General features: G+C 65.5%; 57 protein-coding genes, 3 pseudogenes and 1 riboswitch. Of the genes and pseudogenes, 29 read left to right on the top strand and 31 right to left on the bottom strand.

The annotated features are described in order from the left end of the window. Nucleotides 1–46 precede the first annotated feature (46 nt). On the bottom strand, nucleotides 47–139 hold the full coding sequence (locus ABIB27_RS08675; RefSeq protein WP_354215658.1) for a BBE domain-containing protein: 93 nt from the start codon (nucleotides 137–139) through the stop codon (nucleotides 47–49). 85 nt (nucleotides 140–224) lie between these two features. Between ABIB27_RS08675 and ABIB27_RS08670 the strand changes: the two genes are divergently transcribed. The 4 genes from ABIB27_RS08670 to ABIB27_RS08655 are packed head-to-tail and all read left to right on the top strand — an operon-like array spanning nucleotide 225 to nucleotide 3,354. Then, entirely contained in the window at nucleotides 225–635 is a 411-nt protein-coding gene (locus tag ABIB27_RS08670; RefSeq protein WP_354215657.1) for a TOBE domain-containing protein, read from the top strand. Continuing rightward, entirely contained in the window at nucleotides 632–1,432 is an 801-nt protein-coding gene (modA, locus tag ABIB27_RS08665) for a molybdate ABC transporter substrate-binding protein (RefSeq protein ID WP_354215656.1), read from the top strand. Before ABIB27_RS08670 ends, modA begins: the two co-directional genes overlap by 4 nt. 6 nt (nucleotides 1,433–1,438) lie before the next feature. Continuing rightward, nucleotides 1,439–2,293, top strand: coding sequence for an ABC transporter permease (locus tag ABIB27_RS08660; protein WP_354215655.1), 855 nt, complete (start codon nucleotides 1,439–1,441; stop codon nucleotides 2,291–2,293). Continuing rightward, a complete protein-coding gene (locus tag ABIB27_RS08655; RefSeq protein ID WP_354215654.1) occupies nucleotides 2,290–3,354 on the top strand; it encodes a sulfate/molybdate ABC transporter ATP-binding protein in 1,065 nt (354 codons plus the stop codon). Before ABIB27_RS08660 ends, ABIB27_RS08655 begins: the two co-directional genes overlap by 4 nt. A gap of 94 nt (nucleotides 3,355–3,448) precedes the next feature. Here ABIB27_RS08655 and ABIB27_RS08650 read toward each other — a convergent pair whose 3' ends face one another. Beyond that, nucleotides 3,449–4,696, bottom strand: a complete 1,248-nt coding sequence (locus ABIB27_RS08650) for an Nramp family divalent metal transporter (protein ID WP_354215653.1) — start codon at nucleotides 4,694–4,696, stop codon at nucleotides 3,449–3,451. A 308-nt stretch (nucleotides 4,697–5,004) separates the two neighbouring features. Between ABIB27_RS08650 and clpB the strand changes: the two genes are divergently transcribed. Continuing rightward, complete coding sequence (clpB, locus tag ABIB27_RS08645) at nucleotides 5,005–7,662, top strand: ATP-dependent chaperone ClpB (protein ID WP_354215652.1); 2,658 nt, start codon at nucleotides 5,005–5,007, stop codon at nucleotides 7,660–7,662. Nucleotides 7,663–7,762: 100 nt separating this feature from the next. Here clpB and ABIB27_RS08640 read toward each other — a convergent pair whose 3' ends face one another. Continuing rightward, a complete protein-coding gene (locus ABIB27_RS08640) occupies nucleotides 7,763–9,010 on the bottom strand; it encodes an acyl-CoA dehydrogenase family protein (RefSeq protein WP_354253800.1) in 1,248 nt (415 codons plus the stop codon). Between the two features lie 149 nt (nucleotides 9,011–9,159). Beyond that, a complete protein-coding gene (locus ABIB27_RS08635) occupies nucleotides 9,160–9,327 on the bottom strand; it encodes a hypothetical protein (RefSeq protein ID WP_354253799.1) in 168 nt (55 codons plus the stop codon). A gap of 38 nt (nucleotides 9,328–9,365) precedes the next feature. Next, a riboswitch (SAM riboswitch) is annotated at nucleotides 9,366–9,479 on the bottom strand. 483 nt (nucleotides 9,480–9,962) lie between these two features. Here ABIB27_RS08635 and ABIB27_RS08630 point away from each other — a divergent pair. Next, nucleotides 9,963–10,064 (top strand): annotated as a pseudogene (locus tag ABIB27_RS08630) (hypothetical protein); the annotation flags it as partial. Between the two features lie 65 nt (nucleotides 10,065–10,129). Beyond that, entirely contained in the window at nucleotides 10,130–10,219 is a 90-nt protein-coding gene (locus ABIB27_RS08625; protein ID WP_502909156.1) for a muconolactone Delta-isomerase family protein, read from the top strand. 40 nt (nucleotides 10,220–10,259) lie between these two features. Here the strand turns inward: ABIB27_RS08625 and ABIB27_RS08620 are convergent, their stop codons facing one another. Beyond that, complete coding sequence (locus tag ABIB27_RS08620) at nucleotides 10,260–10,922, bottom strand: septum formation family protein (protein ID WP_354215649.1); 663 nt, start codon at nucleotides 10,920–10,922, stop codon at nucleotides 10,260–10,262. A 268-nt stretch (nucleotides 10,923–11,190) separates the two neighbouring features. Between ABIB27_RS08620 and ABIB27_RS08615 the strand changes: the two genes are divergently transcribed. Further along, entirely contained in the window at nucleotides 11,191–11,424 is a 234-nt protein-coding gene (locus tag ABIB27_RS08615; protein WP_354253822.1) for a DUF3073 domain-containing protein, read from the top strand. 237 nt (nucleotides 11,425–11,661) lie between these two features. Then, on the top strand, nucleotides 11,662–12,441 hold the full coding sequence (locus ABIB27_RS08610) for a VOC family protein (protein ID WP_354253798.1): 780 nt from the start codon (nucleotides 11,662–11,664) through the stop codon (nucleotides 12,439–12,441). A gap of 74 nt (nucleotides 12,442–12,515) precedes the next feature. On the opposite strand, the gene purM is transcribed toward ABIB27_RS08610, so the two are convergent. The 3 genes from purM to ABIB27_RS08595 all read right to left on the bottom strand — a co-directional run bounded on the left by purM (nucleotide 12,516) and on the right by ABIB27_RS08595 (nucleotide 15,750). Next, a complete protein-coding gene (purM, locus tag ABIB27_RS08605) occupies nucleotides 12,516–13,685 on the bottom strand; it encodes a phosphoribosylformylglycinamidine cyclo-ligase (protein ID WP_354253797.1) in 1,170 nt (389 codons plus the stop codon). Next, entirely contained in the window at nucleotides 13,682–15,367 is a 1,686-nt protein-coding gene (gene purF, locus ABIB27_RS08600) for an amidophosphoribosyltransferase (protein WP_354253796.1), read from the bottom strand. Before purF ends, purM begins: the two co-directional genes overlap by 4 nt. 68 nt (nucleotides 15,368–15,435) lie before the next feature. Then, nucleotides 15,436–15,750 (bottom strand): hypothetical protein, encoded by a 315-nt coding sequence (locus ABIB27_RS08595; protein WP_354253795.1) that lies wholly within the window; start codon nucleotides 15,748–15,750, stop codon nucleotides 15,436–15,438. Nucleotides 15,751–15,902: 152 nt separating this feature from the next. Between ABIB27_RS08595 and ABIB27_RS08590 the strand changes: the two genes are divergently transcribed. Then, nucleotides 15,903–17,162: a GAF domain-containing sensor histidine kinase gene (locus tag ABIB27_RS08590; protein WP_354253794.1), complete on the top strand. Its 1,260-nt coding sequence runs from the start codon at nucleotides 15,903–15,905 to the stop codon at nucleotides 17,160–17,162. On the opposite strand, the gene ABIB27_RS08585 is transcribed toward ABIB27_RS08590, so the two are convergent. From ABIB27_RS08585 to ABIB27_RS08570, 4 genes are read right to left on the bottom strand one after another with little or no spacing between them, the layout of a single operon-like run. Next, complete coding sequence (locus ABIB27_RS08585; protein WP_354215643.1) at nucleotides 17,159–17,584, bottom strand: ATP-binding protein; 426 nt, start codon at nucleotides 17,582–17,584, stop codon at nucleotides 17,159–17,161. The genes ABIB27_RS08590 and ABIB27_RS08585 overlap by 4 nt on opposite strands. Beyond that, entirely contained in the window at nucleotides 17,577–17,909 is a 333-nt protein-coding gene (locus tag ABIB27_RS08580) for an STAS domain-containing protein (protein WP_354253793.1), read from the bottom strand. Before ABIB27_RS08580 ends, ABIB27_RS08585 begins: the two co-directional genes overlap by 8 nt. Further along, the gene (locus ABIB27_RS08575; protein WP_354253792.1) at nucleotides 17,899–19,869 is read right to left on the bottom strand and encodes a glycosyltransferase family 2 protein; all 1,971 of its coding nucleotides are present in this window, start codon (nucleotides 19,867–19,869) and stop codon (nucleotides 17,899–17,901) included. Before ABIB27_RS08575 ends, ABIB27_RS08580 begins: the two co-directional genes overlap by 11 nt. Then, a complete protein-coding gene (locus ABIB27_RS08570; protein WP_354215640.1) occupies nucleotides 19,866–20,981 on the bottom strand; it encodes a PP2C family protein-serine/threonine phosphatase in 1,116 nt (371 codons plus the stop codon). Before ABIB27_RS08570 ends, ABIB27_RS08575 begins: the two co-directional genes overlap by 4 nt. Before the next feature lie 239 nt (nucleotides 20,982–21,220). Here ABIB27_RS08570 and ABIB27_RS08565 point away from each other — a divergent pair, with 239 nt between their 5' ends. Continuing rightward, complete coding sequence (locus ABIB27_RS08565; RefSeq protein WP_354215639.1) at nucleotides 21,221–21,514, top strand: hypothetical protein; 294 nt, start codon at nucleotides 21,221–21,223, stop codon at nucleotides 21,512–21,514. Between the two features lie 221 nt (nucleotides 21,515–21,735). Here the strand turns inward: ABIB27_RS08565 and ABIB27_RS08560 are convergent, their stop codons facing one another. Together ABIB27_RS08560 and bcp are read right to left on the bottom strand one after the other, a co-directional pair. Beyond that, nucleotides 21,736–21,975 carry a hypothetical protein gene (locus tag ABIB27_RS08560; RefSeq protein ID WP_354215638.1) on the bottom strand — a complete coding sequence of 80 codons (240 nt, stop codon included), beginning with the start codon at nucleotides 21,973–21,975 and terminating at the stop codon, nucleotides 21,736–21,738. A 37-nt stretch (nucleotides 21,976–22,012) separates the two neighbouring features. Then, nucleotides 22,013–22,492: a thioredoxin-dependent thiol peroxidase gene (bcp, locus tag ABIB27_RS08555; protein ID WP_354253790.1), complete on the bottom strand. Its 480-nt coding sequence runs from the start codon at nucleotides 22,490–22,492 to the stop codon at nucleotides 22,013–22,015. A 251-nt stretch (nucleotides 22,493–22,743) separates the two neighbouring features. On the opposite strand from bcp, the gene ABIB27_RS08550 reads away from it, so the two are divergent. Beyond that, complete coding sequence (locus ABIB27_RS08550) at nucleotides 22,744–23,142, top strand: cupin domain-containing protein (RefSeq protein WP_354215636.1); 399 nt, start codon at nucleotides 22,744–22,746, stop codon at nucleotides 23,140–23,142. Between the two features lie 37 nt (nucleotides 23,143–23,179). Here ABIB27_RS08550 and ABIB27_RS08545 read toward each other — a convergent pair whose 3' ends face one another. From ABIB27_RS08545 to ABIB27_RS08530, 4 genes are all read right to left on the bottom strand, one after another. Further along, a complete protein-coding gene (locus ABIB27_RS08545; RefSeq protein WP_354215635.1) occupies nucleotides 23,180–23,554 on the bottom strand; it encodes a nucleoside/nucleotide kinase family protein in 375 nt (124 codons plus the stop codon). A gap of 144 nt (nucleotides 23,555–23,698) precedes the next feature. After that, nucleotides 23,699–23,950, bottom strand: coding sequence for a hypothetical protein (locus ABIB27_RS08540; protein WP_354215634.1), 252 nt, complete (start codon nucleotides 23,948–23,950; stop codon nucleotides 23,699–23,701). A gap of 131 nt (nucleotides 23,951–24,081) precedes the next feature. Continuing rightward, a complete protein-coding gene (locus tag ABIB27_RS08535; protein ID WP_354215633.1) occupies nucleotides 24,082–25,137 on the bottom strand; it encodes a cation diffusion facilitator family transporter in 1,056 nt (351 codons plus the stop codon). Further along, a complete protein-coding gene (locus ABIB27_RS08530; protein WP_354215632.1) occupies nucleotides 25,134–25,499 on the bottom strand; it encodes an ArsR/SmtB family transcription factor in 366 nt (121 codons plus the stop codon). Before ABIB27_RS08530 ends, ABIB27_RS08535 begins: the two co-directional genes overlap by 4 nt. A gap of 914 nt (nucleotides 25,500–26,413) precedes the next feature. On the opposite strand from ABIB27_RS08530, the gene ABIB27_RS08525 reads away from it, so the two are divergent. Both ABIB27_RS08525 and ABIB27_RS08520 read left to right on the top strand, forming a co-directional pair. After that, on the top strand, nucleotides 26,414–26,650 hold the full coding sequence (locus tag ABIB27_RS08525) for a DUF4192 family protein (RefSeq protein WP_354215631.1): 237 nt from the start codon (nucleotides 26,414–26,416) through the stop codon (nucleotides 26,648–26,650). A gap of 103 nt (nucleotides 26,651–26,753) precedes the next feature. Beyond that, entirely contained in the window at nucleotides 26,754–26,984 is a 231-nt protein-coding gene (locus ABIB27_RS08520; protein ID WP_354215630.1) for a hypothetical protein, read from the top strand. A gap of 77 nt (nucleotides 26,985–27,061) precedes the next feature. Here ABIB27_RS08520 and ABIB27_RS08515 read toward each other — a convergent pair whose 3' ends face one another. Beyond that, nucleotides 27,062–27,406, bottom strand: coding sequence for a hypothetical protein (locus tag ABIB27_RS08515; RefSeq protein WP_354215629.1), 345 nt, complete (start codon nucleotides 27,404–27,406; stop codon nucleotides 27,062–27,064). A 209-nt stretch (nucleotides 27,407–27,615) separates the two neighbouring features. Here ABIB27_RS08515 and ABIB27_RS08510 point away from each other — a divergent pair, with 209 nt between their 5' ends. Next, the gene (locus ABIB27_RS08510; RefSeq protein WP_354253789.1) at nucleotides 27,616–28,578 is read left to right on the top strand and encodes an SMP-30/gluconolactonase/LRE family protein; all 963 of its coding nucleotides are present in this window, start codon (nucleotides 27,616–27,618) and stop codon (nucleotides 28,576–28,578) included. Here the strand turns inward: ABIB27_RS08510 and ABIB27_RS08505 are convergent. Next, nucleotides 28,575–29,156, bottom strand: a pseudogene (locus tag ABIB27_RS08505) (SRPBCC family protein); the annotation flags it as partial. The gene ABIB27_RS08510 and the pseudogene ABIB27_RS08505 sit on opposite strands and share 4 nt — an antisense overlap. 106 nt (nucleotides 29,157–29,262) lie before the next feature. Continuing rightward, a complete protein-coding gene (locus ABIB27_RS08500) occupies nucleotides 29,263–29,397 on the bottom strand; it encodes a hypothetical protein (RefSeq protein WP_354215627.1) in 135 nt (44 codons plus the stop codon). Nucleotides 29,398–29,594: 197 nt separating this feature from the next. Between ABIB27_RS08500 and ABIB27_RS08495 the strand changes: the two are divergent. Further along, a pseudogene (locus ABIB27_RS08495) lies at nucleotides 29,595–30,015 on the top strand (NADPH-dependent FMN reductase). Between the two features lie 22 nt (nucleotides 30,016–30,037). Here the strand turns inward: ABIB27_RS08495 and ABIB27_RS08490 are convergent. Together ABIB27_RS08490 and ABIB27_RS08485 are read right to left on the bottom strand one after the other, a co-directional pair. Continuing rightward, nucleotides 30,038–30,511, bottom strand: coding sequence for a sensor histidine kinase (locus tag ABIB27_RS08490; RefSeq protein WP_354215626.1), 474 nt, complete (start codon nucleotides 30,509–30,511; stop codon nucleotides 30,038–30,040). Nucleotides 30,512–31,581: 1,070 nt separating this feature from the next. Beyond that, on the bottom strand, nucleotides 31,582–32,463 hold the full coding sequence (locus ABIB27_RS08485; protein ID WP_354215625.1) for a helix-turn-helix transcriptional regulator: 882 nt from the start codon (nucleotides 32,461–32,463) through the stop codon (nucleotides 31,582–31,584). Between the two features lie 158 nt (nucleotides 32,464–32,621). On the opposite strand from ABIB27_RS08485, the gene ABIB27_RS08480 reads away from it, so the two are divergent. Together ABIB27_RS08480 and ABIB27_RS08475 are read left to right on the top strand one after the other, a co-directional pair. Then, a complete protein-coding gene (locus ABIB27_RS08480; RefSeq protein ID WP_354253788.1) occupies nucleotides 32,622–33,374 on the top strand; it encodes an MFS transporter in 753 nt (250 codons plus the stop codon). A 285-nt stretch (nucleotides 33,375–33,659) separates the two neighbouring features. Further along, complete coding sequence (locus ABIB27_RS08475) at nucleotides 33,660–34,700, top strand: NAD(P)-dependent alcohol dehydrogenase (protein WP_354253787.1); 1,041 nt, start codon at nucleotides 33,660–33,662, stop codon at nucleotides 34,698–34,700. Between the two features lie 82 nt (nucleotides 34,701–34,782). On the opposite strand, the gene ABIB27_RS08470 is transcribed toward ABIB27_RS08475, so the two are convergent. The 7 genes from ABIB27_RS08470 to ABIB27_RS08440 form a co-directional block, all read right to left on the bottom strand. Further along, nucleotides 34,783–35,640 carry a 3-hydroxyacyl-CoA dehydrogenase family protein gene (locus ABIB27_RS08470; protein WP_354215622.1) on the bottom strand — a complete coding sequence of 286 codons (858 nt, stop codon included), beginning with the start codon at nucleotides 35,638–35,640 and terminating at the stop codon, nucleotides 34,783–34,785. After that, a complete protein-coding gene (locus tag ABIB27_RS08465) occupies nucleotides 35,637–36,470 on the bottom strand; it encodes an enoyl-CoA hydratase/isomerase family protein (protein ID WP_354253786.1) in 834 nt (277 codons plus the stop codon). The genes ABIB27_RS08470 and ABIB27_RS08465 overlap by 4 nt, the downstream gene beginning before the upstream one ends. Beyond that, complete coding sequence (locus ABIB27_RS08460) at nucleotides 36,470–37,681, bottom strand: thiolase family protein (protein ID WP_354253785.1); 1,212 nt, start codon at nucleotides 37,679–37,681, stop codon at nucleotides 36,470–36,472. The genes ABIB27_RS08465 and ABIB27_RS08460 overlap by 1 nt, the downstream gene beginning before the upstream one ends. A gap of 100 nt (nucleotides 37,682–37,781) precedes the next feature. Continuing rightward, complete coding sequence (locus ABIB27_RS08455) at nucleotides 37,782–38,402, bottom strand: TetR/AcrR family transcriptional regulator (RefSeq protein WP_354215619.1); 621 nt, start codon at nucleotides 38,400–38,402, stop codon at nucleotides 37,782–37,784. Nucleotides 38,403–38,468: 66 nt separating this feature from the next. Then, nucleotides 38,469–39,833, bottom strand: a complete 1,365-nt coding sequence (gene paaK / locus ABIB27_RS08450) for a phenylacetate--CoA ligase PaaK (protein WP_354253784.1) — start codon at nucleotides 39,831–39,833, stop codon at nucleotides 38,469–38,471. 6 nt (nucleotides 39,834–39,839) lie between these two features. Then, entirely contained in the window at nucleotides 39,840–40,343 is a 504-nt protein-coding gene (locus tag ABIB27_RS08445; RefSeq protein WP_354253783.1) for a hotdog fold thioesterase, read from the bottom strand. Nucleotides 40,344–40,428: 85 nt separating this feature from the next. After that, a complete protein-coding gene (locus ABIB27_RS08440; protein ID WP_354253782.1) occupies nucleotides 40,429–40,875 on the bottom strand; it encodes a PaaI family thioesterase in 447 nt (148 codons plus the stop codon). Between the two features lie 136 nt (nucleotides 40,876–41,011). Here ABIB27_RS08440 and paaZ point away from each other — a divergent pair, with 136 nt between their 5' ends. The 8 genes from paaZ to ABIB27_RS08400 all read left to right on the top strand — a co-directional run bounded on the left by paaZ (nucleotide 41,012) and on the right by ABIB27_RS08400 (nucleotide 49,725). Then, nucleotides 41,012–43,123 (top strand): phenylacetic acid degradation bifunctional protein PaaZ, encoded by a 2,112-nt coding sequence (gene paaZ / locus ABIB27_RS08435; RefSeq protein ID WP_354215615.1) that lies wholly within the window; start codon nucleotides 41,012–41,014, stop codon nucleotides 43,121–43,123. Nucleotides 43,124–43,227: 104 nt separating this feature from the next. Then, nucleotides 43,228–44,241, top strand: a complete 1,014-nt coding sequence (gene paaA / locus ABIB27_RS08430; protein ID WP_354215614.1) for a 1,2-phenylacetyl-CoA epoxidase subunit PaaA — start codon at nucleotides 43,228–43,230, stop codon at nucleotides 44,239–44,241. Next, entirely contained in the window at nucleotides 44,238–44,657 is a 420-nt protein-coding gene (gene paaB / locus ABIB27_RS08425; RefSeq protein ID WP_354215613.1) for a 1,2-phenylacetyl-CoA epoxidase subunit PaaB, read from the top strand. Before paaA ends, paaB begins: the two co-directional genes overlap by 4 nt. Beyond that, on the top strand, nucleotides 44,654–45,565 hold the full coding sequence (gene paaC / locus ABIB27_RS08420) for a 1,2-phenylacetyl-CoA epoxidase subunit PaaC (RefSeq protein WP_354215612.1): 912 nt from the start codon (nucleotides 44,654–44,656) through the stop codon (nucleotides 45,563–45,565). Before paaB ends, paaC begins: the two co-directional genes overlap by 4 nt. Then, nucleotides 45,562–46,182: a 1,2-phenylacetyl-CoA epoxidase subunit PaaD gene (gene paaD, locus ABIB27_RS08415; protein ID WP_354215611.1), complete on the top strand. Its 621-nt coding sequence runs from the start codon at nucleotides 45,562–45,564 to the stop codon at nucleotides 46,180–46,182. The genes paaC and paaD overlap by 4 nt, the downstream gene beginning before the upstream one ends. Nucleotides 46,183–46,194: 12 nt before the next feature. Next, nucleotides 46,195–47,436 (top strand): 1,2-phenylacetyl-CoA epoxidase subunit PaaE, encoded by a 1,242-nt coding sequence (gene paaE, locus ABIB27_RS08410; RefSeq protein ID WP_354253781.1) that lies wholly within the window; start codon nucleotides 46,195–46,197, stop codon nucleotides 47,434–47,436. A gap of 38 nt (nucleotides 47,437–47,474) precedes the next feature. Further along, nucleotides 47,475–48,266, top strand: coding sequence for an enoyl-CoA hydratase/isomerase family protein (locus ABIB27_RS08405; protein WP_354215609.1), 792 nt, complete (start codon nucleotides 47,475–47,477; stop codon nucleotides 48,264–48,266). Nucleotides 48,267–48,393: 127 nt separating this feature from the next. Next, nucleotides 48,394–49,725, top strand: a complete 1,332-nt coding sequence (locus ABIB27_RS08400) for an MFS transporter (protein WP_354215608.1) — start codon at nucleotides 48,394–48,396, stop codon at nucleotides 49,723–49,725. Between the two features lie 180 nt (nucleotides 49,726–49,905). Here the strand turns inward: ABIB27_RS08400 and ABIB27_RS08395 are convergent, their stop codons facing one another. Continuing rightward, on the bottom strand, nucleotides 49,906–50,844 hold the full coding sequence (locus tag ABIB27_RS08395) for an SRPBCC family protein (RefSeq protein ID WP_354215607.1): 939 nt from the start codon (nucleotides 50,842–50,844) through the stop codon (nucleotides 49,906–49,908). A gap of 851 nt (nucleotides 50,845–51,695) precedes the next feature. Here ABIB27_RS08395 and ABIB27_RS08390 point away from each other — a divergent pair. From ABIB27_RS08390 to ABIB27_RS08380, 3 genes are all read left to right on the top strand, one after another. Then, nucleotides 51,696–52,019 (top strand): hypothetical protein, encoded by a 324-nt coding sequence (locus ABIB27_RS08390; RefSeq protein ID WP_354215606.1) that lies wholly within the window; start codon nucleotides 51,696–51,698, stop codon nucleotides 52,017–52,019. A gap of 530 nt (nucleotides 52,020–52,549) precedes the next feature. Next, the gene (locus ABIB27_RS08385; protein WP_354215605.1) at nucleotides 52,550–52,930 is read left to right on the top strand and encodes a cupin domain-containing protein; all 381 of its coding nucleotides are present in this window, start codon (nucleotides 52,550–52,552) and stop codon (nucleotides 52,928–52,930) included. Between the two features lie 506 nt (nucleotides 52,931–53,436). Continuing rightward, nucleotides 53,437–53,654: hypothetical protein (locus ABIB27_RS08380; RefSeq protein ID WP_354253780.1), on the top strand; the 218-nt coding region annotated here is incomplete at its 3' end.

The following is a 53,654-nucleotide window of genomic DNA, read 5'->3' as shown; positions in this document are numbered from 1 at the left end:
GAAGTCTAGTGCGGGCCGTGCACATCAACCCGCCAAGCGGGAGTACTCAGGAGCCGGCCGGCAGGATGTTCTGGTTGCCCTGGAACACGTTCTTCGGGTCGAAGTCACGCTTAACCATGGGCAGCCGCGGACCCGCCACCACAAACCTCCCGCCCGGACCCGAACACCTGCCGGAATGCCATAACTAGCTCTCCAAAACCGCAAATGCGGACTATTATGGGCAAATGCCCACTATTCGCGTCTCCGAAGCAGCCAGGTTCCTGGGCGTCAGCGACGACACCATCAGGCGCTGGACAGACAACGGCACCCTCACCGCCATCAAGGACGACGCCGGCCGGCTGGCAGTGGACGGCCTGGAACTTGCCCGGCACGCCCAGAATCTCGCCCAGCTTCCTGACGATCCGCACCGCAGCGGCAGTTCAGCGCGCAACCGGTTCGTCGGCCTGGTCACCGGCATCACCGCCGACACAGTGATGGCGCAGGTGGAGCTCCAGTGCGGCCCGTTCCGCGTGGTCTCGCTCATGAGCAGCGAAGCCGTCCGCGATCTCGGCCTGGAACTCGGCTCTGTGGCCACCGCGGTGGTCAAGGCCACCACTGTCATCATCGAAACCCTGCACGGAAAGGGCTCCGCATGAGGCGCGGCGCCCTTGCTGCCATGGCGCTGGTGCTCGCCCTGGTGCTCGCCGGCTGCGCCGCGGTTGGTCAGGGAGGCGCCGCAGGGCAGGGCGGAACGGACGACGGCGCCGCGTCAGGCGCCGCGGGCACCGTCACCGTTTTTGCCGCCGCGTCCCTCAAAGCCGCCTTCACGGACCTGGCCGGAAGGTTCGAGGCGGAGAACCCGGGGACGGACGTCGTCCTCAGCTTCGCGGGTTCGGCCGATCTCGCCACCCAAATCACCCAGGGCGCCCCGGCCGATGTCTTTGCCTCCGCGGACACCCGGACCATGGACAAACTCACGGGCGAGGGCCTGGTGGACGGCGAGCCCAGGAACTTCGCCACCAACACCCTGACCATCGTGGTCCCGCCCGGCAACCCCGCAGGCCTCACCGGCTTCAGCGACCTCGCCAGGTCTGGCGTCAAAGTGGTGGCCTGCGCCAGCCAGGTCCCGTGCGGCGCCGCAGCCCGGGCCATCGAGCAGGATACTGGCACCACGCTCAGCCCGGTGAGCGAGGAATCCTCGGTCACCGACGTCCTGGGCAAGATCACGTCGGGGGAGGCCGATGCCGGACTGGTCTACGTCACTGACGCCAAGAGCGCAGGGGCCAAGGTAAATGAGATCCCGTTTCCCGAGGCCGCCAAGGCCGTCAACACGTATCCCATCGGCGCGGTGAACGGCGCCGGGAACAAGCCTGCGGCCCACCGGTTTGTGGAGTTTGTCCTCGGCGCCGAAGGCCAGGCAGCCCTCGCAACGGCCGGCTTCGGCAAGCCGTAGGATCCCATGACCGCCCGTAAAGCCGCAACCTACACCGGCATCCCCGCCTGGATCTACGCCGTCGCGGCCGGCGGGGCGCTGTTGGTGGTGCTCCCGCTGGCGGCGATGGTGGCCAAGGTCAACTGGGCCCAGTTCATCCCGCTGGTCACCTCGGAATCCTCGCTGACGGCCCTCGGCCTAAGCCTGCGTACCTCAGCCGCCAGCACAGTCCTATGCATCGTCCTGGGGGTGCCGCTCGCGCTGGTCCTGGCCCGCGGCAGTTTCCCCGGCCAGCGGGTGCTGCGCTCGCTGGTCCTGCTGCCGCTGGTGCTGCCGCCGGTGGTGGGCGGCATCGCGTTGCTGTACACGTTCGGCCGGCAGGGACTGCTGGGCCGGACACTCGAAGTCGCGGGCCTGCAGATCGCATTCTCCACCACCGCCGTGGTCCTTGCCCAGGCTTTCGTTGCCCTGCCATTCCTGGTGGTCAGCCTCGAGGGGGCACTGCGCATCGCCGGCCCCAAATACGAAGCCGTGGCCGCCACCCTCGGCGCCAGCCCCAGCACCGTATTGCGCCGCGTCACGCTGCCGCTGGTGCTGCCCGGCGTTGCCTCCGGCGCGGTCCTGTCCTTCGCCCGCAGCCTGGGCGAATTCGGCGCCACCCTCACCTTCGCGGGCAGCCTCCAGGGTGTAACCCGGACCCTGCCGCTGGAAATCTACCTGCAGCGCGAAACGGACGCCGACGCCGCCGTCGCACTTTCCCTGGTCCTCGTAGCCGTCGCGGTGGCCGTGGTGGCGCTCGCCTACCGCAGCCCCCGGGCGGCCAGGCAGGCCACCTCCGGGAGTACGACGGCGGCGCCCGCCGCTGGCGGTGCGGTCCCGTGACGTTCCGGGTCCGGGCAGCCGTGGCTGATCGGGGATTCGAGGTGTCCCTGGGCGTCGGACCGGCCGAAACAGTGGCCGTGATGGGGCCCAACGGCGCGGGCAAATCCACCTTGCTCAACGTCGTCGCCGGCCTCCTGCATCCGGACTCGGGCACAGCTGAACTGGACGGCAGAAGCCTTTTCAACCTCGCCGCGGGCCGCGGATCATGGACTGCACCACACCGCCGCGGCACCGCCCTCCTGGCTCAGGAACCGCTGCTTTTTCCACACCTGAGCGTGCTGGACAACGTCGCGTTCGGGCCCCGGAGTGCGGGCGCCTCGAGGGAAGCCGCCAGGAAATCCGCCCTGCTGTGGCTCGCGGAAGTCGAGGCCTCGGAGCTCCAGGCCAGGCGCCCCGCAGAGCTGTCCGGCGGGCAGGCGCAGCGCGTGGCGGTGGCCCGGGCGCTTGCGGCCGACCCCGGACTCCTCCTGCTGGACGAGCCGATGGCTGCACTGGACATCCACGCCGCGCCACTGCTCCGGCGCCTGCTCAAGCGCGTACTGGCCGGCCGGCGCGCCATCATCATCACCCACGACGTCCTCGATGCCCTGATGCTGGCCCACCGCGTGGTGATCCTTGAAAATGGCCGGATCAGCGAGGAAGGCCCCACCCGCGAGGTCCTGCAGCGGCCGCACAGCCGGTTCGCCGCCGGGCTCGCCGGGCTCAACTTTGTGGCGGGGCAGATCACGGACCACGGCCTCCGGGCGGACGGGCTGGAGTTCTACGGCCAGCACCACGACCTGCCCGGCCCGCTGCCCGCCGGACAGGCGGGCGTGGCGGTCTTCCCGCCGTCGGCCGTTTCCATTTTCGTGTCCGAGGCGCACGGCAGCCCGCGCAACTCCTTCCCCGTGACCGTGACCGACCTGGAGCCGCACGGGGACCAGATCCGCGTCCGCGCCGGCGAAAACGGGCAACTGAGCGCCGATATCACCCCGGCAGCCGCGTCGGATCTCGCGCTCTCGCCGGGCGCGCGGGTCTACTTCGTGATCAAGGCCGGCACCGTGGCTATCTACCCCGCCTGAGCGGCGCCATCCCCCGAGTTTTTGTCCAGATAATCTGCTGCGGGGGCGCCATTTGGAAGATTATCTGGACAAAAACTCCGGGTAACAAACACGGTCAGGACGGGCCGAGCACAGTGAGGACGATCAGCACGCAGTTCAGGCCGACGATGAGCGTCGCACTGGTCCAGCCGGCGATCTTCAGCGGACGGGAGTCCGTGTGGATGCCCATCACCTCACGTTTGCCCGTGAGCCGAATCAGCGGAATCAGTGCGAAGGGGATCCCGAAGCTAAGCAGGACCTGGCTAAGAACCAAGGCCAGGGTCGGCTCGATTCCGGCGCCCAGAATCACCAGTGCAGGGATCAGGGTGATCACGCGCCGGATGAGCAGCGGCACGCGGATCTTCAGCAGCCCGCCCATGACAGTGGCCCCGGCGTAACATCCCACGGACGTGGAGGCCAGCCCCGAGGCCAGCAAACCAATCGCGAAGACGACGCCGATCCCGGGCCCCAACGCCGCCGTCACCGCTGCGTGCGCCCCGGCGATCGTATCGGTGCCCTCCACCCCGCGCAGGCTGGACGCCGCCAGCAGCAGCATCGCGATATTCACCACGCCGGCCAGCAGGAGGGCGCCGCCGACGTCGTATCTCGTGGCCCGAATCAGCCGGGTCCGCACCGCCGGGTCCTCGGAAAAGCCGTGCCGGTCCCGGGCGAGGGCCGAATGCAGGTAGATCGCGTGTGGCATCACCGTGGCCCCGAGCATACTTGCCGCGAGCAGGACGGTATCAGTTCCCTCGAACCGCGGCACAAGCCCGGACAGGGCGCTGCCGGCGTCCGGCGGGTTTACGAACAAACCGGAGACGAATCCGACGGCGATCACGCCAAGCAGGGCCAGGATCGCGAGCTCAAAGGACTTTTGGCTCCGGTGGGACTGCAGCGCGAGCAACACCATCGATGCCAGTCCAATGATGACGCCGCCGGTCAGCAGCGGAAGTCCGAACAGCAGATTCAAGGCCACCGCACCGCCGATGACCTCGGCCATGTCCGTGGCACCGGCGACGATCTCCGCCTGCACCCAGTACGCCCGCCGCCGACCGTTCCCAAGACGCTTGCCCAGAATCTCCGGCAGGCTCATCCCCGTGGCCAGCCCCAGCTTCGCAGACTGGTATTGCACCAGAACGGCCATCGCATTAGCCATGACGAGCACCCACACCAGCAGGTACCCGAAGCTCGCCCCGGCTGTGAGGTTGGCGGCCACGTTGCCCGGGTCCACATAAGCTATGGCAGCCACAAACGCGGGACCCAGCAATAGGAGCCTGGACCAGACCCGGGTCACCGGGCGCTCGCGAAGGGTGGTAACTGCCATCGATCATTCCTCGTCATTGGGGCGCGCTGATATTCCGAGGATAGACCAAAGTTAGGCATACCGAAAAGTAGTAATTAGGTACCCTGAAGCGATCGCATCCGGCGCTGGAATGCGCGCGCGGAACAAAGGTCCCCGGTCACACCCGTGTCCTAGGTAGATCATCGGGGCGGCGATACAGTGCAAAGACACTACTCTGCGGGAGCCCCGGTGATGTCACTGAAGGGCAAAAATGCTGATGATGTTGCAAACATCAAAGTTGAGCGTAGTAGACTCAACTTAGTTATTGAACATCCCGGAAGGAGCTCTCTTTGGACATCAAATTCACCACCAAGAGCCAGGAGGCTCTTTCGGCAGCAGCCATGAACGCCTCCACGGCAGGGAACCCGCAGGTCGAGCCGGCCCACCTGCTCAAGGCGCTGATGGACCAGCGGGACGGTGTCTCCGTCGCGCTTCTCCGCGCCACCGGTGCCGACCCGGACGCCGTGAGCGTGCAGGCGAGCGGTGCCATCAAGGCACTCCCGGCAACCTCGGGCAGCTCCACGCAGCAGGCCCAGCTGTCCCGGCCCGCGCTGCAGGCCATGCAGAACGCCAGAACCGAGGCCGACCGCCTCGGTGACACCTTCGTGTCCACCGAAGTGCTGCTGCTGGGGCTCTCCGCCGGAAGTGACGCCGTCGGCCGGTTAATGCGCGACGCCGGTGCCTCCCATGAGGCGCTTCTGGCCGCCCTGCCGGGTGTCCGCGGTGACCGCAAGGTCACCAGCCCCGACCCCGAAAACACGTTCCAGTCGCTGGAAAAGTTTGGCACCGACCTCACCGCGATGGCACGTGCGGGCAAGCTGGACCCGGTCATTGGCCGCGACACCGAGATCCGGCGCATCATCCAGGTGCTGAGCCGCCGCACCAAAAACAACCCGGTGATCATCGGCGAACCTGGCGTGGGCAAAACGGCCGTCGTCGAGGGCCTGGCCCAGCGGATCGTGGCCAACGATGTCCCCGAAAGCCTGCGCGGCAAAACGCTTATCGCCTTGGACCTGGCCTCCATGGTGGCCGGAGCCAAGTACCGCGGCGAGTTCGAGGAGCGGCTGAAAGCGGTCCTGGAGGAGATCAAGCACTCCGAAGGGCAGATCGTCACGTTTATCGACGAGATCCACACCGTGGTGGGCGCCGGTGCCACGGGCGAGTCCTCCATGGATGCCGGAAACATGCTCAAGCCCATGCTGGCCCGGGGGGAGCTGCGGCTGATCGGTGCCACCACGCTCGATGAGTACCGCGAGAACATCGAAAAGGACCCGGCACTGGAGCGCCGGTTCCAGCAGGTCTACGTGGGTGAGCCGAGCGTCGAGGACACCATCGGCATCCTCCGCGGACTCAAGGAACGCTACGAAGCCCACCACAAGGTGACCATCGCCGACTCTGCCGTGGTGGCCGCTGCCACACTGTCCAACCGCTACATCTCGGGCCGCCAACTGCCGGACAAGGCCATCGACCTGGTGGACGAGGCCGCCTCCCGGCTGCGGATGGAGATTGACTCCGCGCCGGAGGAAATCGACCAGTTGCGCCGCGCCGTCGACCGCCTCACCATGGAGGAGCTTGCCCTCGAAAACGAAAAAGACGCCGCCTCGGTGGAGCGCCTGGCTGCCCTCCGCGCCGACAAGGCGGACAAGACAGAAGAGCTGGACGCGCTCAACGCCCGGTGGGAAGCCGAAAAGGCCGGCCTGAACCGGGTGGGCGACCTGAAGGCGAAGCTCGACGAACTCCGGAGTGCGTACGACAAGGCGGCCCGCGAGGGCGACCTGGAGACGGCGTCACGCGTGCTCTACGGCGAAATTCCGGCCGTGGAGCGCGAACTGAACGCCGCCACCGAGGCCGAAGCGGCCGTGACCGACAAGTCCGCCCAGATGGTGGCTGAGCAAGTGACCGCCGACGACATCGCGGAGGTCATTTCCGCCTGGACCGGCATTCCTGCCGGACGCATGCTGCAGGGCGAAAGCCAGAAGCTGCTGCACATGGAGGAGGAACTGGGCCAGCGGCTGATTGGCCAGTCCAAGGCTGTGACGGCAGTATCTGACGCCGTCCGTCGCGCCCGGGCCGGGATCAGCGATCCCAACCGCCCCACGGGTTCGTTCCTGTTCCTCGGACCCACGGGAGTGGGCAAGACTGAGCTCGCGAAGGCGCTGGCGGATTTCCTCTTCGACGACGAACGCGCCATGGTGCGGATCGACATGTCAGAGTACGGCGAGAAGCACTCCGTGGCACGGCTCGTGGGCGCACCTCCGGGCTATGTCGGCTACGAGGAGGGTGGCCAGCTGACTGAGGCCGTCCGCCGTAGGCCGTATTCGGTGATCCTGCTCGACGAGGTGGAGAAGGCCCACCCTGAGGTCTTCGACATCCTGCTGCAGGTGCTCGACGACGGCCGCCTCACCGACGGCCAGGGCCGCACCGTGGACTTCCGCAACGCCATCCTGGTGCTCACCTCCAACCTGGGCAGCCAGTTCCTCGTCGACCAGAGCCTGGACGCCCAGGCCAAGCGGAATGCCGTCATGGCCACCGTCAACGCGTCGTTCAAGCCGGAGTTCCTGAACCGGCTGGATGAGGTGGTGCTGTTCGGCGCGCTGACTGTGGACGAGCTGTCCCACATTGTGGAACTGCAGGTGGCTGAACTCGGAAAGCGGCTGCATGACCGCAGGCTCACCCTGGAGGTGTCCGAGGGCGCCCGTGCCTGGCTGGCCATGTCCGGTTACGATCCGGCGTACGGTGCCCGGCCGCTCCGCCGGCTGGTGCAGCGCGAGATCGGGGACCGCCTGGCCAAAGCCATCCTGTCCGGTGAGATCGCGGACGGCGACACTGTGCAGGTGGACACCGCGGCCGACGTCGAAGAACTCACCATCGAGGGGCAGGAGGCTCTGACGGGGCCCGACGGCGGTGCTCCCGCCGGCACCGGCCTGGTGGTCCGGCGGAAAAAGTAGGTGGGCGGGGCCGGCGGCAGAGCAATACCCGGATCTGGGGCTGGCCGGCGGAAGCACCCTATGGCCGTTCGTATGCCCGCAGACCACCAAGCAGGGCCGGCTAATTCGCGGTGTCGGCCTTGGGGGCGGCGCCGATGGACCAGACGCGCGGGGGAGTGGTGCCGTTGACGGCGTAATCGCCGACGATGCGGGCCTTGAAGACCCACGGGTTGTGGCTCGCGGCCGTGCGGGCGTTGCGCCAGTGCCGGTCCAGGTTCTTCTTGGTGCTGGTGCCGGAGGCGGCGAGGGCGTCGAAGATGTCCGAGGTAGCCCGGGTGGAGAGCTCCGTCAGGATGACCTGCGCCTGGGCGGTTTCGAGTTCGGCGAGGTCGTTGAGGCGCTCTTCCTCTTCGGAGTTGTTCAAGAATGAGCCTTGGTAGGCTCCCTGCAGTGCGCGGGCGGCGCGTTCGAGGGTGGCTTCGGCTGCGTAGGCTCGGGCCGATACCTGGCCAACGACCTGGAGGATCTGCGGGTCGGCTGCGAAGGAGTCGGCGTTGCCGTGGGAAAAGATCCTCGTCCGGTTGCGGACCTCGGTGGCGATCTCCCGCTCCGCGGCCTTGATGCTTCCGGCCAGCACGGCGAGGAGCACGGCCTGGTAGAACGCGGTCTGGTACTTGAAGCGGGTGTCGAAGTCGATGACGTTCCCCGCCTCGACGGCTGCGTCCGTAAACGTGCTGGTGCCGGAGCCGGTGGTGCGCTGCCCAAAGCCGTCCCAGTCATCGGAGTGCGCGACGCCGGGCTGGTGGGCGTTAACCACGGCGATCACCTTGACGTCGTTGTCTGTGCGCTGGGCGAAGGTGTCGATCCAGTCGGCGAAGATGCTGCCGGTGGAGTAGTACTTGGTGCCGTTGATCCTGAAACCACCTGTGGTGCTTTTATGGTCCGGGCTGACCTTGGTGAGGACGTCGCCGATCTTGACGGTGCCGACCTCGGTCCAGGAGTTGCCGGCGATCTCGCCCTTGACGAAGCGCTCCAGCCACAGGGCGCGCTGGGGGCCGGTGGAGACGAGACGGTCCTCGACGAACGCGAAGTGGCCGCGCAGGGCCTGCGGAATGTTCGAGTCGGCGGCGGCAAGCTCGGTGAGCAGGCGGAATAACTGGGGCAGTGTGGCGCCGAACCCGCCGTCCGACACAGGTACACGGAGGGCGCCGAAGCCTGAGGCGGTGAGTTCCTTGATTTCGGCGAAGGGCAGTTGGTGGTCCTGCTCGCGGGCGCTGGCGCCCTCGGCAATGCGGGCGAAGATGGGACGGAACCGGTTGGCGAGGGTGTCGTAGTCGGCCTCAGGGGTGGTGGCGGTTAGTGATGTCATGGGATTGCCTTTCGTTCATGTTCTGCGGGAAGTGGATTTTGTTTTGCTGAGAAGTTGTTCGTGGAGTCTTTATGCGGAGACCGGTTCGGCCGCCCCGCTGGTACGGAGCGCGGCTTGTCAGGGAGCCTGCGAACGGCTGGTTTTGCTGATCACCAGGGCCGCGGCGTAGAAGACGGCGAGCAGGGCAACCAGCGCGCAGAACCAACCGAGCCCGGCGGACCCAAGCTGAGCAGGGCGTTGAGCCCGACGTAAAGGGCGGTGATGCCGAAAGGGACAATGCCGGAAGCCCCGGAGAGGATCAGGCAGAGATAAGACATGGAATATTTCCGTCCACGAGGACGCCACGCCGAAGCGGGCTCGATGCTTGCCGCAGCGCTTTTGCGAGGCGGCCGGATCTTCACCTGGGGCACCCCACCACGAAGAGGGTTGCCGCCCAACAAGCCAGGGCTCAATGTTGGAACTCTTGATCTGTGAGTAGGACTCTATGGGCCGCGGGCCGGCAGTACAACAAAGTTGACGCCGAATGAAGGGACGGCTCGAACGCGCGGAGCGTCTGCGGCCTGGATTACAAAAGAAGTCGACCTGGCGCCCGGTAAGCGCGGCGACGGGGGACCCCCAGCCTCCCGTGCCTTCCACCGCAGCGAACTCCGTGGACGGCGCGCTACTCCGCATTGAAACCCTAAGTTCCACGGATGGTGCGCCCCCTTTACAAGAAGATGACATCAGTGACACTGGGCTGCGACATCGGAGGAGCATCCTGGTCTAAAGGGTTAACCTGCACAAAGAAGGAGCTGGCCGAGGCTACAGCCGGTGTCTAGATTGGCGGGGCGTTTCCGAACTGGATATTGTTCAAAACGTACCTTGGGGCAACTCCTCACCCTGAGGTCAGACCGGCAAATGGTGAGTCACCCGAGATGATCTCCGTCCGAAGCCCCGCCAGCGGGTCACCGAGATCGACCGGGCCCTGCACTTCTCCGGACCCACCAAGCCCCTTGCGGTTGACGTCGACGCCGGCACCATCGCGTCCAAGCTCAACAACAGCCGGATCCTTGCCTTGGCCATCGGCGCACTGGGCATAGCCTACGTGGTGGTCCACTTCATCCGCGGCGGCGTGACGAACTGCACAACATGCTTTCGGGCCTGCCGCTGTTCCCGTACATGGACATCTCGGTCACACCCCTGGCGAAGCACCCCTCAGACATCCACTGACGCTGGAACTGATGCAACGACGTCGTGCTCCCTTGAACAGTCAGGGGAGCACGCTGGCGTTGATCGCATTTCCGCCGTCGGCCATGACGTAGCAGTCCACCCGGCGGTCGCCCGATTCCCAGCTCGTGCTGCTGGGGTACGCGCGCTGGAAGTTCAGCGGGTAGTCATTGGCGGCAGGTGCCAGCCTGGCCGCCTGACAGGCTTCCAGGGCCTTGGCGGCGAGGGCTTCCCGGCCCGGGTAAGAATCATTGCCCGGGTAGCGGAAAACGGCCACCAGCTGGGCGGAGTGGCCCGTATCGCAGGCCACCACCGTTGACCGCAGCGCCGCAGCATCAAAGTCCTTGAAGCAGTCCCCCAGCCGGTAGTCCGGCGGAGTTACACCGTCGCGGGGAAGTGCGGGCGGGGTGGGCAGGCGAGTGGGCAAAATCTCCACGACGCCGGAGCCCGGGTCTGCGGGCGGGCCGGTTGTCTCTGCTCCGAGCCAGCTCGCGAGCCACACCAGCCCGGCCACCACCCCCAGCAGAACCACCGCAAAGACTGCTTTGAGGGAAGTGGATGCTACCCGCCGGGGTTTTCGCGGCGGGTGGCCCGTCGCTGCGTCCGTCTCTGCCGCTGTTTCCGCCGGGGCTGCCACCTGTGGCACACCCGCTGTGGGCGGGGCGGCAGGTCTGGGCGGGATGGGATGCTGTTCCCTGTTGTCCATCCGGATACCTCCCGTTTCGCCTTGTCAGAGCGCCGTTCCGTGCACCCGCACCGGCAGCTGTTGAAGAGACTCTATCCAACAAAAAAGCCCGCAACCCGCGGTTCGGCGCGGTAAGGGTACCCGACATGGCCGTCGAACGCACAGGCTGGCAAGCACCTGCCGCCGAAAGCATGTAATCTAGGTGTACGACAAATTGACCAAACATTCCGGGGCCTCACCGATAGCCAAGGTGACCACCTCCGGTCCGAGTACAAAAGGGGGTCACGCCATGGGGCGCGGCCGTCAAAAGGCAAAAGCTACCAAGCAGGCTCGGGATATTAAGTACTATTCCCCGAACACTGACTATTCAGCCCTCCAGCGCGAGCTCAAGGGCCCTGAAGGTCGAGCCACAAGCCATTTCGCGAATGAGCCCGTTGAACCGGACTATTCGGCTTATGTGGATAAGTACGCGGACGATGTGGAAGAAGACGACGACGAGGTACATACCCGTCGCATCGGCTAGTTGTCGCAAACCGGATTCGCCGTAGGGCAGCCGGTCCCGTGACGCCGCAGTACACTCGGACGCCACATCTGTTCGCTGGTACAGCGCTTCTTTTTTCAGCACCCCGGATCCGGGCGGACCTGCGGTGCTGGCCTCAGTTATCAGGCCCGTTGCCTGTGCCGGAATCCGGTGCAGGCGGCGGGCCTTTTGGTGTTGACTGGAGTCTGATGCGATGTGCCGCCCGCGAAAGGACCTCCCATGACAGAGAACTCCCCCACTCCCCGCTACCGGCACGGCGAACCGTGCTGGGCCGACGTCCAGACCCGGGACGTCGACGCCGCCAAGGCCTTCTATGCAGCGGTATTCGGTTGGACGTTCAAGGACCTGCCCACCCCTGATGGCCGCAGCTACGCCAAGGCGTTCGTGGGGGAGGACCTGGTGGCCACAGTCGCGCCGCAGAACCCGCACCAGGAGGCGCAGGGGACCCACGCCCAGTGGAACATCTACTTCGCGGCGGAGGACGCCGCAGGGCTGGCCGAGGACGTCCCGCACGCCGGCGGCTCGGCGCAGTTCGGCCCCGAGGAAGTGGGGGACACCGGCGTGATGGTGTTTGTGGATCCTCCCGGCGGCGGGACCACCGGGGTCTGGCAGTCCGGAACGCACACCGGGACAGGCCGGTACAACCAACCGGGTGCGCTCTCCTGGACGGAACTGCTGACGCCCGAGCCGCAGGCCGCCGTCGGGTTCTTCCAGCAGCTGTTCGGCCACGAGGTGACCGAGTATCCCCAGGACGACGGCGGGACCTACTCAACGCTGATGGTTAACGGTGCCGAAGTGGCAGGGATCGTCGCGGCTGAGGCTCCGGCGAGGTGGCAGATCTACTTTGGCGTCTCCGACGTGGCCGACGCCGTGCGCAAGGCTGCGGCGGCCGGGGCGGATGTACTAATCGCGCCGGAGTCTGACGAGGACGATGCTCCCGGTGCCACCGCAACCCTCAAGGATCCGCAGGGTGGCGTGTTCAGCCTGCTGGAGGTCTGAGGCGGAATATTAAGCAGGAACGCCCCGCAGCCGCTGACGAGCGGATGCGGGGCGTTCCCGTTCGTTTAAGCGCCCTAGGCGTAGGCGTTGACCAGGCGGACAGCGCCGCCGTCCACGCCCTTGGCGCCCTGGATGTAGTCCGGACCGGACTTGAGGATGGAATCCGAGTCCGCTGTGACGGTGCCCATGATCCAGGACGGCAGGCCACGGTCGTTGAGACGGCCCACGGCGGCGTCGGCAGCTTCGGCGGACACGATGGCCACCATGCCCACGCCGAGGTTCAGGGTGCGCTCCAGGTCGGCGAGCGGGACGTTGCCCAGCTCGGAGACCAGCTTGAAGATGGCCGGCAGTTCCCAGGTGGCGCGGTCCACCGTGGCCACGAGGCCCTGCGGCAGGACGCGGGCCAGGTTGGCGGCCAGGCCGCCGCCGGTGACGTGGCTGAAGCCGTGCACAGCTGCACCGCCGGCGGAGCCGCTGACCGGGAAGGTGCGGGCCAGGTCCAGGCAATCGGCGGCGTAGACGCGGGTGGGTTCCAGCAGCTCTTCGCCGAGGGTGCGGCCGAGTTCGGAGACCTGGCGGTCCAGGGCCCAGCCGGCGTGGTTGATGACGCGGCGGACCAGGGAGTAGCCGTTGGAGTGCAGGCCGGAGGAGGCCATGCCAATGACAACGTCGCCGGCGCGGACGCGGTCCGGGCCGAGGAGGTCGGAGGCTTCGACAACACCGGTGGCAGCACCGGCGACGTCGTACTCGTGCTCGCCCAGCAGGCCGGGGTGCTCGGCGGTTTCGCCGCCCACCAGGGCGGTGCCGGCAACTGAGCAGGCCGCGGCGATGCCACGGACAATGTCTGCGATGCGCTCAGGGACAACCTTGCCGCAGGCGATGTAGTCGGTCATGTAGAGCGGCTCGGCGCCAACCACCACGATGTCGTCCACCACCATGCCCACCAGGTCAAAGCCGATGGTGTCGTGGATATCCATGGCCTGGGCGATGGCAACCTTGGTGCCCACGCCGTCGGTGGACGTAGCCAGCAGCGGGCGCTTGTAGGTCAGCAGCTTCGAGACATCGTACAGGCCTGCGAAGCCGCCCACGCCACCGATGACGGAGGAGTTGTGGGTGGCCTTCACGGCACCCTTCATCAGCTCAACGGCGCGGTCGCCGGCTTCAACGTCAACACCGGCAGAGGCGTACGTGATGCCTGCGGTGTTCCCGGAAGTGTTGCCGGCGGCGGGGGTTGCGGAAGTCATACGGACTCTTTCTTGTCGGCGCCGGTGGTGGCTTCGTGGAGGATCGCGGGAACGTGGTCTTCTTCGGTGAGCAGGTTCTCGAACTCGGCGTCCGGCCCCGGATCGCAGCCGGTGGCTCCGGCCTTCTCCGCCGGGTCCTCGCCGTCGTCGACTACGGGTGCAGCCAGGGCGGCCGTGGCGCCGGGGAGAGCAGCGGCCGACGGCGTCAGGCCGCCGAGGTCGGTGCGCTCCAGCAGGTTCTTGCCCAGTTTGTCCGAGCCGGGGAGCTCGATGGGGTATTTGCCGGTGAAGCAGGCGGTGCAGAGGCGTTCGCGGGGCTGCCGGGTGGCGTCGATCATGCCGTCTTCGGAGATGTAGGCCAGCGAGTCGGCGCCGATGGCCTGGGAGATTTCGTCGATGGTGGCGCCGTTGGCGATCAGTTCCGCGCGGGAGGCGAAGTCGATGCCGTAGAAGCAGGGCCACTGCACCGGCGGGGAGGAGATCTTCACGTGAACGGACGCGGCGCCGGCTTCCCGGAGCATCCGGACGATGGCGCGCTGGGTGTTGCCGCGGACGATCGAATCGTCCACCACCACAACACGCTTGCCGCGGATCACGGACTCAAGGGCGTTCAGCTTGAGCCGGATGCCCAGCTGGCGGAGGGTCTGGGAGGGCTGGATGAACGTGCGTCCCACGTAGGAGTTCTTGACGAAGCCGTGCGCGAACGGGATGCCGGATTCCTCGGCGTAGCCCACAGCGGCAGGGGTGCCGGATTCCGGAACCGGGATGACGATGTCAGCTTCCTGGGTGTTTTCGCGGGCCAGCTGGCGACCCATCTCCACGCGGGACTCGTACACCGAACGGCCGGCGATCGCCGCGTCCGGACGCGCGAGGTAAACGTATTCGAACACGCAACCGGCCGGCGTCGCTTCCGCGAAGCGCTCGGAACGTACGCCGGCCTCGTCGATGGCGATAAATTCGCCCGGTTCGATTTCACGAATGAAGCTGGCGCCGACGGTGGCCAGGGCGGACTGCTCGGAGGCAACTACCCAGCCGCGTTCCAGCCGGCCGAGGACCAGCGGGCGGATGCCGTAGGTGTCGCGTGCTGCGTAGAGGGTGCCTTCATCCATGAAGACGAAGCAGAAGCCGCCCTTGATCTTCGGCAGCAGCTCCATGGCGGTCTGTTCGAGGGACTTGCCCTCTTCGCCTTCCAGGAGTGCGGTGACCAGGGCGGTGTCCGAGGTGTTGCCCTGCTTCATTTCGCCGCTGAGCTGGCCGCCGTTGCGTTCCATGATCATGGCGTTGAGCTCGGCAGTATTGGTCAGGTTGCCGTTGTGCGCAAGTGCCACGGTCCCGGTGCTGGTGGCACCGAGGGTGGGCTGGGCGTTGGCCCAGTGGCTGGCTCCGGTGGTGGAGTAGCGGCAGTGTCCCACCGCCAGGTGCCCGGTCAGGGTGTTCAGCGTGGTCTCGTCGAAAACCTGGGAAACGAGGCCCATGTCCTTGTAGACGTTGATCCGCTTGCCGTCACTGGTAGCTATACCAGCCGACTCCTGACCGCGGTGCTGCAATGCATACAGCCCGTAATAGGTTAATTTTGCTACTTCTTCACCTGGTGCCCAGACCCCGAACACGCCACAAGCGTCCTGAGGGCCTTTTTCGCCAGGGAGAAGATCATGAGAAAGTTTTCCATCGCCGCGTGCCACCGGTCGATTATCTCACGAGATGGGGTAAGACTTTTCCGCGGCCACGTTTGTGACTGCCGGCAGGCAGCCTACTGGCCGGTACCGTCGTCGGGCTCGGAATCAGGGACGGCTTCCACCACGGCGCGTTCCTGGTGCCTGACGCTCCAGCGGTCTAGGAGCAGGGCCGTCACGGCGCCCAGGATGGCCCCGCCCGCACCGAAGGTGACCAGGAAGAAGCCGAACACCGATCCGCGCTCAAAGCTTTCATCACCGGGGAGCGCGTACGCCACCACGGCTGCGACGGCGACGCCCACCAGCGCGCCGAGGATGAGGAACGGCACATATTTGGGTGCCCGGCGGACGGTGACCTGGCGCCGCTCGGCGGGTGTTTCTTCAGGAGGCATGCCATCCAGCCTACTCATTCCTGCGGTTGCCCCATCAATTACAACTGGCAAAACCGCGCTGGATGGGAGCTCAGAGTGATAGGGCAACCGGGAAGGCCGATATCATCGGCGGAGGACTGGGGCGTGGGACATACCAAGGGGGACAGCACTGCATGGAGACCGTCACATACGGGTGGACAGCGGCGGAATCGGACCGCACAGCGGCGATACAGGACTATGGGTTGGCCCCGGCGTCCGCCGGCGGACCGCCGGCGCTCCCCGATGCCGAAGCCGGCGGGGCGCTCAGCAACCTGGTCACGCTGGCCGCCCGGCTCTGTGCCGTGCCGTTCGGCGTGGTGAACATCATCACCGAGGATCAGCAGGTGCAGATCGCGGCGTCGGGTGTGGACCCCGGCGTGTGCTCGCGGGAAGACTCGATGTGCGCCCAGGTCTTCCTGAGCGGACAGACCACCGTGGTGCCCGATGCGTCCCAGGACGTGAGGTTCGCCGACAACCCGTTCGTTACGGGCCGGATCGCCAAGGTCTGGTTTTATGCGTCCGTTCCTCTGAAGACGGCCTCAGGCTTTGTACTGGGCTCACTCTGCATTTTCTCCGACGGCCCCGCCAGCCCCACGGCAGAGCAGATCGGGATGCTGGAAGTGCTGGCCCACCAGGTGGTGGAGGTCCTTGAGCTGCAACACCGCACCCTGCAGCTGAGCGAAGCGCTGACGGAACTGGAACGCAGCAACTCCATGCTGGGGGAGTTCGCCGGGCGCGTCAGCCACGATCTCCGCATCCCGCTGACCACCATTCTGGGCTACGTGGAGCTCGCCGAGGACGATCCGGATATCCCGCCGGGCCATCCGGCCATGGAGTACCTGGAGTTCATCGGGGGCGGTGGCCGGCGCATGCTGAAGACCCTCGAGGATGTGCTGGAATATTCCCGCGTGGACGGGGCCCTGCGCCGCGAACGGGTTTCGCTGCTGGCGGTAACCGAAGAAGCGGCACATGACCTGGGGCTGGAGCTTGGGTCCGCGTCCGGCATCTTCTGCGATGACACGGAACTGCTCGCGGACCGGTCCCAGCTGCGGACGCTAATCCAGAACCTGATCGCCAATTCCCTGAACTACCGCAGCCCGGAGCGTGACCTCCGCGTCACCGTGGGCGCAGCCGCCAGCGATCGCGGCGTGCTGGTCAGAGTCTCGGATAACGGCATGGGAATCCCGCAGGCGGACAGGAAACGTGCCGTGGAGCCCCTGGTCAGGCTGAACCGGGCAGGAGACGGCCCAGGTACCGGCCTGGGCCTGGCGACGTGCCGGCGGATCGCGCACGCCCATGGCGGGGAACTGGACATCCAGGACACGCCAGCGGGCGGCGCCACCATTTCCGCACTGTTCCGCTGGGAACTATCGGAACAAGCCGTCCGTCCCTAGGACTGTGACGTCTTGGACAGGATCCAGGTGTTGGTGCCGTCCTGCCGTTCGAAGCTCACGGTGGTCACCAGCGCCTCGATGAGCGCCAGGCCGCGGCCGGACTCGGAATCGTCATCCGGGGTGCCGGGTTCCAGCGGGCCGAACGGCGGCTTGGCATGGAAGGCGCTGACCCGGGCCTGCAGGAGCGTGGGCTGGACACTGATGTCCACGCCCAGTTCCACGCGCCGTTGGGTTTGGGCCGGGCGCGCGTGCTGGACAATGTTCGACGCCGATTCGATGACGGCCGTGGTGAACGTCATCTGGTCCATGGCCTCGACAAACGGGGCGTCGTTCCAGAGGCCGTCCAGTTCGTCATGGACGGCCTCGATGGCCTCTGCCGCGGCGAGGCCCCGGAAACTGCGGTGGGCCAGGACGTCAGTCATTGCTGAACGCGTCGTCCGCGGAGGCATAGGCATTGAGTACCCGGTCCATGCTGGTCAGCTCCAGCACCATTTTCACCTGCGGCTGGACGGACGCGATGCGCAGGTCCCCGCCGGCCTGGCGGGCGGCCTTGAGGCAGCCGATCAGTGCGCCGAGTCCGGACGAATCCATGAACGCCGTGTTCTCAAGGTTCACCACGATCCGCGACGAACCGCCGGCGATCACGTCGGTGACAAACTCACGCAGCTTCGGCGCGGACACCATGTTCAGCCGCCCGTCCGCTCTGACCTCCGCGTACGAATCCTTGACCTCGTAACTAAACTCCATCGGGTTTCCTCTCTCCAGCATCAACGTCCCCAGCGGGTTCGTAGCCCTTGTACAAAACGGCCCGAACCAGGATGCTCATGACCACCAGGTCAAAAATAACCCAGGCCACGTTCACCAGAGTGCCAAGTGGCTCGGCCAGTCCCGTGGCGAGGCGGACGAGTCCGACGACGGCGGCAACCGCCAGCAGTGCGGCGACGATGAGCTGGGGCCGGATCAGGCTCCAGCTGGGGCCGCCGGTCTGGCGGGCTTTCGGCGTCACCGCGAACCCGAGGGGGCGGCCGAACCAGACGTTCTTGGCCGCCGTCGAACACGCCTTGATCCAGGTGGGGAATAGGGCGAGGCTGTACTGCTGGCCGCGCCAGGTGGGGATCCCCCGGCCGGCCACCGCGAACAGCAGTTGGTTGGCCACCATAAACGGGATGAACCTCAGGAAGAAGTCCCAGCTGAGGCTCGTGACGGGCAGGACGCCCAGCAGCAGGTAGATGATGGGGGCGGCGAAGTAGATGACCGCCGCGTAGCCGCTGAGGTAGGTCCACATGGTGGCGAAGTACATCAGTCGCTGGCCGATCTTGAGGCCTTTCTGGACCAGCGGGTTCTCCCGGAGCAGCACCTGGATGGTTCCCTGCGCCCAGCGGAGGCGCTGGGTGAGCATGGTTGCGATGTCCTCGGGTGCCAGGCCGTAGGCGAGGATTTCGTGGTGGTAGACGCTCTCCCAGCCCATGGCGTGCATGCGCATGGCGGTGGCCATGTCCTCGGTGACGGAGATGGTGGCCAGCGGCATCACCGGCTGGGCTTCGTCGTTCCGCTCCACGTTCAGCGCGTCCAGGACGGCCTGCACGGATTCCAGTGCGCCCAGCGGCGACCAGTCGCGGGCTGCCATGCGCTGGACGGCGTCGTCGGCCACTACGGGCACGCCCGCGTCGCCAACGTGTGCAAGTTCCATGGCGGCGATTTCCTCGAGGTCCGCCTGCAGGGCGGACATGTCCGCCTGGACCAGGATCTGGACGGCGTTGTCCACACGCCGGCGGACCCGGTATGTGATTTCGCCCAGGGGCTCGGCGGCGGCGAGCTGCGCCTGGGCTTCCAGGGTGGCGGCCGCCACCTCGTCCAGCACTTCAGACACCAGGGGAGTGCCCACATCGGCGGATTTCCGGGCCTGGCGGATGGCGGAACGGGAGGCCGTCAGCGCGCGGCGGATGCTCTTTTCGGTTTCCTTGACGTAGCCCACCAGGCCCAGCTGCATCAGGGCTTCGCGGCGCAGGATGGCGTTGGAGCCGCAGAAGAAGGCCGCGTTCCAGCCGTCCTTGCCCTGCTGGATGGGGCCGTAGAAGAGGGGAGCCTGGCTGCCGAGGGGATCGTCCGTGGGGACGTTGCTGAAGTACTGCGGGGTCTGGACCAGGGCCACCCGGCGGTTGTTGAAGTACCCCAGGGTCTTTTCCAGGATGTCCGGTTCCGGGATCTGGTCCGCGTCGAGGATCAGCAGGAATTCGCCGTGGGTGACCATCAGGGCGTTGTTCAGGTTGCCCGCCTTGGCGTGGCGCGGCACGTTGGCCGTCCAGTCCTCGCTGCGGGTCACATAACCCAGGCCGTGCTCTTCGGCGAGGGCCTTGAGTTCGGGCCGGGCGCCGTCGTCGAGGATCCACGTGCTGTGCGGGTGGCGGATCCTTTTGGCGGCCAGCGCGGTGGTCATGACCATGTCCAGGTCTTCGTTGTATGTGGTGATAAAAACATCAACTGTGGCGTCCGACGGCGGGACTGGGGCGGCCTCGCGGATCTTCAGTTTCCACACCGTCATGCCAAAGAGCATCACATCGACCAGGCTGTATGTCTCGGCAACCACTAGGGGGACGGCGATCCACCAGGCATCCCAGTTGAGCGAGGCCGCCCAGCGCCAGGCCACGTAGTTCAGGCCGAAGATGACGGTCAGGACCACCACCACGCGGGTCCAGGAGCGGTTCACGCTGCGGCTCCGGCCAGGAGGCGGCGGACGACGACGACTGTGACGTCATCCTCGGCCGTTTCGGCAGGTGCCAGGGCCATGATGGCGTCGCTCGCGGACTGCGCGGACGCCTGTCCGTGGGCGGCGGAGCGCACGGCATCCGTGAATGACCCGACGGAGTCGAAGACATCCAGCACACCGTCGCTGACCACCACCAGGGAATCGCCCGGGGCCAGGCCGATGGCGGCCTGCGGCCAGGCCGAGCCTGCCCAGGCGCCCACGGGCGGACCGCCGCTCGGCAGGCGGTGGACAGCACCGGCGGTGGTGACGTGCAGGGCGAGGCCATGGCCGGCGTCGACATAATTCACGACGCCGGACGCGGCATCCAGCCGGGCGTGGAAGAGAGTGGCGAACGAGTTGGAGGAATCGAGGTCCGCCGCGATGGTCCGGGCGGCGGAGGCGAACGCCCCGTCCAGGTCCGGGCGGTGCCCGGTGGAGCGCATGACGGCCCTGACGGTGGCCGCGATCAGGGCCGCACCCATGCCCTTGCCCATGGCATCAGCGAACGTCAGGTGCAGGCCGTCCGACGTGCGGTACCAGTCATAGAAGTCCCCGCCCACGCTGCGGGAGGGCCGGAAGACGCCGGCGAGGTCGTAGCCCTCCACCCGGACGTCCTCCTTGGGCAGGAGGCTTTGCTGGACTTCGGTGGCACGCTCAAGCTCGCTGCGCGCGGCGGTGTCCACGGCAGTGGCCGGCTGCCGGCGGCGGAACAGGGCGTTGATCCTGGACTGGAGTTCGCGCGGGCTGAACGGCTTGCTGATGTAGTCATCGGCGCCGTTGTCCAGGCCGGCGAGCTTGTCCAGCTCATCGGTACGGGCGGTCAGCATCACAATAAAGGCGTCCGAAAACTCACGCAGGAGCTTGCACACCTCCAGGCCGTCCAGATCCGGGAGGTTCAGGTCCAGGGTGACCAGATCAGGCTTGGCGCGGCGGACTTCTTCCACTCCGGGGAGGCCGGCCTCGGCCTGGGTTACCTCGAAGCCCTGCTTGACCAGGACCCGGACCAAGAGGCCACGGATATCGGGGTCGTCCTCGATCACAACGGCACGGCGGGATTCGGGCATGGATGGCATAACTCTACTTCTACAGTATTAAGGCAACTGGGGCATGTCACAGGTCTGACGCCGCCAGTTGACTGGTCATGCGGAAGCCCGATTCAGGCTACCCCAACGCCACACGCGGGTGTCAGGTCTTGTGGGAATATTTGCGCTGCCTTGATGGGACCTTGAGCGTCCATGGCCACACTCGAAGCAGGAGCTTCGAGGAAGGCTTTGACAGAATGCGCGGCTTGCCTGAGGACGGTGCAGGGGTGATGGAAAGAACTGAATCCGATAACGGACTTTCGGTCAGGGTGGCTGGCTCGTGGCGGTTCTTGAAGCAGGGCCGCCGTCCTCGCAGGACTGTCCATTACCTCAGCCATTACTGGAAGCTCCGGTCCCTTTCGCGGTCGCTGGCCAAGGCGCTGGGCGAATCCTGGGAGGCATCGAGTTGGCCCGGTGACCGGCTGGCTGTCGGCATCGAGCTTTCTGAAAAAGTGGAAAAACTCACCCTTCGCCTCAACCGCGAAACCGAGGTCCACGGCCGCCTGGTGGCGCTGCTGAAGTAGCCGTTCCTTCCTGACCCAATCCATGCCAGACTTACCACCATCGAGTGGCTGGGGATACCAAGTCAGGAGATCGCCGTGCATTGGTATACAGGTTGGGCTTACCTTTTAGCTGGGCTTATGACCATGGACGCGCTTCTGCTGGCCCTGTGGGTGATCGATTCCGGCTGGCCAAATAACTGGCGAAAAAAGCCCTGACTCATTCCGGCCGTGGTGAGGTCCACCTATGTGCCCTTGTCGTCCGCCGGGTAGCCCTCGATGGGTCGGGGCGCCAGAGCTGCGGGCCAACTCCACGTCACCTTTGCGCAGGTGGCAGATGCCGTAGCCGCGGTGGCCCGGCCGGACCCTGATGCTTGGCCGGGATCCGGTACCTCAGGCCAGCCCACGTTGGCGTGGAGCCGCTTGGGCCCCACAACGGTCCGGACATCCTCAAAAAGCGTGCCGGGGCGAACTTCGATCGCCATGCCTGACTCCGATCTGCGGCTGCCTCTACCGGCCAGGCTAGGCCGCGAGCGCGTCCCGGAGAGCTGCGACGTGGCCCTGTGCCTTGACCTGGTACTGGGCCAGCGCAACATTGCCCGCGGGGTCGACCACTACGGTGGACCGGACGAGGCCTTCGACGATTTCGCCGTTCACCAGCTTTTCGCCCCAGGCGCCGTAGGCGAGGGCCACCGCGTGGTCTTCGTCGGACAGGAGCGGGAAGGTCAGGTCAAACTCGCCCGCGAAGTCGGCGAGCTTCTCGGGGGCGTCCGGGGAAATGCCCAACACTTCGTATCCGGAGCCCTGGAAGGACGTGAGGCTGTCGCGGAAATCGCAGGCCTCGGTGGTGCAGCCCGGTGTTGCAGCGGCCGGGTAGAAGTACACGATGACGTTCTTGCCGCGGTAGTCAGACAGGGAGGTGGCCTTGCCGGCGGCGTCCTGCAGGGTGAAATCCGGGGCCTGGGTACCTGGCTGAAGCTTGATGGTCAGTTGGGGGCGCATGGCGTTCCTTCGGGAGACTCTGGTGGCTAAAGGCAAAAACTAGTGAAGCGGGCTTTCTGCTCCCGTAACAACCCGGGCGTCATATGAAGTATTCCGCAGGTCCCGGATCTTTCATTGACTTCAGCTCCGGCAGGGATACCGTTAAAGATACTCAGAATGGTCTCTGCAGTACGTTTGCCGCCCGCCTTTAACCGCGCCGCCCTGCGTGGTCCCTTATGCGCCCGCGAATCATTTCTTAGGCTGTGTCCTTTATGACCGCAAATTTCATCCGAGCCCTGGCCGTTAAGTCCTTGGACGTCCCGGACAAAAAGAGATGCCCGGACAAGGCCGAGTTCGATCTTGTCACCGTCGATGACTACTCGGTGGCCCGGCTGATCCTCGCTCCCGGCTGGCGTTGGTCCGAGTCCGCCAAACCCACTGAACTGACGGAGTTCTGCGAACACAACCACCTGGGCTATTGCGTCTCCGGCTCGCTGCAGATTCAAACGTCCGACGGCGTGAGCTCCACTATCCGCGCCCACGACACGTATGCGCTGCCGCCCGGGCACGATGAGTGGGTGGTTGGCGCCGAGCCGTTCGTCGCCGTCGAGTTTTTGGGGACGGCGTCCTTCGGCCGGCCGCGGAGCCGGGGATTGCACGCGCTGATTTGAGCCGGCGCTGACTGTTGCGGGGGACTGTTGCCGGGGCTTAGACGGGCACGGCATATTTGTAACGCACGCTGTGCTGCAGTGAGTCCACCACGTCCGCAGGCGGCTGGCCGGCGTCGAGCTTGAGGAAGGACCGGTACTCCGGCAGGGATCGGTAGGCGTTTTGGAGTGACACCAGGTCTGCCAGCGTCTCGGTATCTGTGCCGGGCGCCATGATGCGCCGGTGGGCCACCGCGGGTTCCACATCCAGGTGCACCACGGCATCGGGTGCCGCCAGGCGGGACAGCAGCCGGGGGAGCAGTCGGCCGCGCGGCAAGCCCTTCGCTGTGCGCAGCGCGAGCTGGCAGTACAGGTGCCGGTCCATCACCACCAGCCCGCCAAAGCGGCTGGCCCGGACGGTGGGACACGAGCGCATTGGCAACGCGGAGGGTGGCCTCCACGGCCTCGGCAAAGCGACCTCCTCGTCCCGCGGTGACGCGCACTTCACATCTCACCCTGGGGTTGATTCCTGGCGAGCTGCGAGTCTTCACTCGGGCAAGACCCCAGGTCCGGTTTCTTGTCAGTGCGCAGCCATACGAAGATCGGCGACGCCTTCATCGAGGGATGTTCGGATGCCCTGCTCTTTCGCGACGAAGGCGGCCGTTCCTTCGTCGAACGGCACCAGAAGCGCTGGGTCGCGGTCCCATTCCTCGATGCAGGGGGGCACACCCCACGACCCCCGATACCTGTGCACGGCGAGATCCGCCATTGCGCAGTACTGTTCCGCCCACGCAACCACGGACTCTTCGACTCCGAACTGGCACGAGTTCATACCCGTCGGTAGTCACGGTGACGAATGCGAACCCTCCGCCGACGGCGACGGCGACGTCGACGGAATCGGGACAGGGGTCGGCGCTACTCGGCGCAGCTGAACTAGCGTCTCCCTGTGGCGCGGGGGATCGATTAGCGGGCAACGACGAGAACCGATCCGACGTTGCGGATGTTGGACCGCACGACTTCTTCCACAGAACGGCTGAGGTCCGCGAGGTCGGCCATGGTCCAGTCCGGGTCCGCGGGTGTGGTGACTTCCACGTGGAGCCGGTGTCCGCTCCAGCGCAGCCTGACGGTGGACGCTGCCGGGGCGACCGGCGCGATGGCAGCTTCCGCGCGTTCCAGCAGGCCCGGTTCCACGCCGTCCAGAAGCCGGCGGCCGATGTCCCGGGCCGTGCCCCACAGCAGGACGAAGATGGCGACCGAGATCAGGATGCCGATGATGGGGTCCGCCAGGGGGAACCCGAGCCAGACGCCGATGACACCTGCGACGACGGCCAGGGAGGTAAAGCCGTCGGTCCGGGCGTGGACACCGTCCGCGACCAGTGCCGCGGAACCGATTTCCTTGCCGACCCGGATCCGGTAGACCGCGACGATCTCATTGCCGGCGAAGCCGAGCAGGCCGGCGGCCAGAACCCAGCCGAGGTTGTTCAGGGGCTGGGGCTGGAAGATGCGGATAACCGACTCCACCGCAGCCACCACGGCGGAGAGGGCGACCATGGCAATGATGAACAGCCCGGCCAGGTCCTCGGCCCGGCCGAAGCCGTGATTGTAGGTCCGCGTCGCCGCACGGCGGCTGAGAATGAAGGCCACCCACAGGGGAACGGCGGTCAGGGCGTCGGAGAAGTTATGGATGGTGTCCGCCAGCAGGGCCACCGAGCCGCTGAAAAGAAAGACCGTCAGCTGCAGCAGCGAGGTGACCGCCAGCACCGCGAGGGAGATCTTCAGGGCCCGGATGCCCTTGACGGAGGATTCCATCGCTTCGTCCACCGAATCCGCCGCGTCATGGCTGTGCGGAACGAACAAACCGTGGAAGAAACCCTTCAGTCCGCGAGGGTGCCCGTGCCCATGCTCATGCCCGTGCTCAGGGTCATGCTCGAGGTCGCGGCCATGATCCTGATCGTGATCGTGGGTGTGGGTCGGCCCGACCGTACCGTGGTCCTGGGTGTGATCGTGGGTCTGTTTCATGGGTTCTTGGTCCCTGTCGTCCGGTGGTGGTGGCGCGGTGTGCCGCCCAGGGAATGTTCGGCCTGGAAGATAGCATCCGCGACCAGCTGGCGGGCGTGCTCGTTCTCGAGCCGGTAGTACACCCTGGTTCCTTCCTGGCGGGTGGAGACCATCCGGCCCAGCCGCATCTTGGCCAGGTGTTGCGACACGGCGGACTGGGGCTTGCCCACGGTTTCGGCGAGGTCGTTGACGGACATTTCGCCGTCGCGCAACGCCAGGATCAGCCGCACCCGGGTCGCGTCCGCGAGCATGGCGAAGATTTCGACGGCCAGCTCGACGTATCCGCTGTCCACGTGCAACCCGCAATCCCTATCTGCATCCATGCGAATATTATTACATAAGTGCAGGGGGCTAGGCTTCCTGGCCAACATTCGATGTAGCTGGCTAGTTTCCTGCGCCAGTGCAGCTGCCACTGGCAGTGAGCCAGTGCGGGAAGCCTGAGGATGATGCGGCCTCACCTTGGCCAGGATCCGCTGCCGGCAGCTCGTCCCGGATCGCGCTTCCTCGCGTGATCGGTTGGTGTCGCCAGCCTAGACTCGTGGTGGCCTGAGAGCGCCAGCCAGGTCGACGGCAAAGCTACCCGAGGAGGACTCTTATGCGCCATGCAACCACCAGCCCGGAGGCTGCGCCCGCCGCCCAGACGCTTTTCCGGGTCGCTCTCGGAGGCGTGCTCATCGCTCACGGATAAGCGGACACCTACCAGCTGAAGGAATCTCAATGCTGTGTAAGGGATTTTCCTTGTGTTCCCGGCCCCAACTTTGCTGGTGTGGAACTCTGTATTGTCTGGGAAGCCGCCCCTGAGGTACGGATGCTGTGCTGTAGCCTCCTGTGACTGTGAATGCCCAGGTGAATCCCTTATTCTCGGCCTTCGAGGTCCCGGCAAAAAGCTTTTCAATGAATCATTTTCATGCTGCAAGGTCGGCCACCGTCTTGTCAGGAGTGAGGGGAACCCATGGTGGAAATCGCGCTGACCTGTGCTCATGCAATGCGTGCCCTTGCTGGTGCCTTCGATGCCCCCCTCCGCCGAACTACCCGAAGAGTTTTTGGGAGCCAGCCCCTCCTGCGTCGCTGATTTCCTCCGAAGATTTCCCGGATCTTGCCCTGCGGGTGGAGGGGCCTCCGTCGGCCACAGCTCCGCAAGCTTCGCCAGCAGCCAAAAACAACGGGGGAATCAGGGACGCAGATGGCACGGTTACGCCGTCCCCTCACCCCATCTTCGGACAAAAGGAGCAACACCATGACTGTTGCAATCCGCGCTACCGGCCCGGCCGACATCCTCGGTTTCATCCCGCACGCACTGGGCGCCGAGCCCCGCGAGTCGTTTGTTTTCGTGACCATGCAGGGCAACCTGCTCGGTGCCCCGCTCCGCGTGGACGCCCCCATGGAAGCGGCGCCGGGCGTGTTCGCCCGCGTCATGCGCGGCTATCTCGCAGCGGATACGGCGGCCACGGCCGTCCTGCTGGCCGTCTTATAGGGACCTGCCCGCACCGGATGGCCCGTGCCCGTTCCATGGGCACATCGATGCGCTCATTGAAGTATTCGACGCCGCCGGGACCCCGCTCAAGGACGGGTGGCTGGTGACGTCCACGCACTGGCAGAACCTGCGGTGCGACAGCGAGGCCGGATGCTTCGCACCCCAGCCGCTGGACTCCATCAAGGACAGCAACGTGAACGCCGCACTGGCCACCGAGGACATAAGCGCACTGCGGGCCCTGTGGCAGGCAGCACTGCAGTACGCCGGGGAAGTTTCCGCGCACCACGCCATGGAGCTGGTGGCCGCGGTGGTGCGTGCTTGGATTCGGCGTTAGAAGGCCGGCCACATCGGCAGTGCAGGGCAGCGTACGACGGCGGCTGGCCGGCCGCCGTCGCACGCTCCCGCGGGAGCCTATTGGCAGAAGGTGGACAGCGCCTTGTTGGCAGCCTGATTGTTCGACTGCATCTCTGCAATCTTGTCCTGGTCCGGGGTCTCCTTGGAGGCCTCATCCGCGTACTCGATCAGGGATCCGAGCGCGGGCTTGAGGTCGTCCGATGCCACGGCTTCGATGGGCCGGATCTGGTTGGCGAGGCGCACCAGGCCGGTCTTGGTCTGGCCGCCGCCGTTTGTGGGGTTAGAGATGACAACCTGGACGCGCTCGCAGGTTTCGGCGGTGGAAAGTTTGGTGGGCGCGGTGCATGCCGAAGCGGTGAGTACGAGGCCGGCGGCGATCAGGGCGGTGGCGAGTTTCTTCATGGGTCCCTCAGTAGGCGGTTGAGGTTTCGATTGTAAGCAGAGTGCGCGGTCCGGTGCCTCTTGTACGGCTCCGGCGGGCGGAGTGTGACCGGCCAAGGAGGGGGTTTGAAGTCTGGCGGGCACCGCGCGGGGTGCTTAAACTGGCAGGATAACCGTGCGGGCCTGCCGCATGTTGGCCTGTGCGGATCCGTCGAATCAAGGAATCCAAAATGGCCCGCACAACCCACAATTCAGGAAAAGTACAACGCCGTACCGCCATGGTCTTCTTCGCGCTCATGGGGCTGCTGGCACCTGTCAGCCCGGCCGTAGCTACGCCGCCAGGAGACTCAGTCATTGTGCTTGAGGGCGCCACCTCTGCGGAGGGGATCGCTGCCGGGAGGGGAACAACCTTCTACGCCGGCGACCTGCTGCTCGGTGACATTTACCGCGGTGACATCCGTGGCGGCAGCGCAGAACTGTTCATTGATGTTTCCGATTTTGATTCGACGCAACGGGCCGCCGTCGGCATGAAAGCCGATGTCCGGAACGACCTGCTGTTCGTGGCAGGCGGCGCCACTGGCAAGGCGTATGTCTATGACACTGAGTCGGACAAGCCGGTCAAGGACTTCACCCTGGCATCCGGCTTCATCAACGACGTCACGCTCACCCGCGATGGGGCCTGGTTCACCAATTCAGCAGCTGCGCAGCTGTACTTCATTCCGGTGGGCCGGCACGGCAGGCTCGGGGATGTGCAGACGCTGACGCTGCATGGCCCGGCCGCAGAGTTCGCGGGCGACTTTAACCTCAATGGCATCGCTGCAGCCGACGGCGGCGGGACGCTGATCGTTGCCCACTCGGGCTTCGGCAAGCTCTTCACCGTGGACCCGGAGACCGGCAACAGTGCGGTTATTGCCGGCGTGGATGTGCCCAATGTTGACGGCATCCTGGTCCGGGGCCATCAGCTCTGGGCGGTGCAGAACTTCTCGAACCAGATCAGCCGCATCAGGCTCGCCGATGATCTGTCCTCCGGCGAGATCCGGGACGTCATCACCAGCAGGGACTTCAAAGTGCCCACAACCGTTGCCCTTTTCGGCAACTCGCGCTCCGGCGCCAGGCTGGCCGCAGTGAACGCCAAGTTCGGCGACACCACGGCCACCCAGTACGAAGTAGTGCTGGTGCCGGCCTTGGACTAGCGGCCGCCCAGGCTGCCGCCAAGGGGCGGGGCGGTCCTGTCGTTGGGCCGGCCGCGCCTGCGATCACCCCTGCTGTGGTGCTCGCCGTCCGCCGATTCATCCGACTCGCCTTCGAGATCCACCAGGCCGCCTGTTTGGTCGAACGAGGGTGCGAACCGGTTGTATTCGTGGGGCGCATCGCTGGCTGCGCCCCGGGCGCCTCCAGGGACTGACTCCCGCGATGCCCCGGTGGCGTGGCCCTCGTGTTCGATGAAGTCTTCGAAGTTCCCCAGATCCTGGTTTGCCTGGCGGCCCACCACATGCAGGAGGTCGCCTACCTTCTCCAGCGTTCCCTCCGGCAGGTACTCGAGGGTGGGGGACACCTCGGTCCGGTTCCCGCCGGCGTCGGAGAATTCCACGGCGCCGGAGTTTGTGGCGCCTTCGGTGCTCGCCCACGCAACCCTGTGGTCCGGGACCTGCTCCAGGATGGTTGCCTCCCATTCCCTGCGGACGCCGACGATGCGCGCCACCCATTTCAGCCGGTTAGCGCTGAGCCTGGTCACGCCTTCCACACCGTCCACGAAGTGTGGGAATTCCTCGAACTGCGTCCACTAGTTGCAAGCCGTGCTGACGGGCACGTCCACCGCAATGCGTTTCTCCACTTTGCTGCTCATGGCGCCTCCTTCGACTGGAACAGGCTGATGGCTAGTCATCGTCGGGGTCGGCGCCTTCGGCCGGTTCCTGCGAATGCACGCGGATGTCGGTGGGGTCCGCGGCTTCGTCCCCTTCGGCCGGTGCCTCGCTGTGGATCCGCTGCGCTGGTACTGGTTTGTCCTTCATGACAGATGCTCCCCGGGATGCGTGGTGGATGGCGGCATATTCATCATTCAGCGCCTCCGGCAGCGGAGTGTCAATAACCCCGGAGTACCTATGGCTGTGGCAGGGTTTTGTGCTGGACTGAGGGGGCACTGTGCCGCTTCACCGCCCAAAACTCACTGGCCAGCCGGGCCGCCGGCTGATGGCAAGGAAACAATCGCATGGCAACGTACAAGATCGGATATTTCGTGGGGAGCCTGGCAACAGGGTCCATCAACCGCACGCTCTCCCAGGCGCTGATCAACCTCGCGCCGGAGGACCTCGAATTCACCGAGATCCCCATCAGAGACCTGCCGCTCTATGGCTACGACTACGACGCATCGGGACGGCCGTGATGCAGTCCTCCATGCGCGGCGTGCTGAGCTTCCTGGGTGCTCCCCAGCTCAATGCCCCGGAGGTCTGTCTATCCAGTTCAAGCCCGAGGTCTTCGGGGAAGGCGGCGAAGTCCAGGACGAATCGACGGCCAAGTTCCTGCGGCACTACATGGAGGAATACAGCGCGTTCGTTCAGCGGGGGCTGGCCGCCAATGCGCCGGGCCACATCGGCGACCCGGAGCCGGACCCGGACAAGCTTTCACGGTAGGCCGTCCATCCCAAGCCCGGGCTCAGTCCAGGGGCAGGGTCACCGTGACAGTGGTGCCTTGCCCCGGCGTCGAACAAACCCGAACGGTGCCGCCGGCCTCGTGCACGGCCACGGACATCAGCCGCAGCCCGTACCCGTGGTGCCGCCCGCTGAAGGCGAGCTGACTGTCAAAGCCCGTGCCGTCGTCGGTCACTACCAGGCGCACGCCGTGATCGATGGCGGCCAGCTGGACGGTAAGTTCGGCGGCCTCTGAGTACTTGAAGGCGTTGCTCAGTGCTTCGCGGGCTGACTGGTAGAGCAGGGACGCGCAGTCCGCCGGGATCTCGACGCCCCAGTGCGGAGTATCCCAGCGGACCGCCGTCCCTTGCTGGCGGAGAGGGGCGGTCAGCCGGTCAATGCAACCGGCCAGCCCCAAGCTGTAGAAATCGAGCGGATGGTGATCGGTGATCACTCCTCCGACCGCGACTACCTCGTCGAGAGCTGATTCGTTCCCCATGAATCTTCCTGCTTCCCCGCCGTTTGTGCCGATACGTCCAGCGTGAACCGCTAACCGCATGGGTTACGAAGGGTTCACTCAAGATCGCATCAATTTTTTTGGATGAGGAGACCACCACCCCCGCTGGCGAGGACTGAGCCGCAAAATTCGATCGTTACATGCCGCAACAGTTCGGTGCCAAAAGGCCCGTGGGGAGACCTTTTCGTGCTGCGCGCCCGGACAACATTGGGGCCATAGCCAGCCCCAAGGAGGGTGAGATGCGCAGGCCAGCGCCGTTCGGCAGAGCGATTCCCGCAACGTTTCTCGTTGCCTTCCTCCTCACCGCGTGCGCGCCGCAGGCAGCGCCGCCGTCGACCGGAAATCCCAGCTCCACGGTCCCCTGCGCCACGGCGACAGCAACGGGAACCGCAACTGCGGCGCCCGGCGCAACGGCCACCGCGCCGGGGTCGGCCCCGTGGAGGGTGCACACCACGGCGGACGGCCAGCTGGCGTTCGACCTTCCCGCGGCGTGGAGCGTCAGGGAGCCGGCCGGGGAACTGCCTGCAGGCGGCGGTGTGTTCGCGGAGGTGACCAACCAGGCAGGCAAGCCGCTGGCCTCCCTTCGGACCAATTTGGCCACCGGTTCCACGTGTATGGAGCGTCACCCGTACTCGGTGCTGGAGTCACAGGAACTGCCGGCACTGGCTCACAACGGCACCGCACCGCGGTACATTTTCGAGACCCGCGGGAACGATGCCGCTCCGGGGCCGGCCGATACTCCGGCAGCGGCCTACGGAATGAAAACGAGTGCGCTGCCCACCGGTGACTCGGCCTGTGCCATCTTCCAGTTCTTCACATGGCCGCCCACCGCTGCCATCTGCGGAGCGTTCTACAGCCCCGAGAACAACGTGACGCCAGGAGCGGACTCGCTGCCGTACCTGGTTCGAACCCCCGAACGGAACCTTGGAAGCCCCCGCGCGCGAGTTCACCTCGCGCGGGGGGCTTCCCATCAAGGGAACGCCCGACGGCGGCCGCGCGGCGTACGCACTGACTCAAACGAGCGTGGCACTCGGCGCAGCGGCTGGCGGCAGTTAGCCTCGGGCGTGCGCCTGGGCGGCTTCGGTGATGTGCTCGGTCACGGCCCAGGAAGCGAGGAGCTTGAGGGCTTCCTCGGCGGGGCTGCCAGGAGTGGCAGGGTAGACCGTCAGCGTATGCCCGGGGTCCTCTTCCAGCCCGAGTACTTGGTAGTTCAGCTCTAGGGGCCCCACCACCGGGTGCTGAAAAATCTTGGTGCCGGCGTAGTGCCGCCGGACGTTATGCGCTGCCCACCGGGTGCGGAAATCGTCACTGCGCATCGAGAGCTCACCAACCAGTTCGGCGATGCCCTTGTCGTGCGGGTTCCGGCCTGCTTCGCGGCGCAGGATGGCGACGTTGGTGTTTGCCGCCCGCTCCCAGTCGGCGTAGAAGTTGTGCGCCCGCGGGTCGAGGAAGATGAAACGGGAATGGTTGGCCGGGCGTGCGGTGCCGCGGTACATCTCCGAATACAGGGCGTAGCCCAGGGTGTTGGCGGCCACGATGTCCATCCGGTTGTTCCCGATGAAAGCCGGCGCCCCGGTAATGGTGTCGAGCAGGAACTGCAGCTCGGGGCGCACGGCTGAGGGCACCGGGGCTGCAGCACGTTTCCGGCCTGAGGTGTTCGCCGTGCGGGCGAGGTCATAGAGGTGGTCATGTTCGGCCCGGTCAAGTTCCAGGGCACGGGCGATGGCATCCAGGACGCTGTCCGAAACGCCGGTGAGGTTTCCGCGTTCCAGCCGGGTGTAATAGTCCACGCTGACACCGGCGAGGCGCGCCACTTCCTCCCGCCGAAGTCCGGGCACACGACGCCGGCCGTAGGGTTCGATGCCGGCCTGTTCCGGTGTGATGCGCCCCCGGCGGGTGGAGAGGAACTGCCGGATCTCGGCTCGGTTATCCATAAGGACACGGTACGACGGATCCGGAAAACGTTGGGAGGCTCTGCCATAACGCGTTTCAGCAATGCCCTCGCTGAGCCTTCCCGGAGCCGGTTTGATGGAAACAACTCCCAAGCCACTGACCAGCCAGGCCAGTCATCAACCAGATGGAGCACCAGCCCATGCACGCACCGGCAGCAGCGCCGCAGACGGCCGTCCCGGCGAGACTCGTGGCCACGGTCATCTTCCTCACCGCCGTCGCTCCGCTGCGCACCGACATGTATGTCCCGGCGTTCCCGCGCGTGTCCCGTGAGTTCGGCGGCGCGGTCATCCTGCAGCTGACCGGCTGGCGGATGACCTTCTGGACCCTCGCCGCCCTGGGCATCCTGATGACGCTCTGTGCCCTGTTCGTCGTTCCGGAGTCCATGCCGCCGGGGAAACGGCACGCAGGCGGACTGGGCGAATCCGGCCGTGCGGCTAAGGCTGTGCTTTCGAACCGCCGCTTCGTTGGCTACGTGGTGGTGGCGTCGTCGGCCTTCATTGCCCTGTTCGCCTACGTGGCCACGTCCGCGTTCATCCTGCAGAACATGAACGGGCTCTCGCCGGTGGAATACTCAGTGGTTTTCGCCGCGAACGCGGGCGGCATGACCATCGCCGCACTCGTCTCGGCACGCCTGGCCGGTCGGGTGCCCACCCGCCGCGTCATTTTGATAGGGCAGATCATCGCACTGGCTGCGGGCATCGTCGCCCCCATCGCGGGCCTGGGCGGCGACGAGACTGCGGTGCCCATGGCCGTGCTCATGATCGGCGGAGCGCTGCTGTCCCTGTTCGGGCTCCTGGTCCTGGCCCGCCCGCATTCCTCACGCCCGGGGACTCCCCAGAGCCCGCAACTCGAACGAGACTCATTACTGCCCGCAACATCCTGCAGCAATTAGCACCTGAAAGGGAGCGCCATGAACATCGGACCAACCCGCGAGACCACCAAGAACCCGCCGGAACAGTTCGCCGGCGACGCATCGCCATCCTGGTGAACGGCGACGACCCGGCCGCCACCACCATCTGGCGCGAGCACATCAGCGACGCCGAGTACGAGGGCCGCTAAAGGGGGTCTGCCGTAACCCGTTTCAGCAGGCCCTCCCTGGACGTGCCCGGACAGGGTTTGATGTTAACCAACCCCCTGTAGCATCCAGTTATCCCCCCAAGAAAGACACAGGAGACCCATGACTACCGTCAAGGCCTATGCATCGCCGTCCTCCACCGGGGACCTCATCCCCACCACCGTCGAACGCCGCGCCGTCGGCCCGCACGACGTCCTGATCGAGATCAAGTACGCCGGCATCTGCCACTCCGACATCCACACCGTCCGCGGCGACTGGGGCCCGCAGGAGTATCCGCTGGTGCCCGGCCACGAGATCGCCGGTGTCGTCACCGAAATCGGCTCCGCCGTCACGCGGCACAAAGTAGGTGACCGGGTTGGCGTCGGCTGCATGGTCAACTCTTGCGGCGAGTGCGTCAACTGCCAGGCCGGCGAGGAGCAGTACTGCCTCAAGGGCAACACCGGCACCTACGGCGCCGTGGACCGCGATGGCACCATCACCCAGGGCGGCTACTCCACCCACGTCGTCGTGACCGAAGACTTCGTCGTGACCATCCCCGAGGGCATCGAACTCGACGTCGCGGCTCCCCTGCTGTGCGCCGGCATCACCACCTACTCGCCGCTGCGCCACTGGAACGCCGGCCCGGGCAAGAAGGTAGCCGTCGTTGGGCTCGGCGGCCTCGGCCACATGGCGGTCAAGCTCGCCCACGCGATGGGCGCCGAGGTCACAGTCCTCTCGCAGTCGCTCAAGAAGCAGGAAGATGGCCTGCGGCTGGGCGCGGACCACTACTTCGCCACCAGCGATCCCGGCACGTTTGAAGAGCTTGCCAGCAGCTTCGACCTGATCATCAATACGGTCAGCGCTTCGATCGACATCAGTTCCTACCTGCAGCTGCTGACCCTCGACGGCGCGCTGGTCAACGTGGGTGCCCCGGCCGATCCGCTTCCCGTCAACGCCTTCGCCCTGATCGGCGGGCGCCGGTCGTTCGCCGGCTCCATGATCGGCGGCATCCCCGAAACCCAGGAGATGCTGAACTTCTGCGCCGAGCATGGCATCGGTGCGGAGATCGAGGTCATCCCGGCCGAAAAGATCAACGACGCCTACGAGCGCGTCCTGGCTTCGGACGTCCGGTACCGCTTCGTGCTTGACACCGCCACCCTCTAAGCAGGGTTAACCTGCGGCGGGACGGCTCCCAAAAAGGGGGCCGGCCCGCCGTCGTATCTGTCCTGCCGTCGTACCCACCAGGTCAGGACCAGTCGAAAAAGCCCTTGCCGCTCTTGCGGCCCAGCTCGCCGCGGGCCACCTTGTCCTTGAGGATCTGCGGCGGGGCGAACCGGTCCCCGAGCGTGGACTGCAGGTATTCGGCGATGCCCAGCCGCACGTCCAGGCCCACGATGTCCGTGGTCCTCAGCGGGCCGGTGGGGTGCTTGTAGCCGAGGACCATGGCGGCGTCGATATCCGCCGGGGAGGCCACCCCATCCTCCACCATGCGCATGGCCTCCAGCGCGATGGCCACGCCGAGGCGTGAGGAGGCAAAGCCGGGCGCGTCGTTTACGACGACGGCGGTCTTGCCGAGTGCCTCCACCCACCTTTTCGCTGCGGCGGCCAGGTCCGCGGAGGTTTGCTCGCCGAGTACCACCTCAATGAGCGTGGATGCTGGGACCGGGTTGAAGAAATGCAGGCCGAGGAAGTTTTGTGGCCGCTTCAGCTCCCGGGCCAGGCCATTGACCGACAGGGATGACGTGTTGGACGCCAGGTATGCGTCCTCGGCCAGGCGCTCTTCGATGCCCCGGAGCGCGGTGACCTTCAGGTCCCAGTCCTCGGGAACGGCCTCCACAACCAACTGGCGGTCGGCGAAGTCGTTGTAATCCACCGCCACCGCGAGCCGGGACGCCATCTCATCCAGGTTGACGTCGGTGGCGCCGCGTTCGATGCTCTTGGCGGCCGCGGATTCCACCCGTTCCCGGGCGGCTTCGGCGGACTCTTCATCGCGCTCCACCACCAGGACGTTGGCCCCGTTGATGAGGAAGGCGTGGGCGATTCCCGCGCCCATGCGGCCGCCGCCGAGGACGCCGACGCTGGAAGGAAGGTTCGGATTCGTCATGACTGCTTCTTCTCCGTCTTGGTGTCGCCTGGCTCATTTTCCGGCTTCTTGTTCCCCGACTTTTTGTCCAGGAACGCCTGCATGCGGTCGAACTTCGCCTGGGATTCAAAGAGGATTCCCTGCGCCAGCTGGTCAATCAGCGGATGCGACTCGGCCGGGGCGTGGAACACGGACTTCGTGATCCGCACGGCCAGCGGGTCCTGGCGGCCGATCCTGTCTGCGAGGTTGTGGGCGGCGTCCATCAGGTCCGGCGCCTCGTGGATTTCCGTGATGAGGCTGGCGGACAGGGCGTCCTCTGCCCGCAGTACCAGGCCCGCGAGCAGGATCTGCTTGGCCAGCGGTTCTCCCACCAGTTCCTTGAGCCGCCAGCTGGCGCCGGCCGCTGCGAGGATGCCCAGCCCGGTTTCGGGATTGCCGATCCGGACGCTGGGTGTTCCGATCCGGAAGTCCGCGGCGTATGCGAGTTCGGCACCGCCGCCCAGGCAGTAGCCATCCAGCGCCGCGATAACGGGCAGGGGCAACTTGGCAATCCGGACAAAGATTGTGGAATTGATGCCCTGCAGCGCGTCGTCACGGCGCCGCTCGCGTAGCTGGGCAATGTCCGCCCCGGAGGCGAATACACCGTCCACGCCGGCCATGATTAGGACTTTGGGGGTCTGTTCCAGAGCGGCGCAGACCACGTGCAGTTCGTCCACCATCTGCTGGTCGATGGCGTTCCGTACCTCCGGCCGGTTAAGGAGGACCACCACGCGGTCCTCACGTTCCTCGACCAGGAGGGTGCTGAAGCGTTCGTTTGCGAGGGATCCGTTCCCATTCTCCGGCGCCGGCATCAGACGCGCTCCAGCAGCATCGCGGTGCCCTGTCCGACGCCGATGCACATGGTGGCGAGGCCGAGTTTGGCGTCCTCGCGTTCCATCCGGCCGAGCAGGGTGATGGCGATCCGTGAGCCGCTGGAACCGAGCGGATGCCCCAGACTGATGGCGCCGCCGTCGTTGTTGACAATGTCCGGATCCAGGCCCAGCCGCCGCATGCTGGCCAGCGATTGCGTGGCGAACGCCTCGTTGAGTTCGACGGCGCCAAGGTCGCCTACACTGAGCCCGCTCCGCAGGAGGACTTTTTGCGTGGCGGGGACAGGGCCGATGCCCATAATTTCGGGTTCGCAGCCGGCGGAGGCGCCGTCGATGATCCGGGCCCGGGGCGTCAGGCCCAGCCTTTCGATGGCGGCCTCGGACGCGACGATGATGGCTGAGGCGCCGTCGTTCAGGGTGGAGGAGTTGCCGGCAGTGACCACAGAACCGCCCTTGACCACCGGGCGCAGACCTGCCAGGACGTCCATGGTGGTGCCCGCCCGGGGGCCCTCATCGGTGTCCACCACGGTTTCGGCTTTGCGGGACTTGACGGTCACGGGAACGATTTCGTCCGTGAACCGTCCGGCTGCGATGGCGGCGAGAGCGCGTTCGTGGGACTGGACCGCGAAGGCGTCCGCGTCCTCGCGGGAGATGCCGTCCACGCGGGCTACCTCTTCCGCGGTTTCCGGCATGGAGTAGGTCATCTTGCCGTTGCGCGCCAGTTCGCCCTTCTGGAAGAGCGGGTTCACGAACCGCCAGCCAATGGAGGTGTCGAAGATCTGGCCGGGCTTGGCGAAGGCGGTGGCTGGCTTTTCCTGGACCCACGGCGCCCGGCTCATGGACTCCACGCCGCCGGCGATCACCACATCCGCGGCACCGGACTTGATCATGTGGCTGGCCTGGATGATGGCGCTCAGCCCGGACGCACACAGCCGGTTGACCGTGATGCCGGAGATGTGAAGGGGGAGGCCGGCAAGCAGGGTTGCCATCCGGGCCACATTGCGATTTTCCTCGCCGGCGCCGTTGGCGTTGCCGAGGATCACTTCCTCAATGCTGTCCGGATCCAGGCCGGCACGGGAGACAGCCTCGCGGACCACCAGTGCGGCCAAATCGTCTGGGCGGACCGAGGAAAGCGCTCCGCCGTAACGGCCCACCGGTGTCCGGACGCCGCCAACAAGAAAAGCCTCAACCATAAGAACAGATCCTTTACACCAGGCAACCGGGGCCGGACTTGAATTAGTTACCGACCGTTCGTTCTATAAAGATGGCATGCTGCGCTGTGGAGGTCAACTGCTAGCGGGCTGCGTGAAGCCCGTCGAACGCGATGGTGATGACGTCGTCGGCCAGTTTTTCGGGGGAGAGGGATCCGCCCGGTTTGTACCATTCGACGATCGAGTTGATGGTGCCGAACAGCAGTCGGGTCACGGTGCGCGGGTCGATGTCCTGGCGCAGCGATCCCTCGTCGCGTGCCGCCGAGATGAGCCCGGCCACCTCGTGGTCGAAGGCGCGGCGGCGTTCCAAGGCGTCACGTTCGATCTCCGTGTTGCCGCGCAGGCGCAGGAGCAGGGTGACAAAAGGCAGGCGCTCCACCAGTACGGCGACGGTCTGCCGCAGCACATATTCCAGCCGTGAATCGGCCGCGCCGGAGCTGGCTTCGGGCTGTTCCAGGATGGCCTCGAGGCCACCGAGCGCGTGATCCAGGGCCAGCTTCAGGAGGTCACCCTTGGACGGCACGTGGTGGTAGATGGCGGACTTCGAGATGCCCAGGTTTTCGGCCAGGATGCCCATGGAGGTGGCGTCGTAGCCGTGCCGGTTGAAGACGTCGACGGCGATGAGCAGCACGGACTGCTGGTCGTAACCGGGGCGCCCTCGCTTGGCGGCGGCGGTGCTGGCTGTCTCAGTGGTGCTGGGCATGGTGCCTATTTTCTCATGAATGGTCAGTCAGGCGGCGCAGCCGGGAGGCTGCACCGCCCGGCCTCACTACTGCTGCGGCCGCAGGTCGTAGATACGCTTCAGCTTGCCGTTGGACCGCTCCAGCGAGCCGGGCTCCACCACGTCCACCGTGCACGAAGAACCCACATGGATCTTGATTTGCTCCTGCAAGGTGCGCCCCGCCGTCGTACTCTGCTCAACTGTCGACGTCTCCCGGCGTTCGATCTTCACCGTCATCCGGTCCATCCGCTGGTTTTCCGGCCGGGTGAGTTCCAACTGGAAATGCGGGCTCAGCTCGGGAATCCGCAGCGCGATTTCTTCAATCTGCGAGGGGAAGACATTCACGCCGCGAAGGATGATCATGTCGTCGCTGCGGCCGGTGATGCGGCCCATGCGGCGGTGCGCGGGGCGGGCGGTGCCGGGCAGCAGGCGGGTGAGGTCCTTGGTGCGGTAGCGGATGATGGGCAGCGCTTCCTTGGTGAGGGAGGTGAACACGAGCTCGCCGTGCTCGCCGTCACGCAGCACGTTCTCCGTGCCCACCAACGGGTTGAAGGCGTCAATGATCTCGGGGCGGAAGTGGTCCTCCCAGATGTGGCTGCCGTCCTGCGTCTCTACTGCCTCGCCGGCGACGCCGGGGCCCATCACCTCGGAGAGGCCGTAGATGTCGCAGGCCTTGATGTTCATGGTGACTTCGAGTTCGTGCCGCATCTCCTGGGTCCAGGGCTCGGCACCCAGCACCGCGAACTTCAGGGACGTGGAGGCGGGGTCGATGCCCATGTGCGCCATGGCGTCGGCGATGGTGAGCAGGTAGGTGGGAGTGGCCAGGATGGCGTCCGGCTTAAAGTCCTGGATGAGCTGGATCTGGCGTTCGGTTTGCCCGCCGGAGATGGGGATGACGGTGCAGCCGAGTGCTTCGGCGCCGGCGTGGGCGCCCAGGCCGCCGGTGAACAGGCCGTAGCCGTAGGCGTTGTGGACCTTCATGCCGGGCCGGACGCCGGAGGCGCGCAGGGAACGGGCCACCAGTTTGGCCCAGTCGGCGAGGTCCTGCTTGGTGTAGCCGACGACGGTGGGCCGGCCCGTGGTGCCGGAACTGGCGTGGATGCGGGCCACTTCGTGCTGCGGCACGGCGAACATGCCAAACGGGTACTCGGCGCGCAGGTCGTCCTTGGTGGTGAAGGGGAAGTTGCCCAGGTCGCTGAGTTCGCGGAGGTCCGCGGGGTGGATGCCGGCGTCGTCGAATTTGCGCTTGTAGAGGGGAACACGCTCATAGGCGTAGGCAACCGTGTGCTGCAGGCGGCTGAGCTGGAGGGCCTCGAGCTCGTCGCGGGACATGGTTTCCTCGCGGTCCAGCACGGCGTCGGTTGCAGGGCTCGCGGTAGTCGCGGCGGGGGTTTCGGGGGCATGGAGGGTCATGGTGTCCTACTTCTTGGGGATGGTGCGGCTGCGGCCGCGGAACTCGGCGATGAGTTCCCCCGGCTGGCCGGAACTGAACAGGCCGGAACCGGGCTGGGCGGAACTGGGCGGGGAGCCGGTCTGCGCGCCAGGGTCGGCGGCGAAGATTTGGATGTCATACAGCCCGCTGCGGCCTGCGCTGGAGCGACGGTCTGCAACGGCGGTAATCACCTGGCCGCGGAAGGCGGGCTTGAGGAAGTTGATGTCGACGCCGGCGGCCACTGTGATGCTGTCCGCGTCCCCGGGCCCCGGGTTCACTGGGTTGCAGGCCAAGGCGAAGGCGGTGTCTGCGAAGGCGAAGATCATTCCGCCATGGGCCATGCCGAAGCCGTTGAGCATTTCCTGCCGGAGGGTCATGCGGATGGTGGCATGGCCGTCAGTGACAGCGAGGACTTCGATGCCCATCCATTCGGAGGCGTAGTCGTTTTCCAGGATGCGGTGGGTGACTCCGGAAAGGGCTGCTTCAGTCATGAATCATTGCCTCCAGCTTTATTTACCGAATGTTCATTAGGTAATCCCAAATGCATGGCCGCTGTCAAGGGTGCGGCGGCACCGGCTAGTGCTTCCGCCTGATCAGCAAGTTGGTGATGCGGAGGGTGCAGAGCCGCTGGCCGGCGTCGTTGGTGATCAGGACTTCGTGGGTGGTGAGGGTGCCGCCGAGGTGAATGGGCGTGGCCGTGATGGTGATCAGGCCCGCACGCGCCGAGCGGTGATGCGTGGCGGAAACGTCGACGCCCACCGCCGTTTTGCCGAGCGTGCTGGCGTGGATCACGGCCGCCCAGGAGCCCACGGCCTCGCCCGCTGCCAGGGACGCGCCGCCGTGCAGCAGCCCGAAGGACTGCCTATTGCCCTCCACTGGTATCGTGGCCACCACGCGGTCCACGGACTCCTCGACGATCTTCACGCCCATCTTCTCGTCGAGTTCGCCCAGGGTGATTTTCCACAGTGCGGGTTCGGTGAGTTCGGGGGCGAGGTCGGAGCTGTTCTGGGATGGGGCGTTCATGGGCTCTCCTTTGTGGGCGTTGATCTTTCAGTGTGCGGCGCAGCACATTCATGTACTGTAGTCATATTACCGAACGGACGGTCAGTAATGCTCTGGCCGATGTCGTTTGTCCCCTTTTTGGAAGGACCCGTCAACGATGACCACCACCGCAACAGCTGAAGCCACGGTCAATACCGTCGAGACCGTTCCCAGTTTTGTGCAGGATTCCTGGTGGACGCCCGACGCCGGATCGGCAGCTTCCGCTGTCCCCGTGCGGGATGCGAGCACCGGCGAAGTCCTGGCCAAGGTAAGCGCCGACGGCCTGGACCTCGCCGCCGTCGTGGACTACGGCCGCACCACCGGCCAGGCGGAACTGGGCAAGCTGACCTTCCACCAGCGTGCGCTCAAGCTCAAGGAACTGGCGCAGTACCTGAACGACCGGCGCGAGCACTTCCACACGTTCTCGGCCCAGACCGGCGCCACGAGGATCGACTCCATGATCGACATCGACGGCGGCATCGGCGTGCTGTTCACTTTCGGTTCCAAGGGCCGGCGCGAGCTGCCCAACTCCCAGGTGGTGGTGGACGGCCCCATGGAGATCCTGTCCAAGGACGGCTCCTTCGCCGGCGAGCACATCTACACGCGCATCCCGGGCGTCGCCGTGCAGATCAACGCGTTCAACTTCCCGGTCTGGGGCATGCTGGAGAAACTCGCTCCTGCCTTCATCGCCGGGGTCCCCACCATCGTCAAGCCGGCCACCCCCACCGGGTATGTGGCCGCGGCAGTGGTGAAGGCCATCATCGAATCCAACATCTTGCCCCCCGGCTCGCTGCAGCTGATCTCGGGCTCTGTCCGTGGCCTCCTGGACGTGCTGGACTACCGCGACCTGGTGGCTTTCACCGGCTCCGCGTCCACCGCGCTGACCCTGAAATCGCACCCCAATGTCGTGGCGGGCGGGGTACGGTTCACCTCTGAAACCGACTCGCTCAACGCCGCCATCCTCGGCACCGACGCTGTGGAGGGCACGCCGGAGTTCGACGCCTTCGTTAAGTCCGTGGTCACCGAGATGACGGTCAAGGCGGGCCAGAAGTGCACCTCCATCCGCCGGGCCATCGTTCCGCAGGAGCTGGTCCCGGCAGTTATCGCCGCTGTGGGCAAGCGCATCCAGGAGCGTGTGGTCCTGGGTGACCCCCGCGCCGAGGGCGTCACCATGGGCGCGCTGGCGTCGCTCGAACAGCTCGCCGACGTCCGGGCGGCGGTGCAGTCGATGCTCGAAGCCGGCGGTGAGCTTGCGTACGGAACGCTTGATTCGCCGTCGGTCACCTCCGCCGACGGGACCACCGGCGAAGTGGAGGGCGGCGCGTTTATGTCGCCCGTGCTGCTGGGCTGGGACGACGCCGAGGCTGAGGCGCTGCACTCACTGGAGGCATTCGGCCCGGTTGCTTCGGTAGTCGGCTACAAGGACCTGCCCGACGCCGTCCGCCTCGCCGCCCGGGGTGGCGGTTCCCTGGTGGCCACGGTCTGCACGAACGATCCGTCCGTGGCGCGGGAGCTCGTTACGGGCATCGCGGCGCACCACGGCCGCGTCCTGATGCTCAACCGCGAAGACGCCCGCAGCTCCACTGGCCACGGCTCGCCGGTACCGCACCTGGTCCACGGTGGACCGGGACGCGCCGGCGGCGGCGAGGAACTGGGCGGCATCCGCTCGGTGATGCACCACATGCAGCGCACCGCCATCCAGGGTTCGCCCAACATGCTCACCGCCGTCACCGGCGTCTGGCACGCGGGCGCGGACCGGAACTTCACGCTCGAGACCGAAGGCCAGCACCCTTTCCGGAAGCACCTGGGCACGCTGCACATCGGCGACTCCTTCCGCTCCGAACTGCGCGAGGTCTCCCTGGCGGAGATCACCAAGTTCGCCAACTCCACCGGCGACACCTTCTACGCCCACACCAACCAGGAGGCTGCGGAGGCCAACCCGTTCTTCCCGGGCATCGTGGCGCACGGCTACCTCCTGCTGGCGTGGGGCGCCGGCCTGTTCGTGGAGCCAGCGCCGGGTCCGGTGCTGGCCAACTACGGACTGGAGAACCTGCGCTTCACCACGCCTGTGGCCGCAGGGGACTCTATCCGCGTGACCCTCACCGCCAAGAAGATCACCCCGCGTGAAACCGACGAGTACGGCGAGGTGGCCTGGGACTCGCTCCTGACCAATCAGAAAGACGAAATCGTAGCCACTTACGACGTGCTCACTCTCGTGGCAAAGGGCTGAATAAAGAGCCCGCTTCACTTGCCCCATCACCCATCGGCCCATATACTGAACGAACGGTCGGTAAAGAATAGCGCCTGGAAGGGCCCTTTGCATTAGGAGCAACCATGGCAATGCAGAATCTGCAGTCAGTGCCCGCTGAGTTATCCCCGGAAGAACGTGAAGCTGCTGCCCGGCGCGACGCGGACGGCCGGGCGAACTTTGACCGCGTGATCGCCGATGATTCGCGGATTGAGCCGCGGGACTGGATGCCGGACGGGTACCGCAAGAGCCTCCTGCGCCAGATTTCCCAGCACGCGCATTCGGAGATCATCGGCATGCAGCCGGAGGCCAACTGGATTTCCCGGGCGCCGAGCCTTAAGCGCAAGGCCATCCTGATGGCCAAGGTCCAGGACGAGGCCGGCCATGGCCTGTACCTGTACTCGGCCGCGGAGACCCTGGGCCAGTCCCGCGACGACATGATGGACGCGCTGATCGCCGGCAAGGCCCGGTACTCGTCCATCTTCAACTACCCGGCCCGGACGTGGGCGGACATGGGTGCCATCGGCTGGCTGGTGGACGGTGCCGCCATCTGCAACCAGGTGCCGCTGTGCCGTGCCTCGTACGGGCCCTACGGCCGTGCGATGGTCCGGGTCTGCAAGGAAGAGTCGTTCCACCAGCGGCAGGGCTTCGAGATTCTCCTGGAGCTCGCCAATGGTACGCCGGAGCAGAAGCAGATGGCTCAGGACGCCGTGAACCGGTGGTATGCCCCGGCGCTGATGATGTTCGGCCCGCCGGACGACGATTCGCCCAACTCCCGCCAGTCCATGGCCTGGAACATCAAGCGCTTCAGTAACGATGAACTCCGCAGCCGCTTCGTGGGCATGATGGTGGAGCAGGTCCGAGTGCTGGGCCTCAACCTCCCGGACAGCGAGGTCCGCTTCAACGAGGACACCAAAAAGTGGGAGCACGGCCCGCTGGACTGGAACGAGTTCAAGGAAGTCCTGGCCGGCCGCGGCCCCTGCAACGCCCAGCGTCTGGAGCGTAGAAGGCAAGCGCACGAGGACGGCGCCTGGGTCAGGGAAGCAGCTGCCGCCTATGCAACCAAACAGTCAATGAAGACGAAGGAATACGCAGCATGAGCCCCCATGGCAACCCGGAAGTCCCGGCCAGCGAAATCAACCGCGAGGCGCCCAAGGCCAGCCCGGCGGTGTCGACCAGCGAGGTTTCGGCGGGCTCAACCACCGGAAGGCCGGCGGGGGAGCCTGTCGAAACCAGCCATGCCTGGGGGCTGTGGGAGGTTTTCGTCCGGTCCAGCCGCGGCCTGAGCCACGTCCACGCCGGTTCCCTGCACGCGCCGGACGCCGCCATGGCCCTGCGCAACGCCCGCGACCTGTACACCCGCCGCAACGAGGGCGTGTCCATCTGGGTGGTCCCGGCCGAAGCCATCGCCGCCAGCGATCCCGACTCCAAGGGCTCGTTCTTTGAGTCCCCGCAGGGCAAGGACTATCGGCACGCCACCTACTACACCAAGAGCGAAGGGGTGAAGCACCTGTGAGCAGCCCCGAAACAGCAACGGGCCACGGTGACATCTCCACCGGCGTGGCGGGTGGCGACAGCAACGCCAGCGCCACCCGCATCACCCCTGGCAACGCCCTCCGCCCGGAGGACATCGCCCTGGAGGTCCGCACCGGCCTCGCGAAACCCACGGAGGATGTGGCCGAGTATGCGCTGCGCCTGGGCGACGACGCCCTGATCCTGGCACAGCGACTGGGCCACTGGATCTCCCGCGCTCCCGAACTGGAGGAGGACGTGGCACTGGGCAACATCGCCTTGGACCAACTGGGCCATGCCCGGAGCTTCCTTACCTACGCGGGCGGCGCTCTTGGCGACAACGGTGTGGTCAAGACCGAGGATGACCTCGCCTACTTCCGCCGGGAGCACGAGTTCCGCTCCGCCCACCTCTTTGAGCAGCCCAACGGCGACTTCGCGGCCACCATCGCGCGGCAGTTCGTGGTGAGCTACTACCAGTTCGAGCTGTACCGCCGGCTGACGGAATCCACGGACGCCACGCTGGCCGCCATCGCAGCCAAGTCGGTGAAGGAAGTTGATTACCACCGGGACCACAGCGCCCAGTGGGTCCTGCGCCTGGCCGGGGGAACGGACGAGTCCCGCAAACGGATGATTCACGGCCTTAAGCTGATGTGGCCCTACGTTGCCGAGCTCTTCGAGGACGATGAGCTGGTGACCCGCCTCGTTGAGGCGGGTGCCGCCGTCGAGCCTTCCAGCCTGCGCGCGGACTTTGACCGGCTCACCGGGGAGGTCCTGGCTGAGGCCGGGCTGGAGGTGCCGGACGTTCCGTCGGCACCCGGCGGTGGCAGGCAGGGCAAGCATTCGGAGCATCTTGGCTACATCCTGGCCGAGATGCAGGTGCTTGCCCGCGAGCATCCAGGCGCGAACTGGTGACCTCGGTGATCACTGAAAGGATAACCGCGCAGCAGAGGGCCTGGGACATCGCCGCCACCGTCTGCGATCCGGAAATCCCCGTCCTCACCATCGCGGACCTTGGCATCCTCCGCTCGGTGGATGTGGTCGAAGGTCACACGGACGTCGGCCCCCCAACTGACTCGCAGTTAACGCTCCCAAAACGGGAAATGACGACGTTAACTGCGAGTCAGTTGGGCGGCGCCGCTGAAAGTGCCCCCACGGTCCGCGTCACCATCACCCCCACGTACTCCGGCTGCCCGGCGATGGACGCCATCCGCGATGACCTGACGGCTGCTTTCGCTAAGGAAGGCTACGCCAGCGTGGACGTGGACCTGGTCCTCGCGCCGGCCTGGACTACGGACTGGATGACCGACGCCGGCAAAGCCAAGCTGCAGGAATACGGCATCGCGCCGCCGTCGGGCATGTCCAGTGCCGTCCGCCACGCAGGTCCCATCCGCCTGACGATGGCTGTGAAATGCCCGCAGTGCGCCAGCCTCAACACCAAGGAACTCACCCGCTTCGGCTCCACGTCCTGCAAGGCGCTTTATGTGTGCAAGGACTGCAAGGAACCGTTCGACTACTTCAAAGTCCTGTAAGGAAGCCCCCCCATGCCTGTAGTCCGCCAGACCGCCGCCGAGACGGCGCAGGCCACCGGCCGCCGTCGTCCGTCCTTCCACACCCTCACCGTGGCTGAGGTGCGCCGGCTGACCGATGACGCCATCGAGGTCACCTTCGCCGTCCCCTCGGAGCTCGCCGGCCAGTTCGACTACCTGCCGGGACAGTACGTGGCCCTGCGCACCACGCTGCCGGATGAGGAGGGCGAGCCGCACGAGGTGCGGCGCAGCTACTCCATCTGCGCGGAACCGCGCACCTTCGGGGACGGGTCCAGCGAGATCCGGGTTGCGGTGAAGAAGGACCTGGGTGGGCTGTTCTCCACGTGGGCCAACGCCGAGCTGAAGGCCGGGAACACCCTGGAGGTCATGAGCCCCATGGGCGCGTTTGTGTCCAAGCATGGCCGGGACGGCCAGGCCGTGGAGCAGAACCGCATGAACTCCATGAACCACCCGGAGGAACTGGCTGGGGATATAGCTTCCAGCGGCGAGGCCAGCTTTGTGGCCATCGCGGCCGGCTCGGGCATCACCCCGGTGCTCGCGATCGCACGGACGCTGCTGGCAGCGAACCATGGAACCCGGTTCGACCTGATCTACGCCAACAAGGCCGCCATGGACGTAATGTTCCTGGAGGAGCTGGCGGACTTGAAGGACAAGTACCCGCAGCGCCTGGCCATCCACCATGTATTGTCCCGCGAGCAGCGGATCGCGCCGCTGCTCAGCGGCCGGATCGACGCCGAGAAGCTCCGGCAGCTGCTGGGCACGGCCATCCATGCGGACGATGTGGACGAGTGGTTCCTGTGCGGGCCGTTTGAACTGGTGCAGCTGTGCCGGGACACCCTGGCCGAGCGCGGCGTCAGCCCGGACAATATCCGCTTTGAGCTGTTCACGTCGGGCAAGCCGGACCGCCCGGAAGGCCATGCCGGCCGGCCTGTGGTGGTGGACGAATCCAAGGAGACGTACAAGATTACGTTCAAGCTCGATGGCCTGCAGGGCGAGGTGGCCAGCCCCACGCACGCCCGCGAATCCATCCTCAACGCCGCGCTGAGGGTCCGCCCGGACGTGCCGTTCGCGTGCGCCGGGGGAGTGTGCGGCACCTGCCGGGCCAAGGTGGTCACCGGGACCGTGACCATGGACGAAAACTACGCGCTGGAGCAGGATGAACTGGACAAAGGCTACGTGCTGACCTGCCAGTCCCACCCCACCAGCGAGGAAGTCACCGTCGACTACGACGTCTGACGGTGGTTGAGCCTGTCGAAACCCGGAAAGAAGGCCCCATGATCTCCCTCTCCATCGCTAACCACGTCGCCGAAGTGGTCCTGGATGCGCCGTACAAGCTGAACTCGCTCGATGAGCAGGCGCTCACGGATTTAACCCAGGCGTACGACGACGCCGCTGCCGCCGCCGCACGCGGTGAGGTGCGGGCGCTACTCCTGAGGGGAGAGGGCCGCGCCTTCTGCGCGGGGAGGGACATCCAGAATGTCACCCCGGAGAGTGACGACGCCGAAGCGTATTTGGCCGGGCTGGTGCAGCCGCTGCTGAAAAAGATGAGCGCGTTCCCGGCGCCGACGTTCGCCGCTGCCCAGGGCGCCTGCCTGGGTGTGGGGCTGGGCCTTTTGCTGGCGACGGACGTGGTCTATGTGGCGGAGAATGCCAAGTTCGGTTCACCGTTTGCCAGACTGGGCGCCACCCTGGATTCCGGCGGACACTGGTACTTCACCGAGCGGCTTGGCATGCACCGGACGCTGGACCTGATCTACACCGCCGAGTTGATATCGGGGACGGAAGCCGTGGCCCAGGGGATGTTTAGCCGGGCGATGCCTGCGGATGAACTTCTTCCGCGCACATGGGAAATCGTGTCCGGGGTGGCCTCCGGAGCGACAGGTGCCTTCAACGCGAGCAAGGAGCTGGTGGCGCACGTCCGCGACCAGCGGCTCGGCCTGTGGGACGCCATCGCGGAAGAGAACGCCGAGCAGGCACGCCTCTGCAAGAGCGAAGACTACGCCGAAGGTTTCCGCGCGTTCCAGGAGAAGCGGACGCCGGTATTCAAGGGCACAGCCTCCGGCTAGCGAGCGCGAAAGTTTTTGGTGTGTTCCACGACACGCCCATAGTACTATCAACGGTAACTGAACGTTCGATCAGTAAATAAATCGGCACCCTAATTTGCAGCGACGCTGCCCCAGCCATGGAGTTCCAATGACCGCAACTTCACACATCGATTCAGAGTCTGGTCCCAGCAGTAAGCATGAAGAACGAAAAGTCCTCGCCGGGACCCTGGTGGGCACCACCATCGAGTGGTATGACTTCTTCATCTTTGCCCAGCTGACGGGGACGCTGCTGTCGCCGCTGTTCCTTGCGCCGCTGAATGACTCCAATCCGGGACTGGCCCAGATCCTGTCCTTCGCCCTGATCGGAATCAGCTTCCTGTTCCGCCCACTGGGCGCCATTGTCGCTGGCCACCTGGGTGACCGCCTGGGCCGCAAGGCCATGCTGGTCTTCACGCTCATCATGATGGGTGCCGCCACGGCCTTGATCGGCATGCTGCCCACCTACGCACAGATCGGCTTCTGGGCTCCGGTCCTGCTGATCCTGCTTCGCGTCGTCCAGGGCTTCTCTGCCGGGGGTGAATGGGGCGGGGCGGCTCTGATGGCCGTGGAGCATGCACCCAAGAGCAAGCGTGGCCTGTTCGGCGCGTATCCACAGATCGGTGTTCCGGTGGGCATGATTCTCGCAACGGGCCTGCTTTTCGTGCTCAACTCGAACATGTCCAAGGAGGACTTCGCCTCCTGGGGCTGGCGGGTGCCGTTCCTGCTGTCCATCGTGTTGATCGTCGTCGGCTACCTCATCCGCCGCGCCGTTGCCGAGAGCCCGGTCTTCAAGGAAATGTCCGCCCGCAAGGAAGAAAGCAAAGCGCCTCTCGGAGAGCTCATCCGGAACCACAAGCTGCCTGTTCTTTACTCGACGCTGATCTTCATCGGCAACAACGCCGCCGGTTACCTGTTGATCGCCTTCTTCATCTCCTACGCCACCAGGACGCTGAAGATGCCAGTCCCGGAAATCCTGCTCGCCACCACGATCGCTTCCTTTGGCTGGCTGATCTTCACCCTGGTGGGCGGCTGGCTTTCGGACCGGATCGGCAGGGTCAAGACGTTCCTGATCGGCTACGCAATCATTTTTGTGTGGATGATCCCGATGTTCGCCCTGATCGACACCAAAAACATCATGCTCTACGGAGTGGCCCTGTTCGTCCTGACCGTCGGACTTGGCCTGTCCTACGGCCCGATGTCTGCCATGTACGCCGAAATGTTCCCCGCCAACGTGCGTTACTCGGGGATCTCCATCGGGTACGCGTTCGGCGCCATCCTCGGCGGTGCGTTCGCAGCGACCATTGCCGAGTCCCTGCTGCAGAGCACCAAATGGACCGGATCCATCGGGATCTACATCATGATCCTCTGCGTCATTTCCTCCATCGGCGTCCTGCTCGCCAAGGAGACCAAAGGACGCCCGCTGGGCGTCAGCCACCACTGACCCGGTTCCTTGCGGCAGGCGGGTTAAGCACCTGCGGGCGGGCGCGCGGTCGCCAAGCTGATTGAGCTGCTGAACCACCACCACCACGACGCCGGCCGACGGCTGAAAGAGAGCGGCCCCGCTCCCGCACTGGCAGTGCGGGAGCGGGGCTGTCTGCGCGGACAGAACCCGCGTTGGCGGTCAGCGCTGGACGTTGCCTCCGAGGGGAGGAACCGTCCCGGGCTCGTTATCCTCGCGGCGCTCGGCCGCGTTGTGGATTTCGCCTTCAGCGGTTTCGTCTGACTCGCCCTCAAGGTCCACCAGGCCGTTGGTCTGATCGAAGGGCTTCCCCGGTGCTCGGTCCGTGCCGAGAGCTGCGGAGCCGGGCATGGAACTGACTCCAGCATGCGGTGCCGCGCCAGGTACCGCCGTCGTACTGGCAACTGAATCGGTAGGGACGTGCTGTATCGGCGTGGGCTCAACGATTAGCGGCTCGACCGGCGGGGTAACGGTGACGCCGGTGGTTTCGCCGGAATCCTTTTCGGTTCCGGAGCTCATGGCAGCAGCCGCACCGGCGACTGCCGCAACGCCCAACCCTGCAGCCATCTTGCCGGAAATTCCGGCCTTCCCCGAGTCCCCGCGTGAGGCGCTGGCATCTTCCACGCCAGGCGCACCTACTGAACTGCCCTCATTGACAGACTCGCGCCAAGCACCGCTGGCGTAGCCTGCATCCTCGATGAACTCCTTAAAGCGCTTCAGGTCAGCTTCTGCCTGGCGGTCAACGACGTGAAGCTTGTCGCCGATTTTTTCGACAATGCCCTCAGGGTCGTATTCGAGCGTGAGCCGCAGCGAGGTCTGGCCGCCTCCAACGTCTTCGAACTCCACGGCCCCGGCATTGGTGGCACCTTCCGTGGCGGCCCAGGCAACCTTGCGGTCAGGGATCTGTTCCAGGATCTTCGCGGTCCACTGCCTGCGGACTCCGGCGATTTCGGCAACCCACTCGAGCCTGTCGTCGCTGGTCTGTTTCACGCTTTTAACCCCGCCCATGAAGTTGGGAAACTCTTCGAACTGGGTCCACTGGTTGTAAGCGGTGGCCACTGGCACATTCACCAGAATGCGTTTTTCGACCTTCGTGCTCATAACATCTCCTTCGAGAGTAGAACCGGACCTGATGAGGAAAGCAACTATTCATCAGTATGCTTAGCATATCGTCAGGGTCAACCCCGCGGCCAGCCTCGGGGAGACGGCTGTCCGTGGGTCCAACTTTCGTGCAGGGACCGGCACTTGGATAACACTCCGGACCAGGACAGCCACGCAGAGACCGGCCTCAACGACGGCCAGAAACCCCGCGGAGCGCCCAAGACAGGCGAAGTACCAGGATTTCAGCCCCGCAGCGCCCCAGCCGACATCCGGCTCCGGCACAAAAAATGGTCCTCCGGAAAACCCGGGCGTCACAGAACCGCCTAAATCAGCACGGTCCTAGCGCGAGAACGTCTTGAAAAGCGGACTTTCAACGTCGTCCAAGTGTCCTGGGCGCGCATGGTGGCCCCCGGCCAGAGAACGCCTGCGACCTACAGCGGCCTGAAGCCGGGCTTGCTGCGCGGCCCTTGCATAACCTCCAAGGTCAGCTTTCTGTGTGGCTTGCTCGTGAGTAAGGGTCCCTCCCAATGTGATAGAGGAATCCGCGCCAGCGGCCGAAAAGCGTCGGACCTTATAGAGGGGGCGGCGGCCCCTGATGGCTCTTTTGACGACTTTCTCAGTCAGACGAGGGAAGTGCTTCACGGGATTGGCTGGCCTTCCCGCGGACTTCCCTGACCGAAGGGTGCGATCCGCTGTCCGTCGGCGCCCTTCATCCACCCCAGGCTGTGGCGGTGAATATCCTTGTAAAGCTCCCACTCAGCCTCGGAAAGTTTACGGGCCATCCTCGCTTCAAATTGCAGATATTCGTCGTCCTGCAAAGCATTGTGTTCTTCGATGAAGAGCCGGAGTAAGTGCTGGGTGCGGCGGCCGTGATGGCATGCGGGCTGGCTGACGCGTTCACGTTCCTCATCGAGTCGCCCACCTATGCAGTGGGGCACCGGCTGGTGCTTCTTGGGTCCCTGGCGTTTGCCGGGGCGGCGGTCTGGGCGCGGCTGCTCGGAAGGCCTTTCTGGGTGTCCGTGCTGACCGGCCTGCCTGCAGTGGCGGTTGGCGGCCTCGCCCTGCAGTTTGAGGACGGCAGCTGGGGCGCCCTCACCGGGTTCTTCCTGATCCCCGCCGCGCTGATCGCCATGTTGGGGAACCTCATCAGCCCGTACGACGCCGGCCGGGGGTAAGTGCGGCCCTGTCCCCGCGCTGGGAGGCGGGAACAGGGCCCTGTGCGCGGACAGAACCCGCGTCCCTGGTTACCGCTGGACGCTGCCTTGCCTAAATTCCATGTAACTCCGACCCATTGTGCGAAGCGATGCTCCTGCCAAGGTGGTTATCGCAGAACCATCAGCCACCTTCCCCTGCAGTTCGAATCTGGTGCCGTCTGGTGTCTCACAGCCGGATACCCACAAACGTGAGAGCGCGGAATATCCCCATTGTTTGGATCAAAAAGCTTTTAAAATGTTCGTCTTGAACTGTTGACTTGAACTTCTGTTCATGTCAAAGTTTGGGGGACGAGAAAAGTGATTGGCATCACATCGGAGGGGCTCAAAGTAGACGCCGGCCGATTTGATAAAGACTAAAAGTTTCGGGTTTGCAGGCGATCCCTGTCGGAGCGCGGACAGGGGCTCAATCCCATTCCTCAATGCAGTCTTATTTGCATCAAAGATTGAACAGCTCTGACAAATCTGTCATCACACTATTTACAGGAGAGATCATGGAAACCACACTCGTAGGAACACTGAGCAAGGCTGGCTCCATCCATAAGGTAGAAAACGGGTTCATCGGCCTGCCGTCGATGGACGAGCCCGGGACGGTCGCCGCGATCGGCGACTCCCTCCACAACCCCGAGGGTTCGGTCATGTGCGCCGGCTTCTTCGAGCTGAAGGCTTCCGAGCCGCTGGTGTACACCTACACCTACGACGAGATGAAGGTCGTCATCAAGGGCGAGTTCATCCTCACGGACCAGACCACCGGCGAAGTCACGCACGCCAAGGAACGCGACGTGCTGTTCTTCCCCAAGGGCACCACCGTCAAGTTCGAGACCCCCGAGTACGGCCTGGGGTTCTTCGCCGGCGACCGCACCTTCAACCCGTAAGGACCGGCCATGCGCCCGTGTCCGTGACACCGGCAGCAGGCGCGGGCTGCGAACAGGGTTGCGGTAAACTGCGGCCTTCTTACGTCCCGGCGGAGCCACCTTGTGGCCCAACGCGGGGTCGGTGTGATTGCCCATCAGCTCACGCTTCAGGCAGCACCCCTCCCCAATAGGCCAGCTCAGTCATCAAGGTCGAAGACGGCGCTGGCCGCTCTCTGGCACTTCTTCGGCTTGGCCGAACTTGACGAGGGCCAACGGTTCGCAGTGAACCTGGCTCGTAGCGGCCTCGGTTTGGAAGTTCCGGCTGGCGTTTCGTTGCTGGAGACCCCCCGACATGCCAGGACATCCCCAACATGTGCCGCAAAGGGCTCTGTGGGGAATGTTTCCTGCCAGTAGTTCGCCGGGCGCCCCTGCACCGGGAGCTCTGTCTGGCCGATCAGTAAAAGACCGCGAACACCACCATGATGTGGCTGCGTTCCGCGCCTGAACCAGGAATTGGAGTTGGACATTTGAGCATCATTAATATCGATAAAGACCCTGACACCGCGCCCGCCGAACCCACTGAGGACCGCGTGCCCAAGGTTAACTGGCGGGTCTTCATCATCGCGTCTGTCATTATTATTGCTTTCTCCAGCTGGGCGATGCTGGTGCCTGCCAGCGCCCAGTCCACCATGAAGACGGTGGTGGGTTGGATCGCGGAGAACCTCGGCTGGTTCTACGTACTTAC

The organism is Arthrobacter sp. UYEF21 (assembly GCF_040546085.1).
Taxonomy (GTDB): domain Bacteria; phylum Actinomycetota; class Actinomycetes; order Actinomycetales; family Micrococcaceae; genus Arthrobacter.
This window is presented reverse-complemented; position numbering and strand designations above follow the sequence as displayed.

What these genes read in the sequence shown, in the direction of transcription:
- ABIB27_RS08400 (WP_354215608.1), top strand. Translation starts at nt 48,394, where the DNA reads ATGACCGCAACTTCACACATCGATTCAGAGTCTGGTCCCAGCAGTAAG.
- ABIB27_RS08610 (WP_354253798.1), top strand. Translation starts at nt 11,662, where the DNA reads ATGACAGAGAACTCCCCCACTCCCCGCTACCGGCACGGCGAACCGTGC.
- ABIB27_RS08580 (WP_354253793.1), bottom strand. Translation starts at nt 17,909, where the DNA reads ATGGAGTTTAGTTACGAGGTCAAGGATTCGTACGCGGAGGTCAGAGCG.
- ABIB27_RS08595 (WP_354253795.1), bottom strand. Translation starts at nt 15,750, where the DNA reads ATGCCTCCTGAAGAAACACCCGCCGAGCGGCGCCAGGTCACCGTCCGC.
- paaA (WP_354215614.1), top strand. Translation starts at nt 43,228, where the DNA reads ATGGCAATGCAGAATCTGCAGTCAGTGCCCGCTGAGTTATCCCCGGAA.
- ABIB27_RS08470 (WP_354215622.1), bottom strand. Translation starts at nt 35,640, where the DNA reads ATGACGAATCCGAACCTTCCTTCCAGCGTCGGCGTCCTCGGCGGCGGC.
- ABIB27_RS08530 (WP_354215632.1), bottom strand. Translation starts at nt 25,499, where the DNA reads ATGGATGCAGATAGGGATTGCGGGTTGCACGTGGACAGCGGATACGTC.
- ABIB27_RS08650 (WP_354215653.1), bottom strand. Translation starts at nt 4,696, where the DNA reads ATGGCAGTTACCACCCTTCGCGAGCGCCCGGTGACCCGGGTCTGGTCC.
- ABIB27_RS08640 (WP_354253800.1), bottom strand. Translation starts at nt 9,010, where the DNA reads ATGACATCACTAACCGCCACCACCCCTGAGGCCGACTACGACACCCTC.
- paaK (WP_354253784.1), bottom strand. Translation starts at nt 39,833, where the DNA reads ATGACCCTCCATGCCCCCGAAACCCCCGCCGCGACTACCGCGAGCCCT.
- paaZ (WP_354215615.1), top strand. Translation starts at nt 41,012, where the DNA reads ATGACCACCACCGCAACAGCTGAAGCCACGGTCAATACCGTCGAGACC.
- paaE (WP_354253781.1), top strand. Translation starts at nt 46,195, where the DNA reads ATGCCTGTAGTCCGCCAGACCGCCGCCGAGACGGCGCAGGCCACCGGC.
- ABIB27_RS08465 (WP_354253786.1), bottom strand. Translation starts at nt 36,470, where the DNA reads ATGCCGGCGCCGGAGAATGGGAACGGATCCCTCGCAAACGAACGCTTC.
- ABIB27_RS08490 (WP_354215626.1), bottom strand. Translation starts at nt 30,511, where the DNA reads ATGGGGAACGAATCAGCTCTCGACGAGGTAGTCGCGGTCGGAGGAGTG.
- ABIB27_RS08670 (WP_354215657.1), top strand. Translation starts at nt 225, where the DNA reads ATGCCCACTATTCGCGTCTCCGAAGCAGCCAGGTTCCTGGGCGTCAGC.
- ABIB27_RS08475 (WP_354253787.1), top strand. Translation starts at nt 33,660, where the DNA reads ATGACTACCGTCAAGGCCTATGCATCGCCGTCCTCCACCGGGGACCTC.
- ABIB27_RS08510 (WP_354253789.1), top strand. Translation starts at nt 27,616, where the DNA reads ATGGCCCGCACAACCCACAATTCAGGAAAAGTACAACGCCGTACCGCC.
- ABIB27_RS08440 (WP_354253782.1), bottom strand. Translation starts at nt 40,875, where the DNA reads ATGAACGCCCCATCCCAGAACAGCTCCGACCTCGCCCCCGAACTCACC.
- ABIB27_RS08540 (WP_354215634.1), bottom strand. Translation starts at nt 23,950, where the DNA reads ATGAACTCGTGCCAGTTCGGAGTCGAAGAGTCCGTGGTTGCGTGGGCG.
- ABIB27_RS08485 (WP_354215625.1), bottom strand. Translation starts at nt 32,463, where the DNA reads ATGGATAACCGAGCCGAGATCCGGCAGTTCCTCTCCACCCGCCGGGGG.
- ABIB27_RS08385 (WP_354215605.1), top strand. Translation starts at nt 52,550, where the DNA reads ATGGAAACCACACTCGTAGGAACACTGAGCAAGGCTGGCTCCATCCAT.
- ABIB27_RS08405 (WP_354215609.1), top strand. Translation starts at nt 47,475, where the DNA reads ATGATCTCCCTCTCCATCGCTAACCACGTCGCCGAAGTGGTCCTGGAT.
- ABIB27_RS08620 (WP_354215649.1), bottom strand. Translation starts at nt 10,922, where the DNA reads ATGGACAACAGGGAACAGCATCCCATCCCGCCCAGACCTGCCGCCCCG.
- ABIB27_RS08455 (WP_354215619.1), bottom strand. Translation starts at nt 38,402, where the DNA reads ATGCCCAGCACCACTGAGACAGCCAGCACCGCCGCCGCCAAGCGAGGG.
- ABIB27_RS08445 (WP_354253783.1), bottom strand. Translation starts at nt 40,343, where the DNA reads ATGACTGAAGCAGCCCTTTCCGGAGTCACCCACCGCATCCTGGAAAAC.
- ABIB27_RS08480 (WP_354253788.1), top strand. Translation starts at nt 32,622, where the DNA reads ATGCACGCACCGGCAGCAGCGCCGCAGACGGCCGTCCCGGCGAGACTC.
- ABIB27_RS08635 (WP_354253799.1), bottom strand. Translation starts at nt 9,327, where the DNA reads ATGTCTTATCTCTGCCTGATCCTCTCCGGGGCTTCCGGCATTGTCCCT.
- modA (WP_354215656.1), top strand. Translation starts at nt 632, where the DNA reads ATGAGGCGCGGCGCCCTTGCTGCCATGGCGCTGGTGCTCGCCCTGGTG.
- ABIB27_RS08570 (WP_354215640.1), bottom strand. Translation starts at nt 20,981, where the DNA reads ATGCCATCCATGCCCGAATCCCGCCGTGCCGTTGTGATCGAGGACGAC.
- ABIB27_RS08585 (WP_354215643.1), bottom strand. Translation starts at nt 17,584, where the DNA reads ATGACTGACGTCCTGGCCCACCGCAGTTTCCGGGGCCTCGCCGCGGCA.
- ABIB27_RS08500 (WP_354215627.1), bottom strand. Translation starts at nt 29,397, where the DNA reads ATGAAGGACAAACCAGTACCAGCGCAGCGGATCCACAGCGAGGCACCG.
- ABIB27_RS08565 (WP_354215639.1), top strand. Translation starts at nt 21,221, where the DNA reads ATGGAAAGAACTGAATCCGATAACGGACTTTCGGTCAGGGTGGCTGGC.
- paaB (WP_354215613.1), top strand. Translation starts at nt 44,238, where the DNA reads ATGAGCCCCCATGGCAACCCGGAAGTCCCGGCCAGCGAAATCAACCGC.
- ABIB27_RS08615 (WP_354253822.1), top strand. Translation starts at nt 11,191, where the DNA reads ATGGGGCGCGGCCGTCAAAAGGCAAAAGCTACCAAGCAGGCTCGGGAT.
- ABIB27_RS08460 (WP_354253785.1), bottom strand. Translation starts at nt 37,681, where the DNA reads ATGGTTGAGGCTTTTCTTGTTGGCGGCGTCCGGACACCGGTGGGCCGT.
- ABIB27_RS08515 (WP_354215629.1), bottom strand. Translation starts at nt 27,406, where the DNA reads ATGAAGAAACTCGCCACCGCCCTGATCGCCGCCGGCCTCGTACTCACC.
- ABIB27_RS08545 (WP_354215635.1), bottom strand. Translation starts at nt 23,554, where the DNA reads ATGCGCTCGTGTCCCACCGTCCGGGCCAGCCGCTTTGGCGGGCTGGTG.
- ABIB27_RS08660 (WP_354215655.1), top strand. Translation starts at nt 1,439, where the DNA reads ATGACCGCCCGTAAAGCCGCAACCTACACCGGCATCCCCGCCTGGATC.
- bcp (WP_354253790.1), bottom strand. Translation starts at nt 22,492, where the DNA reads ATGCGCCCCCAACTGACCATCAAGCTTCAGCCAGGTACCCAGGCCCCG.
- purM (WP_354253797.1), bottom strand. Translation starts at nt 13,685, where the DNA reads ATGACTTCCGCAACCCCCGCCGCCGGCAACACTTCCGGGAACACCGCA.
- ABIB27_RS08590 (WP_354253794.1), top strand. Translation starts at nt 15,903, where the DNA reads ATGGAGACCGTCACATACGGGTGGACAGCGGCGGAATCGGACCGCACA.
- ABIB27_RS08525 (WP_354215631.1), top strand. Translation starts at nt 26,414, where the DNA reads ATGACTGTTGCAATCCGCGCTACCGGCCCGGCCGACATCCTCGGTTTC.
- ABIB27_RS08550 (WP_354215636.1), top strand. Translation starts at nt 22,744, where the DNA reads ATGACCGCAAATTTCATCCGAGCCCTGGCCGTTAAGTCCTTGGACGTC.
- ABIB27_RS08395 (WP_354215607.1), bottom strand. Translation starts at nt 50,844, where the DNA reads ATGAGCACGAAGGTCGAAAAACGCATTCTGGTGAATGTGCCAGTGGCC.
- ABIB27_RS08535 (WP_354215633.1), bottom strand. Translation starts at nt 25,137, where the DNA reads ATGAAACAGACCCACGATCACACCCAGGACCACGGTACGGTCGGGCCG.
- ABIB27_RS08560 (WP_354215638.1), bottom strand. Translation starts at nt 21,975, where the DNA reads ATGGCGATCGAAGTTCGCCCCGGCACGCTTTTTGAGGATGTCCGGACC.